Raw genomic sequence first — 45,973 nt, forward strand, 5'->3', positions numbered from 1 at the left:
TTCCTCGCTCTGGCTGAGTCCTTCCGCCACGAGCACAACACCAACGGCAACGCCAAGGCAGGTGTCCTGGCCGCAGCGTTGGACAAGGCCACCGAGACCCTGCTGGATGAGGGCAAGTCCCCGTCCCGCAAGGTGGGCGAGAACGACAACCGCGGCTCCCACTTCTTCCTGACCCTCAACTGGGCCAAGGAGCTGGCTGCACAGACTGACGACGCCGAGCTGGCCGAGGCCTTCAAGCCGGTCGCTGAGGCCCTCGAGGCCAAGGCAGGCGAGATTGAGCAGGCGCTTCTCGACGTCCAGGGCTCCCCCGTCGACCTCGGCGGCTACTACGCCCCGAACGAGGAGAAGCTCAACCAGACCATGCGCCCGGTTGCTGCCTTCAACGAAATCATTGATGGCCTGAAGAAGTAATTCGGCGCTAGGCGCTTAACAAAAGACCGCTTCGTCTCCTCCCTGGAGTTCGAGGCGGTCTTTTCTTGCTTCATTAGCCGCAAACCGGCCCGAAGCCACAGATTCGGGCGCTATTTTTACCCGTTGAGCTGCGAAGACTTTTTCTTGACTGTTTCTTGCTTCTCGCGCATACTTTTACTCATGACTCCCATCAATTCTGCGCCTGAGGAACAACTTGTAGCCCGCGTGAAACGGTTTATAGCGCTTCCGGCTGAGCTACCGTGGATCGAGTTCAAGGTAAACAAGCTGTCCTCCGGCGCGGAGATTGCAAAGTATGCCTGCGCCTTGGGAAATTCGGCACGCCTGCACGATGAACCAGCGGGATACCTCATATGGGGAGTAAACGATGACCACGCTGTCGTTGGGACGTCGTTTGACTGGCAACGCGCAAAGGGGAAAGGCAACGAAGACCTACTCCCCTGGCTCAACCGCGTCATTAGTCCAGCACCTGATGTGACATTCGACGAGGTAACCGTTGATGGACACCTCGTTGTGCTTCTGCGCATCCCCGCCGCATTGTCCGCCCCGTATTCTTTCGAAGGGAAACGGTATTTCCGCAAGGGCAGCTACATGAAAATCCTCATGGACTTTCCTAACGAGGAACGTCAGCTCTGGACAAAACTCAACCAGTTCGAATTCGAGAACACAGTAGTGGCCGAGGGCCTTGAGCCCGAATCGATTACCGACCTCCTTGATCCTGAGGCTTTCTTCCTCAATCGGCCAGAGCTTCCTCGCACGACCGGCGATGCCCTGATCGATACGCTACGAACCGCTAAGGCCATCTCCTACTCACACGAGCAAGGCTGGCATATTCCGGCGTGGTCTGCGCTCATGTACGCACGTTCCCTGCAGGACTTTCCAGAGCTGCGCGAGCGTGCTCCCCGCGTCACGCATTTCAAAGGCACCTCGCGCACCGAAGTAGAACGAGAATGGGAATTCACCGAAGGTTATGCGTCTTCCTTCACCCACATAGTCACGCTCTTCAACACCATTCGCCCAGGCGGCGAACATATTGATTCCAGCGGCAAGCGCGTGGTAACTCCACTGCTACCAACGGTGGCCTTCCGCGAGGTCCTAGCAAATGCGCTCATGCACCAGGATCTCGAGCAGCGCGGCCGGTTCTTGACCGTGGAGATTTTCAGCGATCGGGTCGAAGTAACCAACCCAGGGACCCCGCTTATCGACCCCCAACGGTTCATTGACTCGGCGTCCACCACACGCAATACTCATCTCGGTGAAGCTTTACGTTTGGCACATCTTGTCGAACAACGCGGAAGTGGCTGGGATAAAATCGTCTCTTCACTCGAAGCTGACCACTTCCCGCCGGCTCTCGTCCGCGCCAACGGAAGTACCACCGTCTCCCTCAGCGCCTACCGCCCCTTTGCGCTGATGACCATGGAAGAAAAGACCCAAGCCGTCTATCAACACTCTTGCCTTCGCTTCCTCGAGAACCTTCCCGTTAACAATTCGTCGATCCGTCAGCGCTTCGGGCTGAAAGACTCGCAAGCGGCTCAGGCCACTCGCCTGCTTGCTGCCACCGTCGAGGAAGGACTCATCCACCCTTACGATCCCAGCGCAGGCCCGCGGTCATTGCGTTATGTTCCATTCTGGAGCAATTAGGAACCGCTTTCTTGCTTCATAAGCCGCAAACTGGCTCAAAACGGCGCCTTTCGATACCGTTTTCACCCGTTGAGCTGCGATAACCTTTTCTTGACTGTTTCTTGCTTCTTAAGCCTGATATCGAGCAGATCCCCATCCTGCGGCACCGAAAACGTCAACTATTTAAAAAGTTTTTCAATCCGCGGGAACCGAGAAGCCATCACCTCCGACTAGTAGTGCAGTTGATATCAGCGCCTGTCCATCGCCCGTCTTGAGCGCTCGGAAGCATTCATCCATAGGCACTCGCCACGGGCCCTACCTGTACATACTGAAAAGAGCACTACATATGAGTCGGACGGCTCTGCGATCTTTCATTCAACGCATCCATTTCTACGGCGGCATGTTCGTCGGCCCCTTCATCCTCGTCGCGGCATTGACTGGCTGCCTCTATGCCATTGCCCCCACCTTGGAAAAGGTAGCCTATCGCGATGTCATGAACGTTCCGGCGGTCGAGCACCCGCTCAGCCTCGAGGAGCAAATCCAGGCCGCGCAACACGAGCACCCAGATATGCCTGTGACCCAGGTGTGGCCCGCTACCACGCCCACGGACTCCACCCGCGTGCTGGTTAGTGACCCGGGAATTGATGAAAGCCTCCAGCGAACCGTCTTCATCAACCCCGCCAACGCTGAAGTTATCGGGGACTACCCAACCTACTCCGGACTGGGTGAGATGCCGCTGCGCCGTTGGATTTCCTCCCTACACGAAAGCTTCCACCTGGGCAAGGTCGGTGAGCTCTACTCGGAGCTGGCCGCCTCCTGGCTGTGGGTCATGGCCTGCGGCGGGCTCTACATGTGGTGGATTCGCCGCCGCCCCAAGAACAAGGCAACCGCGAAATCCACGCAACAGCAGCCGAAGCGCTCCGCACGCTCGAAGGCTACGCGCCTCCACTCCACCATCGGTGCCTGGATATTCATCGGCTTGCTTGGACTGTCTGCTACTGGCATCACCTGGTCGGGCCTGGCCGGCGACAACGTCAACTCCCTCGTGGAACGTATGCACTGGAAGGCCACCCCCATTGAAACTGCCCTCCCCGGCGCAAGTACAGAAACGCATGAGCACACCGGCCACGAAGGCCATGAGGGACATGGCGGCCACATGAGTGGGACGTCGGAAAGCGCCAGCGTGGCTGCTGAGGCTGAGCGCGTCCTCGCCACCGGCCGCGCCGAGGGACTGACCGGCCCGCTGCGCCTGTACCCGCCGGAGGACGCCCACTCCGCCTGGCAGGTCAGCGAGCGTTGGGTCGAATGGCGCACCACCTCCGATGCTATTTCCGTGGACGGCTCCACCGGTGAGGTCATCGACCGCCAGCCTTTCTCCAGCCTTCCGTTGTTTAGCAAGCTCAGCAGCTGGGGCATCTACCTGCACATGGGCATCATGTTCGGCCTACCGCTGCAGATCGCGCTGTTCGCGCTGGGCCTGGCTATCGCCGCCCTCGTGGTCTTGGGCTATTACATGTGGTTCAAACGCCGCCCCCGCTTCGTGCCGGGCTCGATGAAACAGTTCTCTTGGGCCACCACGGCGCTCGGCGCTGTCTTTGCCGCCACCGTCGGCGCCTTCCTTCCGCTGTTGGGCATCACTCTGGCCGCGTTCCTTGTTCTTGACGTCATCCTCATGAACCGCCCCACCACGCCAACGCGAGCACAGGAACCCGAGTTGCTTCCCACGAGCTAGATAGTGAAAGCCATCACATAGAGCGGGGCTAATGGGTACAGTGTTCATCTATGACTAACCCATTACTCCACCCTTCGCCACTGCCCTACCAGCTTCCTCCCTTCGCAGACATCAAGGTAGAGCACTTCCGCCCCGCCTTCGACGAGGCACTCGAGCGCCATCGCTCCGAAATCGCCGCCATTGCTGATAATTCCGCCGCCCCCACGTGGGAAAACACCGTCGAAGCATTGGAGCGCTCCGGCCAGGACTTGGACCGCGTCATGGCCGTCTTCGGCAACCTCTCCGGCACCGACGTCACCGATGAGATGGAGGAGATTGCCGCCGATATCTACCCCCGCCTCGCCGCGCACTATGACGGCATGTATCAAAACGAAAAGCTCTACGCGCGCATCAAGGAGGCAACGCCGCTTGACGACGACCCCGAAGGCCACCGTCTCCACGACCACCTCCTGCGGACCTTCAAGCGCAAGGGCGCGGATCTCGACGCCGCCGGCAAGTCCCGCCTCTCCGACATCAACCAACGCCTGTCCGCACTCTCGGAGGAATTCGGCCGCAACCTCATGGCCTCTACTCGCGCGAAAGCCGTTGAGTTCAGCGAGGAGGAACTCGAGGGGTTGCCCGCCGAACGCATCGCCTCCGCCAAAGCCGATGCTGAGGCGCTGGGCCGCGAGGGCTTCGTCATCCCGCTCGAGCTGCCGACCGTGCAGTCGGAGCTGAGCCGATTGGCGCGGGAGGATGCGAGGGGGAGGTTGTATGGGGCGTCGGCAAGCAGGGGCTCCGAGAACAACATCCCAGGTCTCATCGAGGCCGTCCAGCTGCGCGCCGAACGCGCCGAGCTGTTGGGCTTTGCCTCCCATGCCGACTACGTGATCGCCGAAGAAACCGCTGCGACTGCCGACGCCGCCCGCACCATGCTCTTCGACCTCGCCCCCGCCGCCGCGGCCAACGCCGAAGGCGAGCAGAAGCTCCTCGCAGAGGAAGCAACACTCAACGGCCAGGGCTTCACCGCCGCCGACTGGCCGTATTGGGAATCTAAGGTCCGCGCCCGCGACTTCTCCCTCGATGAGACGGAGCTGCGCAAGTACTTCCCGCTGGATCGCGTGCTTGTCGACGGCGTGTTTGCCGCCGCCGAGCGCCTCTACGGCATCACCGTCGTCCCGCGCGAGGACCTGCAGGGCTACGCCGAGGGCGTACGCGTGTGGGAAGTCTTCGACGCGGGCCAGGAGCCCGAAGCTGACCGCGACAACGGCATCGGCTTGTTCGTCACCGACTACTTCGGCCGCCCCACCAAGCGCGGCGGCGCCTGGATGAGCGAGTTCGTGGGGCAGTCCCGTCTACTGGAGCGCAAGCCGGTCATCGTCAATGTCATGGGCATCACCAAGCCTGCCGACGGCTCCCAGCCGCTGCTGAGCCTCGACGAGCTGCACACCGTCTTCCACGAGTTCGGCCACGCTTTGCACGGGCTGCTTTCCGACGTCCGCTACCCCACCTTCGCCGGCACCAACGTCCCGCGCGATTGGGTGGAGTTCCCCTCGCAGATCAACGAGAACTGGGCATTAGAGCCGGCACTGGTGAAGCGTTACGCGCGCCATGTTGATACCGGCGAGGTTATCTCCGACGAGATGCTCGCAGCAGTCACGGCTGCCGGCGAGTTCGGTCAGGGATTCGGCACGGTGGAGTACTTGGCTGCGTCGATTGTGGACTTGGCGTGGCACTCGCTCTCACACGAGGAAGCTGCCCAGCTCACGGCCGCGGACATCGAACAGTTTGAAAAGGACGCGCTGACCAAGGCCGGGCTGAACAACCCGCTCATCGCGCCGCGTTACCGCTCGACGTACTTCAATCACATCTTCGCCGGCGGTTACTCCGCGGGCTACTACTCCTACCTGTGGGCTGAGGTCCTCGACGCCGACGGCTTCTCCTGGTTCAAGGAAGTCGGCGCGGCAGACTCGGCCGACAGGGACGATGCTAAAGCCCGCGCAGCTGGCCAAAAGTTCCGCGAACTCATCCTGTCCAAGGGCGCCTCGCGCGATTTCACCGAGGTCTACCGCGAGCTGCGGGGACGCGACAAGGACGTGCAGCCCTTGCTGCGCCGCCGCGGTTTGTTGGGCTCTTAACTAGCCAGCTAGCTTGCGAATGTGGATAACTTGCGGCGAGCTCCTGAGTTATCCACAAATTTGGCCTCTCGCGGAAACTGACTATTGAAGCGGGCTTGACAGCGCTTTAGCGTTGAGGTCATGAGATTACAGTCCTTCTTCGCCGCACTCGGCCGGGCCATTGACCTGGTGGCCGAGTGCGCGGGCATGTCTGAATCCGATCTGCTGGCATTAGGAGCCGCGCCTGCCGACGCCGCCGAGCTCCTCGCCCTCCATCACTCCTACTTCGGGCCCACGCACTCCACCAAGAAGCAGCGCACGGCGGTAGCAGCGGCGCGCAGCCGCGGCCATGGGCTGGTTACGCTGCGGCAAATTGAGTCTTTCGTGGCCAAGGTTCGCGACCATAACAAGGCCTGGGACCTGCGCGTGGAACTGTGCCAGACCAGCGCCGAGCTGGTGGAAAAGGTTGCGCGCAAGCGCCTGCGCGAGTGGCGCAAGCCCCGCGAATACGCCGAGCGCGCGAAGCTGACCCAGCATGGCAACGGCTTGGCCACGTTGACTGTGACGGCGGATTCTATGCAGCTAACCGACGTATTCCAGGGCATCGACCAGCAGCGTCCCGGCGAGAGCTTTCTGGAAAACCTCGACGGCAAAGGCGTGAAAACTGAGGTCATGACCATGGCGGTGCTGCAGGTCGACGACTATGCGCAGCTGCTCAAAGGAAACACGGACAAGGATGGCGAAGAGTTCATCGTGCGCATGACCAACGGTGCCACGCTGACCGGCTCGCAGCTCGTGGAGCGCGCACTGCTGGAAAAGGGCGTCATCGTGGCTGTCAGCCGCGAGCACGGACCACTGGATGTCTTTCGCACGCGCCGCTTCGCCACGGACAAGCAGCGGCTAGCACTCATGGCGGAGAGCCCATGTTGTGCGTGGAAGGACTGCCCGGTCCCATTTGAGAAGTGCCAGATTCACCACATGGTGGCCTGGGCGCGAGGCGGACCGACGAATATCCTAAATCTGGTTCCATTATGTCCGTATCACAACGGAGTCAACGACGATGACCCCACTGCCCCGCCCATGCGCGGGCGGATGGTCCGCGTCGGCGGCAGGGTGGCATGGCAGCCGCCTTACGACGCCGCGCCCATCCCCACCAGCAAATTCAACTAGCCTGCGTTACGCAACGCAGTAGCTAGTCCATTCATCGTGACCTGAATGGTCTTCGAGACGAGGAACTGATCATCGCCGGCGCGGTAGCGGCGCAGCAACTCCAACTGCACCGCATTGAGCGGGAGCAGGTATGGGTAGCGGCGCTTGAGCGATCGCGCTTGGCGCTGGTTCTCCGCGGTGAGGTCTGCATTGCCCGTGATGTGCAGGTAGACCTCGCGGGTGAGGGCGAATTCGTCGGCGATGAGGGCGTAGATGCGGTCGGCAACGGCTTTGTCGTCGACGAGGTCCGCGTAGAGACGAGCGAGCGAGAGCTCCGCCTTCGCCATCACCTGCGCCATATTCGACAACACCGAGCGGAAGAAAGGCCAAGTGCGATACAGCTCGCGCAGCTCCTCCCAGCGTGCCGCCTGCTCGCTGGCCGGCGCCTGCTCCACCCACTGTGTCACTGCGCTGCCCACGCCGAACCAGCCCGGGATGTTGGTACGCGACTGCGACCAGGACAGCACCCACGGAATCGCGCGCAGGTCCGAAATCGCAGTGGTCTGATTGCGGGCCGCCGGGCGCGAGCCGAGGTTGAGGTCGCCGATTTCGTGCAGCGGCGTGGACTGGGTGAAGTACTCGATAAAGCCAGGGTCGCCGATGAGATCGTCGTAGCGTTCGCCGGACAACGCTGCGAGCTCACGCATGATTGCGTAGGCGCGCTCCGTATCGGCGATGGGCTCCGTATCCAGCAGCGATGCTTCCAACGCGCCGGACACAAACGCCTCAAGGTGGCGACGCGCCGTCTCCGGAGCACCATACTTGGCGGAGATGACTTCGCCCTGCTCGGTGATGCGCACCGAACCCGACACCGCACCCTTGGGCTGGGCCAGGATGGCGTCGTAAGTCGGACCACCACCGCGGCCAACCGCGCCGCCACGGCCGTGCGCCAGGCGCAGCTCGATCCCATGTTGGGTGCACAGCTCGACGAGGGAAAGTTCGGCGTCGTAAAGCGCCCAGTTCGCCTGCAGGTAGCCGCCGTCCTTGTTGGAATCGGAGTAGCCCAGCATGACCTCCTGAATGTCCCCACGCGCGCGCAGGTGCTCGCGGTAGAAAGGCACGGCCCACAGCCGCTCCAGGATGCGCGCGCCAGCCTTCAGATCATCGATGGTTTCAAAGAGCGGAACGACGTCGACCTCGCTCAGGCCCACTTCCTTGAGCAGGACCATCGGCTCCAGGATGTCCGATACCGAGCCCGTCATCGAAATGATGCAGTGCGAGACCGACTGCGGGCCAAACTTGCGCACCGCCTGCGACGCCGCACGGAAAATGCCCAGCTCTTTGGCCGTGACTTCGCTGAAGTCCTGGTCTGCGCCAGGAAACAGCAACGGGCGCGCGGTCTGCAGCTCGCGGACCAACAGCTCGACCTTCTCCGCCTCGCTCAGCGCGGCGTAATCATCGCACAGGCTTGCGGCAGCGAAGACCTCCGTGAGCACCTGCTCGAAAGACTTCGAGTTCTGACGCATATCCAGTGAATAAAGATGGAAACCAAACGTAGTCACGGCCGAGCGGATGCGGGCCAGGCGGTCATCGGCGATGATGTCGTCGTTGAACTGGCGCAGCGAGCGATCGATGACGTCGAGGTCGCGCTGCAGCTCCTCCGGCGAAGCGTACGGGGTGAAGTCGCCCTTCGGCGCCTTCTTCTCTCCCAACGCATGCAGGTTTGCACGCACGCGATTGCGGATGCCATAAATCGCACGGCGATAAGGCTCGTCCACGCGCGACTCCCAGTCGTTGTTAGCAATCTCCGCCAAGGACAGCAGCTCGGTAGAACACGAGGAATAGCGATCCGACAAAGACAGCTCGCGCTCCAACTCATCGAGCTCCGACTCGTAGTAGCGCAAAATCGTCTTCGCTGCCTTACGGGTAGCGTAGGTCAGCGTGCGCTCGTTGACGTACGGATTGCCGTCGTGGTCACCGCCGATCCAGGAGCCGGGTCGCACGACGGGGGCGTCGGGAAGCTGCAGCCCAAAGGTCTCCCGCATGCTATGGCGAATCGCGCGGTTGAGCGCCGGGACCTGCTCCAGAAGCGAAAGCTTGTAGTAGCGCAGCCCGACGTCGACCTCATCCTCCAGCGTCGGCCGGGCAATGCGGATAAGCGCCGTCTGCCACAGCAACGTCATGCGCAGGTACATCTCGCGCTCGATGGCGTCCATGTCGCCACCGCGGTGGGCGTCGATAAGCAGCTGCTTAATGCGGGTCTGGGTATCGAAGACCGTACGCCGGCGGGTCTCCGTGGGGTGCGCGGTGAGGACGGGCGCCACCTGCGCGTCGCGGATGACGGCGGCCGCATCCGCGGGGGCGACGCCCTCCTCCTTCAGCTTGGCGAAGGTCTTGCGCAAGCTCACCGGCGCCTCCACTGCCTCGTCCGCGAGGTCCTCGGCAAGGTTTGCCAAAAGTGCAAAATAGCTAAACGCGCGCGCCACGAGGTTGGCTTTATTGATGTCCAGGTCCCGGAAAACCGCCACGAGGTCCTCGGGCTTGGCGTTGCCGTGGGCTACGTTGAAGGCCATCTTGCGGGTGGATTCGACCAGCTCAAAGACGTCCTCGCCCTCTTGCTGCGCGAGTACTCGGCCCAGCACTCGGCCTAGGAGGCGGATGTCTTCTCGGACTTGGTCGATGTGCGGATTTGTCACCAGATTCGCCTTTCGCTGTGCTTCACAGAATTAACACGCTTAAATGTATCCCAGGTCACTATCGCGTCGGTGCTTTTCCGCTCGTTTACCCCCCGTGAGGTTTCAACGTATGAAGGATTTGCTTGCGCTTTACGACGCCCAACTACGCCGGCTATCTGGCACTAGTAGCTCCCAAACAACAGTTGAGCCACGTTTCGTGGATGCGAGTCTCACCGTTTTCTTCCGGGTGGAAACTCAAGGCAGTGACGTGACCTTGGCGCACGCCGACGATGACGTCACCCGCGATGGTGGCAATGACCTCAACACCCGAGCCCACGCGCGTGACGACGGGCGCTCGGATGAAGCTAGCCTCCACAGAAACGCCGTCGACGGTGACGGTGCGTTCCTCGGAGAAGCGCTGGTTGCCGAAGGCATTGCGTTTCACGGTCACATCCAGAATCCCCAGCGTCTGCTGCCCGGGCGCTGGGTTCTCCAGCTCGCGGGCGGAGTAAATCAAACCTGCGCACGTGGCGAGGACGGGGAGGCCGGAGCGGACGGCGTCGCGAAGCGGCGCAGCAAGGTCGAAGGCCCTAGCAAGACGGTCGATCGTGGAGGACTCGCCGCCCGGAAATACGATTCCGTCCAGCCCGTCCAGGTCACGCGGCAGCCGCACCCGACGCACCTGTGCGCCCAGCGAGCTCAAGATCGCCGCATGCTCCTCGACGCCGCCCTGCAGCGCCAGTACTCCAATCACCATCCGCGCTCAGCCAAGCGGTGCGGTGCCGGCACGTCCTTGACGTTGATTCCCACCATGGCCTCGCCCAGGCCGCGGGAGATCTTCGCCAGCTCGGCAGGCTGGTCGTAGAGTGTCGCGGCCTTCACGATGGCCTCCGCACGCGCAGCCGGGTTACCGGACTTGAAAATGCCGGAGCCGACGAAGACACCCTCGGCGCCCATCTGGCGGACCAGGGCGGCGTCGGCAGGCGTAGCAACACCACCCGCAACGAACAGGACCACGGGCAGCTTGCCGGTCTCTGCCACCTCGGCTACCAGGTCGTACGGTGCCTGCAGCTCCTTGGCCGCAACGTAAAGCTCATCACGGTCCAGGTTCTGCAGGCGCGCAATTTCTCCCTTGATGGTGCGCAGGTGCTTGACGGCCTCGGAGACGTCGCCAGTACCGGCCTCGCCCTTGGAGCGAATCATCGCAGCACCCTCAGTAATGCGACGCAGCGCCTCGCCCAAGTTGGTCGCACCGCAGACGAAAGGCACATCGAAGTCCCACTTGTTGATGTGGTTGACGTAATCCGCCGGCGAAAGAACCTCGGACTCGTCGATGAAGTCCACGCCCAGCTCGCCGAGAATCTGCGCCTCAACGAAGTGGCCAATGCGGGCCTTGGCCATGACGGGGATGGAGACGGCGTCGACAATGCCCTCGATGAGGTCTGGGTCGCTCATACGCGCCACGCCACCCTGCGCGCGAATGTCTGCCGGGACGCGCTCCAGCGCCATAACAGCTGCAGCTCCGGCGTCCTCGGCAATCTTTGCCTGCTCCGGTGTCACGACGTCCATGATGACGCCACCTTTAAGCATGTCTGCGAGTCCGCGCTTTACGCGAGTAGTTGCTCGCGTCATTTCATTTTTAGAAGAAGTATTTTCAGTCATGCGGACCATCCTCACACTAAGAAATGGTCTAAGACAAGAGCCAATTCAAGCGTGTTGAATTAGACCACTTATGCTGGGACCATGTCTATACGGCTTGCCCCCTCTGATACACGCGCACTGCCCGTCCAAATCGCGGAAGCCCTGCGCACCCAGGTGACGGCGGGCATTCTGCTGCCGGGTGAACAGGTTCCTTCCACCCGCGCGCTTGCCGCGAAACTCGGCGTTTCCCGAGGCAGCGTGGTTACCGCCTACGAACAACTCACCGCCGAGGGTTACCTCACCGCCGAGGTGGGATCCGGCACCGTCGTCAATCCACGGTTGCCACATTCACAGCTGCGGGAGGTGAAGGTGGAGCGCCCGGCGCCGGCGGCGTCGACAGTCAGGCTCACGCCCGGGCTGCCGGATACCGACGGCATCCTTACCCCCGAATGGCGGGCCGCGTGGCGTGAAGCGGCCAATCATCCGCTTTCCGACGCCACCTCACTCCCCCACGAAATCGCCCACCACGTCCGGCACATGCGCGGGCTGCGGGTGGATCCGCAGCGAATCGTTGTCACGGCCGGCGCCCGCGACGGTTTGACGCTGTTGCTGCGCGCGCTCGGCGGCCACCTACGCGTGGGTGTGGAGTCGCCGGGTTACCCGAGCTTGCGGCGTATTCCCGAGGCGTTGGGCCACGAGCTGGTGGAGGTGCCTACTGACGCCGAGGGCGTTACCGTGCCCGGCCCGCTGGATGCGCTCATCGTCACGCCGAGCCACCAATACCCTTACGGGGCGTCGCTTCCCGCTGCTCGCCGGGGCGCGCTGGTGGAGTGGGCGCGCCGCGAGAACGCGTTGCTGATCGAAGATGACTTTGATTCCGAGTTGCGCTACGTAGGCCAGCCTCTGCCCGCACTGACAGCGCTGGCGCCGGAGCATACGGTGCTTTTGGGAACGTTTTCTTCGGTGATTTCGCCGTCGATTGCGTGCGGCTACCTCGTGGTTCCGGAGCGGTTGTTGCCCGCGGTCCAGGACGTCCGTGAGGTTTTCGGCCAGTCCGTGGGCTCCATCCCGCAGGCGGCATTGGCGAACTATCTAGCTAGCGGCGCACTGCGGCGGCACACCGGGCGGATGCGCCGGGCCTACAAGCGGCGCCGCGACCTCGTCCACGCCATGCTTTCCGACGCCCCCGCCACCCTCCTTCCCATCAACGGCGGCCTCCATGCAGTGTTGCTGTGCGACGAATCCGTTGTAGACCGAGCCGCCACCCGCGGGCTGACGCTGACGCCGCTTCGCGATTACTGGGGCGGCGCCACTGCTGAGAAGGGCATCGTGCTGGGATTCGGACACCTAAGCGACGTCGAGCTCACCACCGCATTGCATATCGTGCGCGACTGCCTCAGCACACCATAAGCGATGAAACGATTCTCGAGCCAGTTTGGGTAATGCTGGTATGGCTAGCTGAGGCGGACCTCGGCGAGCATCCGGCCCGTGGGCTTGGCGCTGCCGCCCATGGGTTCCTCAGTGATCATGACCTTGGTGGCATCGCCGTCGAAGGGCATCCACACATCGTCGTGCGGGTCTTGGCCGATGACGCCCGCCGACGTCACCTCACCATTGGAGGCCACGGCCCAGACTTGGGCGCCCATGCCGTCGGCGAGTGCAGGCTGGCCGTCGACCATCGCGCCAGACTTGCCCATCTCCTTCGAGGACACAATGTCTAACGTTGCACCGGAGGCATCCGCGTTGCCGGTCAGGAGGTCATCAGCAGCCATGATGGCGTGCATCTGTTCCACGCCCGCGGCTTGAATCCGCGCGTCTTCCTGCGGACGCAGCTGGACGACGCCAATTCCACCCACCACCAGCATCACTGCCGCCGCGGCAGCTGCGAAGAAGCCACGCGTACGACGACGCGGCAACTCCACCACCTCCGCTATGGGCTGCGCAATCGGCGAGGTGTGCTCGCAGGCATCGATAGCGGCGAAGACGGAGTGTTTGAGATCCTCTGGTGGGTCGACGTCGGGAAGAGCGTCGAGGAACGCCTCGAAGGACTCGTCGTCGAATTCGCGGGTGTTACTCATCGCTCCTCCTTTCCCAGTGTGGCTTTGAGTTTCTTGATTCCGTCGCGCACGCGCGTCTTCGCGGTACCCAGCGGCACTCCTGTTGATTCTGCCAGCTCAGCATGGCTCAATCCACCGAAGAAAGCCAGCAGGACTGCGGTGCGGTGAGGCTCGCCGATGGCGTCGACAGCCGCGCGCAAGCGTTGCGATTCCACGTGCTCCAGCGCTTCGGACTCGACGTCGATAAAGCGTGTTGGCTCCTCAAGATGCGCGTCCCTATCGTCGCGCTCCACGCTCGCCACGTGCGAGCGCAACCGATCTACCGCGCGCCCATGCGCCAACCGCGCAACCCATGACCGTGCATTCCCACGCTCTGGGTCGAAGTTGGCCGCCTTATTCCACGTCTCCACGAACACATCTTGAGCGACTTCTTCCGCCAGCGCCTGATTATTGAGCACGTGGAGACAGACGCTGAAGACGGTAGGACTGAGGACGTCGTAAAGCTGCGAAAAGGCATGCCTGTCCCCTGCCGCGGTCGCAACGAGCTGGTCGTTGAGCCGGGCGATTTGTTGTGGGGACATGGTGGACACGGACGTTGAGTTTACCTCCGCCGTAGGCGCTGGCGCGGACATTTGGACTTACTTGGACATTTCTTCCGACATCATCGCGTCGGAGGCCGGTGCCATCATCTCGGACGTCATCATCTCGTCCTTGCTTTCCTTGTTGTCATTGCAGGCGGCGAGACCGGTTCCGGCGATGGCCAGGGCTGCGGCGGTAGCGATGAGCTTCTTCATGAGTTTTCTCCTTTTGACTGTGGGCCAGCGTTTCTGACCCCTTCACAAAGTCATTCGGAGCGGGGCGGAAAGTGGATTGGAAAAATTTTCACCAATCCGTCCGCTGGTTCCGCTCCGAACAGATGGGTATACCCCAACAGAAAGGTTTCCCATGTTGTCAACCCTGTCCATCGGGCTTGTCGGTGGCCTAGTCACTGGTCTCTCACCATGCATCCTGCCCATCCTGCCGCTGGTTCTTGCGGTGAGCGGAAACGGCGGAAGGTCGCGGCCATGGCTGGTTATCGGCGGGCTGGTAACGAGTTTTACAGCGGTGACGCTCTTTGCCACGACACTGCTCAACGCGCTGCACCTGCCCGGCGACTTAGTGTGGAAGGTGGGCATCGGGCTGCTGGTCCTCGTGGGCCTGGGCATGATGTTCCCCAAATTCCAGGAGATCCTCGAGTGGCCGTTCCTCAAGCTTCCCAAAGCAGGCGGTCTGCAAGCTAAAGCGCGCGACAAAGGCGGATTCGCGGTGGGCTTAGCGCTCGGCGTGGTCTTTGTGCCGTGTGCGGGTCCGGTGCTGGCGGCTATTTCCGTCGCCGGTGCGACAGGCACAATCGACGCCCACATCCTCATCCTCTGCCTCGCCTTTGCCGTCGGCGTGGCTATTCCGCTGATGGCATTCGCCCTCGGCGGCAACGAAGTGGGCAAACGCGTGGACTTCTTCCAATCACATCAGCGGGGCTTCCGTTTCGGCGCGGGCGTAGTGGTCATCGCCATGGCAGGTGCCATCGCCGTCGGTGCGCCGGCGTGGCTGCAGCAGAAACTGCCCTCCCCGGAGTTTGGGCAGGAGGTGTTGGCGAAAGAGGCGTCGTCAAGCAAGGCGGGACAGCAAGTACCCGAATTCCAGGGGCTGACCGGCTGGTTCAACACGGATGAGCCCGTGGACCCGCGCACGAACGGCAAGGTGACGCTCATCGATTTCTGGGCCTATGCCTGTATCAACTGCCAACGCAACAACGTGCATCTGACCAAAATATACGACCACTACAAGGACTCTGGGCTCGAAGTAGTGGGCATCCACGCCCCGGAATATTCCTTCGAGCGCGAGGCCGCCAACGTCCAGCGCGCGGCGCGGGAACAGGGAATCCACTACCCCGTTGCCCAAGACAACGACTTCACCACCTGGCGTGCATTCGAAAACCAGTACTGGCCAGCGCACTACCTCGTTGACGCACAGGGAATCCTGCGCGAATCTCACCACGGCGAGGGCGATTACGCCGAAACTGAAAATCACATCCGCGAGCTGCTTAAAGAGCGCGACCCGAACGTCCAACTCCCCGCGCCGCTGGAATCCGCCGACCAAGCCTCCACGGAGGGCCGCAATCCAGAGACCTACCTCGGCACGGCGCGTGCGCGTTACTTCGCCAACCGCAACTACGCCCCAGGAACACACGACTTCGAGCTCGGAACGCCGGAGCGTGGCCAGTACTCCCTCGGCGGAACGTGGACGCTCGAGGACCAGCCGATTACTGCCGGCAAGGATGCGCGCCTGCGCCTGAACTACCACGCGGCGTGGGTCCAGCTGGTGGTCTCCGGCAAAGGAACCGTGACGGTGCGCCACGCAGACGGCACCACGCGTGAGTTCCCTGTGAAAGAAGACGGAACGCTCGACCTCGTTAAAGAGAACGCCCCGCAAACCGAAGTTCTCGACATCGAAGTCAGCGAGGGCGTCAAACTCTATTCCTTCACGTTTGGTTAGGCTGGGACCATGAAAGTCACCATGCTCGGCCACTCCGCAATCGCAGTCGACGCCCCTGCGGGTCGCTTTGTCATCGACCCCGGTGGATTCACGGACTCCTCGTGCTTGGATTCGGCAGATGCCGTGTTGCTTACCCACGCGCATGCGGATCACCTCGACATCGAGGCCGTGCGCGACTGTGGCCTGCCGGTATGGGGCACGCAAGAGACTGTCGACGCCGTGGGCCACGGCACTGCGGTCCGCGCGGGCGAGAGTTTCGAAGTGCTCGGGATAAAAGTCCAGGCAGTCGGCGGGTTGCACGAAGAGATTCACCCGGCGATTCCCCGCCCAGAAAACGTGGGTTTCTTCTTCGGTGGTGTTCTCCACCCTGGCGATCAATGGGTGCATGTCGAGGGCGTAGAGCTGCTCTTCCTCCCGATTGCCGCACCCTGGGTGCGTGGCGCGGATGCTGCGGACTACGCCATGTCCATCGGCGCGCGGACAGTGGTGCCGATTCATGATGCTGTGCTTAGCGACGTCGGCAAGCAGCTCACCGACGGCATGCTCCAGAAAGCTGGCGTTAGCGGCTACCGGCGCCTAGCCGTTGGCGAATCGGTGGAAGCATAGAAATACTCCCCACAATCTGGTTTCTGATTTCTCAGTCCGGATTATGGGGAGCAGTTCGCCCCCCCGCAAAACGGTTACTGTCACCATGAGCTCCATTGCAACAGCGCTACTTCTCTTCGGCGCCATCCTCGCTAATGGTTAGCGGTCGGTTCATGCCGACCGCTTTGTCTGTTTTTATTCACTACTTCGCCAGCGGAAACAAGGCCAAATTCCGGCAGCCCTATACGCTTTTGTACCGCTTGGTCTAGTCTTACCTCCATGACTACCAAGTACGACAACAGCAACTTCGAAAACTGGGCACTGTCCACCCGTTCCCTGCACGTGGGTCAAGACCTCGACGGCTCGACCAACTCGCGCAACGTCCCGATTTACCAGACCACCTCTTATGTCTTCGATTCCGCAGAACATGCTGCAGCACGCTTCGCGCTTAGCGACGCCGGCCCCATCTACACGCGTCTGACCAATCCCACCGTTGACGCGCTCGAGCGTCGCCTAGCAGCTCTCGAAGGCGGCGTCGCCGCCGTAGTGTTTGCCTCCGGCCAGGCTGCTGAGACCGCAGCCATCGAGGTCCTCGCTGGCGCAGGCGACCACATCGTCGCCTCCCCGCGCCTGTACGGCGGAACCTCCAGCCTGTTTACCCACACCCTCAAGCGCCTCGGCATCGAGACCACCCTGGTTGAGAACCCGGATGATCCGCAGTCCTGGCAGGCAGCTGTGCAGCCGAACACCAAGGCTTTTTACGGCGAGACCTTCGGCAACCCGATCGCCGACGTGCTCGACATCCCGGCTATCTCCGAGGTCGCACACTCCAACCAGGTGCCGCTCATCGTGGACAACACCATGGCCACCGCTGTGCTTGCTCGTCCACTGGAGCTGGGCGCTGACATCGTCGTGGCGTCGACTACCAAGTTCTACTCCGGCTCCGGCTCCGCTATCGGCGGCGTGCTTATCGACGGCGGTAAGTTCGACTGGACCGTCGAGCGCGACGGCAAGTCCGTCTTTCCGTTCTTCACCGAGCCGGACGAGAGCTACCACGGCCTGAAGTACGCAGACCTTGGAGCCCCGGCATTCGCGCTGCGTGCCCGCGCTGGCATCATCCGCGACACCGGCGCAGCCGCTTCCCCATTCAACGCCTGGCTGACCCTGACCGGCCTGGAGACTCTCGAGCTGCGCGTCCAGCGCCACAACGAGAACGCTCAGGCAGTCGCTGAGTTCTTGGAGGACCACGACAAGGTCGCCAAGGTCAACTACGCGGGTCTGGATTCCTCCCCGTACAAGTCCGTAAAGGAGAAGCTGGGCTACAGCTACACCGGCTCGGTGCTCTCCTTCGAGATCGAGACCGGTGGCAAGGACGCCAAGGAAGTGGCGTGGAAGTTCATCGACGCCCTGAAGCTGCACTCCAACCTGGCCAACATCGGCGACACTCGCTCGCTGGTGGTCCACCCGGCAACCACCACTCACTCCCAGTCTGACGAGGCGGGCCTGCGCGCCGCTGGTATTACCCAGGCAACGGTGCGCCTGTCCGTCGGCATCGAGGATGTCAAGGACATCATCGCTGACCTCGAGCAGGCTTTCGCTGCCCTGTAACTGCGCAACAACGAAGGGAGTTTCTTCGCGTGACCACGATTCCGGAGCTCGCCCCTGAGGGCGAGCTGGACCACGTCAAGATCGGTGATTTCGCTACGGAAGCCGGAGCTTCCATTGCGGACGTCACCATCGCTTATCGACGCTGGGGCGCCTTTGCCGGCGACCCACATGGCGCAAACAATATCGTGGTCATCGAACACGCCCTGACCGGTGATTCCAACGCCGCCGACTGGTGGGGCGACCTCATCGGCCCAGGCAAGGCGCTGGATACGCAGCAGTGGTGCGTGATTGTCACCAACGCGCTCGGCAGCTGCAAGGGCTCCACTGGCCCGTGTTCCCCGCACCTAGACGGCAAGGCCTGGGGCTCGCGCTTTCCGGCGTTGTCCATCCGCGATCTCGTCGAAGCCGAGCATAAGTTCTTGCAGGAGCTGGGGTTCGAGCACGTCCACGCCGTCATCGGCGGCTCGATGGGCGGCGCCCGCACTTTGGAGTGGAGCCTGCTGCATCCGGAGTTTCTCTCCGCGGCCTGTGTCATCGCGGTGTCTGCCCGCGCTTCCGCATGGCAGATCGGCATCCAGTCCGCGCAAATCTCTGCGATTGAGCGCGATCCTTTCTGGCACGGCGGCGACTACTACGAATACAACAAGGCCCCGCGCGAGGGCCTCGCGGCGGCCCGCCGCATCGCGCACCTGACCTACCGCGGTGAGCAGGAAATCGACGAGCGCTTCGGAGTCCAAGCCCAACGCGGCGAGAACCCGCTTGGCTCATACCGCGAGCCCAACCAGCGCTTCGCCGTGAATTCCTACTTGGATTACCAGGGCGACAAGCTCACCGAGCGTTTCGACGCCGGCTCCTACGTGACGCTGACTGAGGCGCTGAACCGGCACGACGTCGGGCGCGGGCGCGGCGGCCTCAACAAGGCGCTGGCTTCCTCGACCGTGCCCACCATGGTCGTGGGCGTGGACACGGACATTCTTTACCCGTACCACCAGCAGGAACACATCTCCCGCAATATCGGCAATCTGCTGGCCATGGCCAAGGTGGTCTCCCCCATCGGCCACGATGCCTTCCTGGCTGAGTCGCGCCAGATGGACCGCATCCTGCGAAACTTCCTGGCGCTCTCCGCGCCGGACGGCCTGGATTTGGGTCCGATGTATGTGGGCGACGAGTACTACATCTAAGAACCCAGCGAATCCACGGACACCGCCAGGAACGTCATCAACGCTCCCAGGCAGGCTGTGTAGGTGGCGTCGAAACGCCGCGAGCGCACAGCGAGAACGCCGACGATGCGTGAGTCGCATGTCAGACGCACCAGCGACAGCCACAACAGCGACGCCCCCAGAATCACGGTGGCGCGGCGCCAGTGTGCAGAAATGGCAAAGACCGCAGACAGCGCAACGCCCGCGACGAAGAGCCCCACGGCAACCCACTGCACGCCGGCCGGCAAGCGCGAAGGCCGCAGCTTAACGTCGTGGGGGTTATCCAGGTTGAGATCCTTCGCCCGGTGGGCACCCCCTTTTTCGGAGGCCATTTAAGCCAGGCCCGCCAGCTTTTCTGCGCGCTCCACGATGTTGGACACCAGGAAGGCACGGGTCAGCGGGCCGACGCCGCCTGGGTTCGGGGACACGTAGCCGGCTTTATCCCACACGTCGGGCGCGACGTCGCCAGCCAGCTTGCCATCCACGCGGGAGACTCCCACGTCGAGGACCGCAGCGCCTTCCTTGACCATGTCCGCGGTGAGCATGTGAGCATTGCCCGCAGCCGCGATGATGACGTCAGCGGCCTTGGTCTCAGCAGCCAAGTCCTTGGTGCCGGTGTGGCACAAGGTCACGGTGGCATTCTCGCTGCGGCGGGTAAGCATGAGGCCAATCGGGCGACCCACGGTCACGCCACGGCCAATAACCACAACCTTGGCGCCATCGAGCTCCACTCCGAAGCGACGCAGGAGATGGATGCAGCCGTTCGGAGTACACGGCAGCGGAGCCTCCTCGTTGAGAACCAGCTTGCCCAAGTTGACTGGGTGAAGGCCGTCGGCGTCCTTCTCCGGATCAATCTTGGCCAAAATCTTGTTCTCATCCAGGTGCTTCGGCAACGGCAGCTGCACGATGTAGCCGGTGCAGGCGTCATCGTTGTTGAGTTCGTCGATGACCTTCTCCAGCTCTTCCTGGGTGATATCTCCTGGCAGGTCCTTGCGGATAGAGTTGATGCCCAGCTGCTCGCAGTCGCGGTGCTTCATCTTCACGTAAGCGTGGGAGCCTGGATCGTCACCGACCAGCACGGTGGCCAGGCCAGGCTGGATGCCCTTGGCCTGCAGGGCGGAAACGCGAGCCTTCAGGTCCTCGAAGATCTCGTCGCGGTACAAATTGCCATCTAGTTTGGTAGCGCTCATGCAGTCCATCCTAGACTGAGCACTATGAGCCAGCTGCACATCGTCTTTGATAATCCCGTGATTCCCACCAACACCGGCAACGCCATCCGCACCGCTGCCGTCACGGGTGCCTCCCTGCATCTCATCGAGCCGCTGGGTTTCAACTTCGACGATAAGCACCTCAAACGCGCTGGCCTGGATTACCACGACCTCGCAGATCTGCAGATCCACAAGGACTTTGACGCCTGCATGGCTGCCCTACCTGGTGCGCGCGTCTTCGCATTCACCACGCACACCGACAAGTGGTTCACCGACGTCGAGTTCCAAGAAGGCGACGTCCTCCTCTTCGGCACCGAGCCCACTGGCCTGCCACCGGAGCACGTCAATCACCCACGCATCACCGAGCAGGTTCGCATCCCCATGGTCCCGGCGCGCCGCTCGATGAACCTGTCCAACGCGGCCTCCACCGCCGTGTACGAGGCCTGGCGCCAACTGGGTTTCAAGGGCGCGGTCTAGTCTCACCGATCTCATCACGGCAATTGAGGCTGCCGCGCACAACGTGCTCGGTTTTGCGCAGGCAGGCATGGAGTTGGCGCAGCGCCCTGTGGTGCCTCTGCTTGTCGACGTCGTTAAGCGGAATTGCTCCCTTTGAGCAGAAGCTGCGCCAGATCGGCAGCTGGGAAAACGCACTGGGATAAAGTTCACAAAGTGTGGCCAACCTAATATTCGGCAAGGGTAACTTTATAAGTGATTCGAAAGGACTCTTTGTCATGTTGCCTTTGCGTTTGAGCTCAGGCGAGTCGACCACTCACTCATCGGCTTACTCCCTGCCTGTTGGCTGCACTGTTACCCTCCGCCCCGAATGCCTCGACTGTGTGCAGAACCCAGCGATGGCGCGTCGCTTGTGCGAGCTCGGGATCCGGCCGGGCGCGTGCCTGACTCTGGGCGCGCACGTGGCGGGCGGGACACGCATCGTAACTGTTGATACCTGCCGCTACGCCATCGACCGGCAGACGTTGCAATCCATCGGGGTCTAGTAATGAGCTCCACTTCCCCTAGCTGCCACGGAAATCCTGGCGGGGCGCTGGCTCCCGCGGGCGCAGCCATCATCGCGATGGTGGGCGCTCCCAACTCCGGCAAGTCCACGCTTTTCAACGCGCTGACCGGCGCCAAGGTGCAGACCGGCAACTGGCCGGGTACCTCGGTGGAGGTCAGCCGCGGCGCCTGGAACATTGCGCATTCGTGTTGCCCGGCCGAGGTTGCCGATCTCATTGACTTCCCCGGCACCTACTCGCTGGATCCGCTCAGCCCGGATGAGGCGCTGACCCCGCGCCATGCTTTACGACGCCGCCCCTGCCGAGCGCCCCGATCGCGTCATCGTGGTGGTCGACGCGACTGCGGTTGCGCGCGGGCTCAACTTGGCTTTCCAGCTCGCGGAGCTTCCCTGCCGGCTCAGCATCGCGCTGACCAAGCTGGACGTAGCACAAGACCAGGGCTTGCGGGTCGATGCCGATGCGCTCGCGAGGGCCACGGGAATCCCGGTCGTCTGCGTTGATGGCCGCCGGCGGGAAGGCCTGGAACGCCTGCGTGAGACGGTGCAGGTTTCCCTTACTGAGGAGCCACAGGTCCGGCGCGAGGACGCCAGCATCGACGCCCGCTTTGCGGATCTCGACGCCGCTACCAAAGCAGCGGTGCACACCGAGTCGCAGCCGGTCACGCGTTCGCAGTGCCTAGATGCGGTAGCGCTGCACCCGGTAGCCGGCCCGTTGCTTTTCCTCGCGGTGATGTGGCTGGTCTTCCAGATAACCACCACGGTGGCCGCTCCTCTGCAGGACGGCTTGGAGGCGCTGGTCTCAGGACCCATCTCTGACGCAGCACGCCACCTTCTGAAGGCAGTCGGCCTTCACCATCCGCTGGTCGAGGGCCTTATAGTCGATGGCCTCATCGGCGGCGTCGGCATGGTGCTCACCTTCGCGCCGCTCATGGCCTTGATGTTCCTGTGCCTCGCCGTCCTTGAAGACTCTGGATACATGGCGCGTGCCGCGGTGGTCACCGACCGCCTCATGCGTGCCATTGGCCTTCCAGGCAAGGCGTTTATCCCCATCGTGGTGGGCTTTGGCTGTAACGTGCCGGCCATTGCGGCCACGCGTGTTCTGGGCTCGACCCGCCATCGCATCATGACTTCTTTACTCATCCCGTTCACGTCGTGCTCGGCGCGCCTCGTGGTCTTTGTGATGCTGGCGCAGACTTTCTTCCCAGCCCACGCCGGCAGCGTGGTCTTTGCCTTGTACGTGGTCTCCATCGCTCTGCTCGTGTTGGTGGGCTTAGCACTGCGCAAGACGCTATGGCGTGCGGTTCCCCAGGATCCCCTGGTCATCGACCTGCCCACCTACCAACTGCCCACGGTGCGCCTGGCGTTATCCGTGATGTGGACGCGCCTGAAGGGCTTCCTCCACACGGCGGGCGGCATCATCGTATCCACGGTCGTGGTCATCTGGTTGCTCATGGCCATCCCGGTGGGTGCCGCGACCACCGTCGATGGCGGCTACACCACCCCGGCCCCGCAGGAGTCTGCTTATGGCGCGGTCTCGCGCACCATCGCTCCGGTCTTCGCGCCGGCGGGCTTCGACTCTTGGTCGCTGGCCGGCCCACTGGTCACCGGTTTCGTGGCCAAGGAGGCACTCATCTCCACGTGGTCGCAGACCTACACGGTCAAAGACGTCACCGACGCCACCCCCGAGGAACAGGCCGCAAGCTCGCTCAGCAATCACGTGCGCGCCGACTTCGCGGCGGCCTCCGGCGGCCACACCAACGCGGCAGTGTGGGCCTACATGCTTTTCCTGCTGGCTTATACCCCCTGCGTGGCCACTCTGGCTGCGCAAAAGCGCGAAATCGGATGGCGTTGGACGCTCTTCGGCTTCGCAGTTCAGCTCACCACGGCGTGGGTCTTGGCTGTCGTGGTCTTCCAATTGTTGAGGTTGCTGTGAACTCCCCCATCGAAGCAGTCCGCTCAACCATCGCGGCAAGAATCACCACCCGCGCCGGAGTCGCCAAAGCCACGGGCTTAGAAATCGGCACGGTCAACCTGGTGATATCGCACCTTCTTGCCACCGGCGAGCTCAGTGCCGAAACGCTCAGCACCTGCCCCACCACGGCCTGCGGCTCCTGCGCAGCCTCCGCGCTGTGCGGCGCCCCGCGCAAGACCGGCGCCCCAGTGTTGCTTACTCTGCGTCGGCCGAGTCACCCGGCTCCGGCGAAAGCATCCTAGCCTCCTGCGCCATGCTCGGCAGCTGGCGCTTGCGCAGGCGCTCAAGGAGATCGGCGGCGTCGTCAAGCGCTAGCTGGCGTCCTGCCATCGCCACCGGCCCGCGGACCAAGTCGAAGTTGATGTTGCGCACGCCCAAAAGCTGGTTGAGCGGTCCCGCCTTGACCGTGAGCTCCTGGATGTGCGGGGTGCCCACGACCATCACCCGGCGCGCCAGGCGCCCGGCATGCACAACCGCCACCTCGGTGCCCACCAGCGTGACCGCCTGCTGACGCAAGTCCACAGGCGATGCCAACCAAGCCCTGCCCGGTGAAACGTACGTGGGGCGCGTGTGTCCCTCGGGGCGGGCAAATTCCTCAATCTGCGCGGCGTCGAGATCGGAGACCAGCTCCAAAAGCGCGAGTGCCTGGTCGCGCGTACCCACCGGCAGAATTCGCGTGGAACCCGACTGCTTGCCGCCGGCCTTCGCGCCATAGCCCGCGACGGAGACCTGAACCTCGTACCAGCCAAACATGCGCCACAGCAGCGGCTGCGTCACGCGCACCGCATGGATGCGGGAGCGGCGGATGGTCTGCCGGCGGCGATCGGCCAGGCCATATGCAATATTGAGCACCTCATCCTGCGCGTCATAGCGGGAGTTAAAGCGCCACGACGTATCAATGAGATTCCAGATGTTCGGCACAAATCCCACCACGATGGGCAGCGCCGCCGCGCGGAAGAAGGGCAAGATGACGAGGATCGTCATGACTACGAGGGCGATAAGCGTGGGCAGGCGCAGCGCCTCCGCCGCGAGGGTACGGCCCACGGGAATCTCCGGGATGAGGTCGTCACCGGCCGGGTCGGGTTCCACGGTTGCCGAGGCGTTTCCTGCTGCCGGGCGATGCACGTGCGCGAGCAGCTCTTGGCGCAGCTGCTCGGCTTCCGCCTTACGCAGGAAGGAGATCTCGATGACCGACGCAGTGCCGCCTGCGGTTTCCACGCGCACCGCCGCCAGACCAAAGATGCGCGCGATGACCGTCTCCACCACGTCCACGGCCTGAATGCGGTCATAGCGAGCAGAGCGGAAGGACGAGGAAATCACGCCGTGACGCAAGGAGACTTCATGCTCGTCGAGCTTGTAACCCAGCTTGCGCCACCAAATGGCCGATATGAACCAAATACCCAGGCACACCGCTACGAATACACCGATGGCGATGACTGTGCCCAATCCGATGTCGCTCCAGTGCCCGCCGCGCAGGTAGGTGGCGACGTCGGAAAGCATTTCTGCGTTGATGTTGACCACAAACAATGCCACCAGCGCCAGGATCAGCGACCAAAAGCGCAGCAACGGGGTCAGGCGGTGGACGCGGCGAAAACCTTCTGCGTCCACGGACGCGCGGTCCTTGCGCAGACGATGCCGGCCGCTCATAGTCCGCTCATCCGTTCGCGTGCCTTGACGGCAAGCCGCTCGCGCAACGCATCCGCGTCTTCTGCAACGAGACCCGCGATTCGCGCATCTGAGCTTGCCGACGCCGTGTGAATCTTCACGCGCTTCAATCCCAACGCCCGCTCGATGGGTCCGGCGGAAACGTCCACAAACTGGATGCGACCGAAGGGGACGATGGTCAGGCGGTACCACAGTTTGCCGCGGGTAATCACCAGCTCATCGTCGGTTTCCTTCCACCCCATGTTGCGCACCTGTGCGGGGATGAGCCAGAGCAAGTAGACGAACCACACTACCCAGGCTCCGGCGAACCAGTACCAAAATGAGCTGGCGAAGTACCCCGCAACCGCGAAAGCGATAGCAAAGACTGCCGACCAGCTCAGGTGGTGAATATAGCGAGCTGTGGTCAGCTTCCGGGAGACCGGATGCATGTCTGGGGAAAGCGCGGAGTGCATGCCGCCTATGCTAACAAAGCCCTCATACTCCTTGACAAAGTGTTGGGTTTATACAACACTTTGGTTTATGTCCCCAAAGAAAAAGCCGTCTTCCCCAATTTTCAATCGAGTTCGGTTGCTCCGGGTCGAGAGGGACATGTCGCGCGCCCAGCTTGCCGACGCCGTCGGGGTCAACCCCCAAAGCATCGGTGCTCTTGAGCGTGGCGATCACTCTCCCAGCCTCGACCTCGCGTTCAGCATCTGCGAAGTATTCGACCTCCCCGTCGAAGCCGTCTTCTCGCGCACCGAATTCCAGCCGCTATCCACCGAGATCTACCGAAAGGACTAGGCCATGACGTCCACCGCCACCAAAGCTCGCGTCACAAAGCGCAACCGCCTCATACGCCTCGCCGACGTCGGGCTTGCAATCATCGTCGTATCCATCCCGCTGCAGTTCTGGGACGATTTCACGTCCTTCATGCTGGCCTGCTTGGGTAGCTGTGTAACCGGCTTCGGCGTGTCCAAGCTGCGCAAGACTATCGACTCCGCCGACTTACCCACTATCGAACTCGACGAGTACATGCTGCAACTTCATGTAGAGGCCCGCGAAGATGGACTTAAGCTCGCCTTGTTTTCTTCCATGTTCATGTTCATGGCCTGCGGCGCTATTGCTCTCGGAACCCGGTTCGTCGACTCCATGGACGGAATCTTCGTGGCCAGCTTGTTCTTCAAGCTGATCATGCTGCAAATGCTGTGGGTTCCATTCACCGTGGCCAGGTCTCTGGCAGGCAAATTCAACCGCGCCGAACTCATTTCTAAGGATTAATCATGCCTATCCGCACCAAGTACTTCTATTCCAGCTTCGTCGGACTGCTCATTGCACTCGCCGCTATAGCAGTCAACCCCTTCTACAACGTCATTGCGATGTTCTTGTGGGCCGGCGGCCTTGCCTGGCTCGTCATCTGCCTGGGGCGCCTTCAAGTTCTAATCGGAAAAGACAATATGGACCCAGCCTTTGCAGACGAATATCAGCGCAGCCGCATCGATCGCGCGCGCAGCAACGTCTTCAAGTACACGTACTTCGCCCTCGGCAGTTTAATGGTGCTGATGCTCTGCCTGCCGTTGCTCGACCTAGTTGGACAAGACGTTCCATGGCCGGAAATCGTGCGCTGCCTAGGCATGCTGGCCGGCGTATTGATGTTCGGGGCATCGCTGACTCTGCTCGGCACGATCGCCCTTGGCATGGACGCCGACGATCGTGCCGAACTCGCAGATTCCTAAACCCCTTTTTTAGGTATCCTGCTCCCAGCCGTCGACAACTTCCTGCTTGGAGATGTACTCGCTGGCTTCGTAGTCATAAGGGATAGGCTCGCCCTCTTCGTCGGTACGCACGTACCACTCGGTGGCTTCCTCCGAGGTGGAGTCGAACTCCGCGCCGGTGGAGTACTCGGAGTTGCGCTCGGTTTGTTCGACCGATAGAGCAAAGTCGTCACCGTGCTCGCGAACGCCCTGCACCACGGCGTTGGCAAGCGCTTGCTCCTCAAAGTGGTAGCGAATAACCGCCGGGTCAAAAGACAAATCCCACCTCAACGCCACGGCCGATCTGCAAAGCACCAATGCCAAGCGACGCCGCGGTGCCGAACAGCGTCGCGATAATCGCCAAGCCATCGATACTGAGCGCAGGCACGGAATCCGCCTGCACTTAGAAAAGGCCAGGTAGAGCAGGAAGAAAAGCAGGCCCACTGCCAGCGTGGTAAAAATCCAGCGCGGGGTGAATGTTGTGCGGGTAGACAGTACCTTTCAGGATGCGCCGCGCTGTGCGGTTTCTTCGCTCTTCCATTCCCGTCCACGATAAACACACAACGAGTGTTTACGCGGCCTAACGGAAATCACGCGAGCCGCGGGAGAGCCACTCACCCATGGCAAGCGGCTCCAGCTTGTCTGCCACCACGTTGACCGCACCCGTGGCATTTTGCACGATGCCACGAATAACCAGCGCTTTAGACGTCCTGGCCACGGTCTTGTTGAGCTGCCACAGCCCCGGTGAGACCATCACGTTCATCAAGCCGGTCTCATCCTCCAAGCCCAAAAAGATGACGCCGGCGGCAGTCTGCGGACGCTGCCTATGCGTCACGATGCCCGCAATCCGCACCCGTGTACCGTCTGGAACCTGCCGCAGCTGCGCGGCGGTGCAGACATGGGCGTCGTTAAGCGCGGCGCGCACGAGCTCCATCGGCTGTTTGTCGTGGGTAACGCCAGTACTGGCGACGTCGGAAGCCATCAGCTCAAAAGCGCTCATGCCAGGCAGGCTCGGCGCAGAAATAGCCGAAAGCCCCGGCAACATGCCGGCACGCTCCGTCGCCGCAACGCCCGCCTGCCACAACGCCTGACGGCGCGAAAGCCCGAAACAATCCAACGCCCCCGCACCGGCCAATGCCTCCACGTGCTCCACGCTGAGATCCGCCCGCCTAGACAGATCCGCGATGTCTTGAAACGGTGCCTGCGCGCATGCATCCTCGATACGCTGCGCAGCCTTCTCCCCCAACCCTTTGATGAGGTTAAGGCCCAGCCGGATCGCCACCTCGCCGCCGTCTTGGACCACCGCACGCGCCTGACACCCCGAAGCGTTCACGTCCAGCGGAAGAACTGCCACGCCGTGCCGCCGCGCATCCTGAATGAGCGATTGCGGCGAATAAAAGCCCATCGGCTGCGCCCGCAGCAGGCCCACACAAAACTGCGCCGGATAGTGATACTTCATCCACGCCGAGAAATACACCAGTGACGCAAAAGACTGCGAGTGCGACTCTGGGAAACCGTACGCGGCAAAGGCCACGATCTTGTTCCACAGCTTGTCCGCAGTCTCGCCCACAATCCCATTGGTCTGCGCCAGCCCGTCGTAGAAGCGCTGCCGAATCGCCGCCATCCGCGCAGGCGAGCGCTTCGAGCCCATCGCACGCCGCAGATCGTCGGCCTCCGCGCCGGAAAAGCCCGCGGCGTCGACGGCAATCTGCATCAGCTGTTCCTGAAACAGCGGAATGCCCAGCGTCTTGCCCAGGGACTTCTCCAGCACTGGGTGGTCATAGGTCACCGCCTCCTTACCGTCGCGCCGGCGCAGATAAGGATGTACCGAACCGCCCTGAATCGGGCCGGGACGAATGAGCGCAACCTCCACCACCAGGTCGAAGAACTTCCGCGGCTTCAAACGCGGCAGCGTGGACAGCTGCGCGCGCGACTCCACCTGGAACACCCCCACCGCATCGGCGCGGCACAGCATGTCGTAGACCTCTTTTTCCGCCAGGTCCAGCTCCCACAGATTCACCTTGTGCCCAGTGGTCTCCTCCACCAAGTCCTGCATGTGGTGCAGCGCCTCGAGCATGCCCAGCCCCAGTAGATCGAACTTCACCAGCCCGGCCGCCGCGCAATCATCCTTGTCCCACTGCAACACCGAACGCTTTTCCATCCGTGCCCACTCCATCGGCACCACATCCGCGATGGGGCGGTCGCACAACACCATGCCGCCCGAGTGAATGCCCAGATGGCGCGGTTGCCCGAGGAATTGTTCCGCCAGCTTGACGACGTCCCCCGGCGGCTCCGAAAGCCCCTTCGACCAGGAATCCGCGGAGCCCTGTGGGTAGCCGAGGGCACGAGCGGCGTCGCGAGTCGCGCCCTTGCGGCGATACGTGATGACGTTGGCCACCTGCGCAGCCCGCTCACGCCCATGCTTTTCGTAGACGTACTGGATAACCTCCTCGCGGCGACCGGACTCGATGTCGATATCGATGTCCGGCGGACCGTCGCGGTCAGGAGAAAGAAAACGCTCAAAAAGAAGGCCCGCGGAAATCGGTTCCGCGTTGGTAATACCCAAAGCAAAACACACCGCAGAGTTCGCCGCCGAGCCGCGGCCCTGGCACAGGATGTTGGAGCGCTTACAGAAATCCACTAGGTCGCACACGATGAGGAAGTAGCCGGGGAATGTCAGCTGTTCGATAACCCCTAGCTCATAGGCGATCTGCTTCCATGCCCGCTGCTGCACGTCAGCGGGCCGGGAGGCATAACGCTCCTCGGCGCGCACCCAGGTCAGGTGTTCCAGCCAGGTCATCTCCGTGTACCCGTCGGGCACCTCGAAGTCCGGCAGGTTGGGCGCCAACGCGTCCCAGGTAAAACTGCATTCGTTTAAAACAGCGACCGTCTCCGCGATAAGCTCCGGCCGGTCCGGGAAAAGCTGCGCCATCTGCTCACCCGAGCGCAGCCAGCCGGCGCCCATGGGGTGGGCGTCGGGAGCCGCCTGCTCGAGGGACTGCCGCCTGGCCAACGCCTGCTTGGCACCAGCCAGCCTGGCCTGCTGCCGGGTGGCCGCTGCGGGTCGAGCGGTTGCGATGGCCCGGAGGCCGTTGTATCGATCGAGCGCAGCATAGTGATCCGCGTCCTCAGGAGTCATAGTGCACGCATATTCGAGGACTATGCTGTCTATTTTTATTCTTTCGAGCAAGTGGTCGATTTTATCCAGCCACTCCCACCCCACCAGAAAAAGGCAATGATCCTGGAGCCGCTCAGCAATCTCCCCCAAGGGCGGGTACGCCACTTCATCCTTTACCCCCGCATCCATACGGGCCTGTGCGATCAAACGTGAAAGCCGGCGGTACCCCTCGGGTGTGCGAGCAAGGACGGTCAGGGGGGCGTCGGAAAGCGAAAGCTCCGCACCGAACACCGCAGGTAGCCCCACTCTGGCTGCGGCCTCAGCGAATTTCATGAGGCCGTAGAATCCGTCCTTGTCCACCAGCGCAAGGCCACACAGGCCCAGCTCCACCGCCCGCGCCACCAGCTCCTCTGGTTCCGAAGCGCCGTCCAAAAAGCTATAGGACGACACGGCATGCAGCTCCGCAAACGCCACTGACGACGCCCCGTGCTCCGGCGAATCCACAGGGGAACCCACATGATCCACGGGCACGGGAGTGGGCGTAGGACGTCCAGAAAGAATCCTTTCCACCCGTGACCAGGGTAGCGCCGCCCCACCGTTGAACCTCATGGAAAAACAATATGATCGAAATTATGTTCTAGTCAATTTACGTGCACGCTACATCCAATATAGACAAAGCGGTTCAATCCCTGTTAGGTTTCTTTCATTCAAATCTATTTCAATCGAAGGGATTCCTCCTATCATGCGTATCCGTCGCGTTCTTGCAGCTTCCTCCGCAGCAGTTATCGCAGCCACCAGCCTCGTGGCTTGCTCCTCCGATTCCTCCGACTCCGCTTCCGGCGAGTCTGACGGCCCAATCGTCATCGGCACTACCGACGCCGCCAAGAAGGCATGGTCTGCTTTCGAGGACGAGGCTGAGAAGCAGGGTCTCGAGATCGAGGTCAAGAACTTCTCCGACTACAACACCCCGAACCAGGCCCTGAACCAGGGCGAGCTGGACACCAACAACTTCCAGCACCTGAAGTTCCTTGCTGAGTTCAACAAGGGCAACGGCACCGACCTCGTTCCGATCGTCGCAACCGAGATCGTTCCGCTGGCTCTGTTCTGGAAGGACCACAAATCCCTCGACGGCATCGAGGGCCAGGAAGTCGCCATCCCGAACGACTCCACCAACCAGGGCCGCGCCATCAACGTGCTGGTCCAGGCCAAGCTCGTCACACTGAAGAAGGAAGGCCTCATCACCCCGGGTCTGCCGGACATCGACGAGGCTAAGTCCAAGGTCAAGGTTGTGCCTGTCGACGCCGCCCAGACCCCAACCGCTTACGGCGAGGGCAAGCCGGCCATCATCAACAACTCCTTCCTCGACCGCGCAGGTATCGACCCGACCACCTCCGTGTTCCAGGATGACCCGAACTCCCCAGAAGCTGAGCCTTACATCAACGCATTCGTCGTTCGCACTGAGGATGCTAACAACGAGCAGATCAAGAAGGTCGCTGAAATCTGGCACACCAAGGCTGTCCAGGACGCAGTTGCTGAGGACTCCAAGGGCACCTCCGTTCCCGTTGAGAAGTCCGCAGAAGAGCTGAAAGAAATCCTCGACCGCCTGGAAAAGACCACTTCCAAGTAGCCATCTCAGCCTTCCCCGGAACACCACAGCGTGTCCGGGGTTTCGGCCGTCAACCGTCACATCGATTTGAAGGAAACACCTCACGTGACACAGCAATCAGGGGCCAAGCAAGGTACCCGCATTGAGTTTCGAAACATCACCAAAGTTTTCAAGAACAAGAAGACCGAAACAAAGGCGCTTGACAGCGTTTCCCTGACCGTCGAGCCCGGCGAGATCGTCGGCATCATCGGTTTCTCCGGCGCCGGTAAGTCCACGTTGGTCCGCATGATCAACGGCCTGGACAAGCCGACCTCCGGCCAGCTGCTGCTAGACGGCACCGACATCGTGGGCATGCCAGAGCCCACGCTGCGCGGCATTCGCCGCAACATCGGCATGATCTTCCAGCAGTTCAACCTGATGTCTTCGCGTACCGCTGCGGGCAACATTGAGTACCCACTGCGTCTGGCAGGTGTTCCAAAGGAGGAGCGCAAGCGCCGCGTCGAGGAGCTCCTGCAGTTCGTCGGCCTGGGCGACAAGGGCTCGAACTACCCGGAGCAGCTCTCCGGCGGTCAGAAGCAGCGCGTGGGCATCGCTCGTGCGCTGGCTACCAACCCGTCCCTGCTGCTTGCCGACGAAGCCACCTCCGCGCTCGACCCCACCACCACCCACGAGGTGCTGGAACTGCTGCGTAAGGTCAACCGCGACCTTGGCATCACCATCGTCGTGATTACCCACGAGATGGAGGTCGTCCGCTCCATCGCCGACAAGGTCGCCGTGATGGAAAACGGCCGCATCATCGAGGCCGGTAGCGTATACGAGGTCTTCTCCAACCCGCGCACCGAGGTCGCGTCCAAGTTCGTGGCAACCTCCCTGCGCAATACCCCGGACCTCGTCGAGGCAGATGACCTGCTCGCGCATGAGGGCCGCTTGTTCACCATCAATCTGACCGAGAACTCCGGCTTCTTCGCCGCTTCTGCTCGCCTGGCCGAACAAGGCGTATCTATTGCGGTCGTTCACGGCGGCATTACGACGCTGCAGAAGCACTCCTTCGGCAAGCTGACGGTCCGCCTCAACGGCAACCCGGCCGCCATCGAGGAGTTCTACAACACCTTGCAACAGACCACCGAGATTGAGGAGATTTCCCGATGAACGTGACCTACCAAGCTGCCGCTGACTGGGATCGCTTGGGCGATACCCTCGTCGAGGCCGTCCAAGACACCCTCATCATGGTCTCAACGACCCTGGTGGTCGCAGGCCTCCTCGGCCTCGTGCTGGGCGTGCTGCTCTTTACCACCCGCCCGGGTGGCATCCTGCAGAACAAGGTTGTCTACTTCATCATCAACATCCTGGTGAACTTCGTCCGCCCGATTCCGTTCATCATCCTGCTGGCCTTCGCGCAGCCGCTAACCGTGGCGGTCCTTGGCGGTTCCATCGGCCGCGAGCCGGCGACCTTCGTCATGATCATCGCAGCCACCTTCGCCGTGGCCCGCATCGTGGAGCAAAACCTCGTGGCCATCGACCCGGGTGTCATCGAGGCCGCCCGCGCGATGGGCGCTTCCCCGTGGAAGATCATCACCTCGGTCATCATCCCGGAGGCTCTCGGCCCGCTGGTTCTGGGCTACACCTTCCTGTTCATCGGCATCGTCGACATGTCCGCGATGGCCGGCTACGTCGGAGGCGGCGGCTTGGGTGACTTTGCCATCGTCTACGGCTACCGCGCCTTCGAGTGGGAAGTCACCGTGGTGGCAACGCTCATCATCATCGTGCTGGTCCAGGCCGCACAGTTCTTCGGCAACTGGCTCTCGGCCAAGATTATGCGCCGCTAACGTTCTCCGCGTGCACACCCACTGCGTGCCACGCCTTCGAGGTCTTCGGTTCGTCCCCACACGAGGAGACGACGCCGGAGACCTCTTTTTCTTGCAATTCCACCCGCCACTCACGGCCGTCGGCGTGGCGCACGTGGGCGTCGTCAGCGCGCAGCTGTCCAAAACGCACGCGCTCCCCTGCCTCGATCAACCCACGCGCCACGGCCAGCTCTGCCACCTGCCCGCGCGGTCCGTACAAACCGCAGCCGCGGTTGCCCGGGTAGAAGTACTCGCCGCGCTGCGCAGCGCGCACCAGTTCACGGGCTGCCTCAATGTTGAGACGCCCAAAGGAATAGCCCCACGGCATCAGCAGAATCGACGGCGCAAAACGGTGCCCCTTCGTGTGCGAAGTCTCCCATACGACGTCTGGGAATTCGGCGGCCAGTTCCGCCGCCAGCGCGCGCCCTTTCACGGCGCAGCACACGTCACGGCGTCCATGGGTGCAGATGAGCACGAGCGGATGCTTTGCGACGTCGCCAAGCGGCGCCCCCAAATCCAGCCCCAGGATGTCCGCGGGTCCATCGAGGAGATACTCCTTGTATACGCCCTGTTCCGCCCACACCACGTAGCAGCGGTGCTGGCCGTTGATGACGCGGCCTTCCTTTCCGGGCTTGCGGATGAGCTGCAGCCCGGCGACGCCTTTGAGCTTGGCTTTGAGCTGCGCGGTGAGCTCGGGGCCGAAGGTTCCACCGTCAAGGATGTCGCGGGACCATCCGTTGGGCCATTCGAAGAGCACAAAGACGCTTTCCTTCTTCGCCGTGCCGGGGAGGGGCTCAACTTGTACGTCAGAGCAAAAAGTCATGAAGAACAGCTTACCTGTCCCATGCACCACACCAATCACAACAATGCGGTTACGATGTTCATTCTGTTCCCTCAATGGCTATGCATTTGAACGGGTTAGGCAATACTCTGTTTTTATGCCGAAAACATCCTCACTCGCGCCTGTGCTCGCCGCGCTCACCCTCGGCGCGGTTGCCTTGGCCGCGTGCTCTAGCGTTTCCGAGAATGCGGCCGCACCCACCTCTACCTTTGCCGCCACCTTGTCCGGCGATGTCAACCAAACCTCCGCGCCCGCCGGCATCACCCCGCTCGGAGAGACCAACATGGAGCGCAAAACCGAACGCCCCCAAGCTCCGTCCAAGCTCGTTGTCACGGACGTCCGCGTGGGCAAGCACGACGGCTTCGAGCGCGTTGTCTTTGAATTCACTGGCGACGGCTCCCCCGGCTGGTTCATCGACTACGACGACAAACCAACCCAGCAGGGCTCCGGTAACCCCATCACGTACAAGGGCTCTACCGCGCTGAACGTCAACATCGACGGCACGGTCTACCCCTTCGAGATGGACATGCCGGATCCGCACATCGGAACTACGGAGGGTACGAGCGAATCCGGCGGTTTCATCACGCAGGTGGTCAGCTCAGGCACGTTTGAGGGCCGCTCCCAGTTTGTCGTTGGTATGAACACGCGCCACCCGTACTCCGTGCAGGTGCTGCGCGGCCCGACCCGCTTGGTCATCGATGTCCTCGCAGCGACCTAATCTCGCTCAGCAGTAGGAGGCTTCTACGCTCCACCTGCCGGCCGCCCACACCAGCAGCCACGCGCGCTGCCCTTTATCGCCCTGCCCCACCACTTGGAGCCGGGCGATTCTTTGTTCTTTCTCTCCCCACCACAACGTATCTACCGGCCAGGGTCCTGCCCAGCCAATCACCCGATAGCGTTTTTGCCCCCAGCCCAGCGCCACGGGAGCTGAGCTCAGCAGCGCTTCGGCGGTGACGTAGACGTCGTGGGAGGAGGCGTCGATAAGCCGAATGCGTGCAGCCGGATGCGCCAGGCTCGCTGGCAGCGGCGAGGGAATCCGCCCCGGCCAACTACCCTCCGGCGCGGGATCGTGCTGCTCACCGTAGGGAACATACGCGATGCGCTCGGCCACTCCGCGCCCGCCTGCTCCCCGCGGCTGCAACACGCGATCCACACCCAACTGCGACTGCACGCGTGCGATAACACGCTTAGCCTGTTCATCGCTTTTTGCGTGCCCCCATAGCCCAGCGCTTGCAGGGGCCGCGACCTCCACCGGCTCCAGCGCCAGCTTGGACACCCCGCCGCCGTCGGATGCGCGGGCCGAGCTCAGCCAACCGTCGAGCTGCCAGCGCACACGATCCGCCGTGGCATTTTCGCTCAGCGCCTCCTGCGTGCGCCAGATTCGCTCCAGCCGCTCGCCGCCCACGAACTCCGCCACGACCCGCAACCGCAGACACACCTGCCCTGCTTCCTTCAGCACGCCATGCAACCGCGCCGCCAACTGCCTCGCCGCGAAGGCTGCCGCGTCCACGCGCTCCAACGGCTCCTCGAAGACCATCTCCACAGCAAGATCCGGCCGCGCCAGCTCCGGCGCCACTCGCCTATCCGGGGCCGCACTGGCCACCGCATGACAACGCCTGCCAGCCTCGCCAAAGCGCGTAGTGACCTGCCGCAACGGCAGCTGCGCGAGCTCACCTAGGCTGCGCACGCCCAACTTCGCCAGCTGACTCACCAACTCCTCAGGGCAGGCCAACGACGTCTCCGCTGCGAGCACGGCCACCGGCTGCTGCGCCAAAAACTCCCGCGAGCCACCCACCGGGACCACGGTGCCCAGCCCCTGATGCCGTGCTGCGATGAGCGCCGTAGCAATCTCATCAGCCACCCCGATGGTGGCGTCGAGGCCGGCGCGGGAGGCGGCGTCGACAAGCATGTGCATCGCCACGCCCTCGCCACCATGGAAACGCCCGGCAGCGGCCGCATCCACGATGACTAGCCCCGGGCGCAGGACCTCAATGGATGACGCCACAGCGTCGAGACCTGCAGCGATCTCCGCGAACACCGCGCCGTCCCGGTCCGCGTTAAACTCTTCCACCCGCAACTCCGGCAACACCGCCTGGGCCTGCCGCAGACGCATCCCCCGCCGCACCCCAGCCCGGCGTGCGGGCGCATCGCAGACCACGACCTTATGCTGCGCCACGATAGCCGTGCCCTGCTGCGATCTTGACTGCCCTCCTGCACCGTCGAGAACACGCAGCGCCTGGACCGGCCAATCCGGAAACCACAACGCCGCGACCCTCATACCGCCTCCAAACGACGCCTCTGGCCGCACGTCATCGTGCCTTGCTTGGCACGCACACCTTTAGCCTCCACGCGCACGGCTATATCGACGCCGTTGATTCGCCCACTTCCGCGCCCCAGCCCGCGGAAGGTGGTGACTTCCGCATCGATTTCCGTGGCAGTTCCCGGCAGGCGCACGCCCACCGTCAGCACTGCCGCCTGCCCGCCACGGATCTTCGCCAGAACGGGCCGCGCTTTCGACGGCGTGACTTCCCCAACCCCGCGGTGAATGACGACATCGAGCCCCTCCGCCAACACTCCAGTCACGGCCCAGGGATCAGCCCCTGGATCGGGTACCACAATCACCCGCGAAAGGTCCCCCTTATCGGCCACTTGTGCGAGAGACAGTTCCGGCCATCCAACGATGCCGACGTGTCCGCCCTGCGCGCTAACATGGGAGACAATCTCCACGATGAGCGAGGGACAATCAGCACAGCGCACAACCTGCCGGCGAGCTAACCCTCCGCCCGGAAGCAGCTTGGCCAGTGCAGAAGGTGCCTCAACCAGCTCTACTTCCGGCTGGACTTGAGGTGCGATAGCAGGGCTTTCCAGCTTCCGCATCTCGGCGCGCAAAGCGGCAATACGGTCCGCGCGGCTCAACGCCGAGCTACCGTTAACCATATCTGCTATGCGAACGCCTGTTTGATTCATTCCCCTATTATGAACCCTGCCCCGGACACACGCAATTACGTTTTCGAATGGTAGCGTTGACCGGCATGAACGCCCATCTCAGCGATATTCGCAAACTCAGCACTCCCATCCCCACCCCACACTGGGTTCGCCTGGGCGCATCTTTTCTCATCGGTGCAGCCGTGGCCGTCATGGTCAGCGATATCCACTTCGGCATCGCAATCGGCGCAGGCCTTATCTGTTTGATTGCCGCGTTCGCGCTTATTTTTCTCCATCCTTATAGGGCTGAGCTGCGCGCTTACGCGGACAAGAAAAATGTGACCATGCTGCCCAACATCGGGCAGCTCGTCCCTCTGATGTTCCTATGGCTCATCGTTATGCTGGCCCCGCTGTTTTCGCTTCCAGTCTGGGGCGTGGCCGTGACGTGGCTGGTCATCGCGGGCGCTGCCTTCTTCGTATTCCCCCACGTAGACGGCACCCGCAAACTCGCCTACGCCTAGGACTCAGTCCAAATCGTGGCTCGCCGCCCAGCGCGTGAGCTGGTGGCGATTGGATTGCTGCGTCTTGCGCAAGATATTCGACGCATGCGTCTCCACCGTCTTCACCGAGATAAAGAGACGCTCGCCGATTTCGCGATACGTGTAACCGCGTGCGAGCAGCCGCAGCACCTCGAGTTCGCGCCTGGTCAGCGCGTCGACTGCCGGGTCCACGGATTCGTCCGGCGCTCCGGGCTTCGACTCGGCCAGCGCGCCGGACGCGAACGCGTCAAGCACGAACCCCGCCAGGCGCGGCGAGAAATACGCATCCCCCTCATGCACCCGGCGCACGGCCGCTGCGAGTTCCGGACCCGAGATATTCTTCGTCACGTAGCCTCGCGCACCGGCGCGAATGAGCGCGATGACATCTTCTGCTGCATCTGAGACACTCAGCGCCAAGTACACCGGCCCTGGCGCCCCGCGCAGCACCGCCAGCCCGCCACCGTCCGGCATGTGCACGTCAAGCAGCACCACGTCCGGCTGCGACGCAGCAATCCCCGCCACCGCCTCGGCGACGGTACCCGCGTCACCTGCAACTTCGATATCGGCAGCCTGAGCGAGCTCCGCGCGCACGCCGGCACGGAAGACGGAGTGATCATCGACGAGGAAAACGGAAACCATGGCTACAAAGCTACCGTGAGCTCCACCTCGGTGCCCTGCCCCGGCGTCGATGTCACCTGCGCGGTGCCCCCGGCGTGTTCCATGCGCCCGCGGATAGAGTCGCGAATTCCGTGCCGGTCCCCGGCCACCGTGCTCGGGTCAAAGCCCGCGCCACGGTCGCGCACAAAAATGGACAGCTCGCCGGCTAAGTTTTCCGCATACACGTCCATCGTATCGACGCCCGCGTGCTTACCGGCGTTGACCATCGCCTCCCGCGCGGCCTGCACCGCGAGCTTCGTGGGCTCGGTAAGCTCGATATCTTCGCCCACCGTTACCGGCGCAATCCGCACTGGGAACAGGTCTTCGACCTCGCCACACGCCGCGGCCAGCGCGCCAAAGACCGTCGCCGGCGCTGCCGAGGGGGCGTCGAATAGCCAGGCGCGCAGCTCGCGTTCCTGCGATCGCGCGAGCCGCGCGACCTCCGCCGGATCCTCCGCGCGTTTTTGAATGAGCGCCAGGGTCTGCAGCACCGAATCATGCAGGCGCGCCGCCATGATCGCCTGGGCTTCCGATGCCGCTTTCTCCGCACCCTCATCCGCCACCTGGCGCCACAGCTTGAGCACGAGCGGCACCACGAGGGCGCCGAGACCGACAACGGTCAGCGCGACCGCCGCCAACGCCGGAATGAAGTCCGCGCCGCCGTCCCACCGCGCGATGGTAATGACCACGCCGGACAAGACGAGCACACTGCCCGCAGCAATGCTCAGCTTGCTCGTTATGTTCTCGAGCCCGCGGTCATAGGCCTGCCATGTCACGAGCGCGCCCGCGCCGACGATGACCAACGGCAGCAGCATGTTGGCTCCGCTGGCCAGCGCGCCGACGACCGCCGCCACGGCAATGAAGACAAGCAACCAGTTAGCCCGGAAGTCGAAGCGGGAGGCGGGCGCGGGGGTATCAGCAGGCTTGGTCGCAACCCATACCCCGGCGTAGAGGAACGCGCCGAGGCCGCCCAAGGCGCACAACACGGTCAAGGCCAGGCGTACGAACAACACGTCAACGCCCAGGTGCGCCGCCACCCCCGCGCCCACGCCCGCCACGACGCGGCCGTCCTGGGGACGTGCCAAGGTCGGGAACGCGGGCTGAGTCGCGCGCGACGCGTAGGGAGAACTCATGCCCTTAATCTTCGCACGGCTGCGCCCCGTGCGGATCGGGGTAAACCCTGAAGTTCAAAAATCAGGGAGTTCCCCGATGGTGGCTTACCTCGCAGTGCGTCACGATATAGGTATGAACACCGCGACTCTCAACCAGATGTGGGACACGCGCCCGCCCCGCATCCCGAGTAACCAGGGCGGCAATGCCATGATCGCCGGTGTCTGCGAAGGCATCGGCGTGCGCTACCAAATCGACCCAGTCCTCGTCCGCGTGGCTTTCGTTGTTACCGCGCTCGTCCTCGGCGGCGGCATCGCGCTCTACGCCCTGGCGTGGATGTGCATGCCGCTCTACGGCAAGGCCACCGCACCCGTCCAGGACCTCTTTGGCAAGGCCGACGGCCCGAAGTCCGAATCCAGCCTCGCCGTCGGGCTTATCATTCTCTTCGCCGCCACGGCCGGCTTCGGCCCACTATTCGGCGAGAAGCAAACCCTCTCCACCGTCGTCATCTTCATCCTCGCCGCCGTAGCCTGGTACGGACTGCACCAACGCCAACCCATCCCGCCCGCCGGCCTCCTCGCGGCGCCGGTCCCCGACGCCGCCCCGGGGCCCGATATGTCCGCCTTCACCCCCGTCGAGGGCTACCCGTTTCCGCCGGGGCGCACGACCCCACCGTCCTGGGATCCCCTGGGCACGGTGCCCGAGGCCTGGGACCTGCCAGACCCCGCGCCCGCCCCCGCACCCAAGAAGAAATCCCACGAGGGTCTCATCGCGACGGTCGCCGTGAGCGCCGCTGTCATCGTGGGCATCTCATTTATATGGGCAATGGCCGCGTCCGAAGACAACACGAAGAACCACGCGGGCTCGGTCACCTATACCGTGCGCGACGCCGCGGACCTGCCGGACACCTTTTCCAACGGCGTGGGATCCATGACCGTCGACCTGCGCGAGCTCACGCTCGATAAGCCCCGCACGCTCACCATCGATAACGGCGTGGGCAGCATCGATGTCTACCTTCCGGAGAATACGCCCATCGCGCTCGAATGCGACACCGGCATTGGTGAGAGCAACTGCGTTCCGCGCACCGATCCCGGCGCTAAGCTAACGTTAATTATCGATAACGGAATTGGCACTACTACTATTCACGAGTAATGAAAAAGAAGACTATCGCCCTCACCACCGCCGCCCTCGCCATCCTCGCTGCGGGCGGTGGCGGTGCCTACTACCTCACCTTCGGCCCCGACGGCGTGGTGCTCACCGCCGCCGATGTCACGACCGTCGCGGCGAAGGACATCACGCAGTCCGTGCCCGCAACGGGCACCATCGCCGCGGCGCGCGAGGTCTCGCTCGCCACGACGCAAACGGGTCCCATTGTCACGCTCGACGCGAAAGTCGGCCAACGGGTCAAAGCTAACCAGGAGCTCGCCTCGTTCGACACCTCCGCCGCCGAGCGCGAGTTGCACAGCCAACGCGCGTCCCAGGCTGCAGAGGAAATCACGGCCTTCAACCAGATCGAGGCCGCGCAGCTGGAACTGGCGCACTCCCAAGACGCGCTGGATCAGGGGCTCAACGGCGAGGTAAACGCCGCGCGTGCCTCCGTCGATACCGCGCAGCGCGCCTACGACGACGCCGCGCGGGCCGTCGCCGACTCCCGCGCTGCCTCCGATCCGTCGGTCGCCGAGGCCGCTGCCGCGGTCGACACGGCCCGCGCCGGGCTGCGCACCGCGAATAACGCATCGCTACAGGCCGCGCTCGCCACGCTCGGTGCTGCTGGCGAGGGCACCGCGGATGGCGCCACCATTGCCACGTCGCTGCTCGCCTCGGTCGAGGCGGATGACGCGGTCAGCGACGCCCAGAACCGGGTTGACCACGCCGAGGAGTCCTACGCCCACGCGCTCGAGGCCGTCGACCGCGAGGTGGGATCCAAGCAGCGCGCCGCCAACGCCGCCTACGCCCAGCTTTCCGACGCCCAGCTCGCCCAGCGCGCCGCAGAGCTCGGCGCCCAACAGCAAATCGCCACGCAATCCCAGGCCGTCAACCACGCCCTCAAGTCCGCCGCGGGCGCCCGCGTCGCCGCCGAGGAAGCCAATGCGAAACTCGAGTTCGACATCTCCGGTTCTCACCTCCTCTCGCCGCTCAGCGGCGTGATCACGTCCGTCACCGCGCAGCAAGGCCGCCCCGCCGAGGGGCCGCTGCTCGCGATCGCGGATGACTCGTCCCTCCTCGTCAAGGCAAAGGTCAAGGAAGCCGACATCGCGGATATCAAGGTCGGCGACCGCGTCACGTTCACCTCCCCCAGCCAGCCGCATAAGGAATACACGGGCACCGTGTCCTTCATCTCGCCCGTCTCCGCCGCGCCCGCCGAGGCCGCCGGCTCTGGGGCCTCCGCGCCGGCGGGGAACGGTACCGGCGCGGGTTCGGGGAAGGCCGAGTTCCCCATCGAAGTCCGCGTGGACGGCAACCGCGAGGGCCTGCGTCTAGGTTCCACGGCAAAGGTCAAGGTCGTCACGCACGAGGACAAAGACGCGCTGACAGTTCCGCTCAGCGCGCTCATCAACGGCGACAAAGCCGTGCTCGTCGTTTCCGACTCCGGCACCATCGAGCGCCGCGACGTGAAATTGGGCACCCGCACCGATTTCGAAGCCGCCGTCACCTCTGGCCTCCGCCGCGGCGACCGCGTGCTCACCCAGGGCGCGGCCCACGAAGGCGACGTCGGCCAGCAGGCATACCTGCCCGACGCAGCGAGCGGAGAGAAATGAGCCTCATCGACATGCGGGGCATCGTCAAGCGCTTTAACGAGGGCACCGACGCCGAAATCACCGTCCTGCCTGGCTGCGACTTCTCGATGGAACCTGGCGAGTTCGTCGCCGTCATCGGCCAGTCCGGCTCCGGCAAATCTACGCTCATGAACATCATAGGGCTGCTCGATCGCCCCACCGCGGGCACGTATTTCCTCGGCGGCGAGAACGTCTCCACCTACAACGATGACGCACTCGCCCGCCTGCGCGCGGACAAGCTCGGCTTCGTCTTCCAGAACTTCAACCTCATCGGCCGCATCACCGCGCTCGCCAACGTGGAGATGCCCATGGTTTACGCCGGTGTGCCCCGCCGCGAGCGCTCCCGCCGTGCCGCCGAGCTCCTCGACCTCGTCGGCATGTCCGAACGCGCCAGCCACCTGCCCAACGAACTCTCCGGCGGCCAGAAGCAACGCGTCGCCATCGCCCGCGCGCTCGCCAACAACCCGGAGGTCATCCTCGCCGACGAGCCCACCGGTGCCCTTGACTCCCAGACCGGCCGCCTCGTCATGGACCTCTTCCACGAGCTCAACCGCGAGCACGGCACCTCCATCGTGTTTATCACCCACAACCCGGAGCTTGCCGCTGAGTGCTCGCGCACCGTGACCATGACGGACGGGGTGCTGAAATGAATCTCACCGAATCTTTGCGCATGGCGCTGACTTCGCTGCGCACCAACAAGATGCGCTCGCTACTCACGCTGCTGGGCGTCATCATCGGCATTGCCGCCGTCATCGCGATCCTCACCCTCGGCTCCGCGCTCAAGGGCCAGTTCACCTCTGACCTCGACAAGGTCGGCGCCAATAACTTCCAGGTCCAGGTCAAGGAGCGCACCGACGAAGGCGAGACCGACTACAACGTCGAGTCCTCCGTCGACGACCCCGACTCCCTCCTCACCCCCGAACAGCTGGAGCAGGTTCGCACGGCACTGGCGCCCGACGTCGAGGGCGTCATCATCGGCGAATACGACACGTATCCAGGCGACCTGACGCCTGAAGGGGCATCGAAAAGCTCAGCGGTGATGGTGCAACCCACCAACCCGGACTACGTGACGGCCTCGCAGTTCACTGTCCGCACCGGCCGCGCACTCACGGACGACGACATCGCGGCCGACCGTGCCGTGACCATGCTCTCCACCGCGACCGCCACCGAGCTCTTCGGCGACGCCGACCCGGTGGGCCAGACACTGAATTTTGCCTCGCTCGACGGCACGGATCTCGAGCTCACCGTCATCGGCGTCTACGACAGCCCCGCCACCGGCGCGCTCATCGGTGGCGGCGGGCCCGAACACGCGCTCGTGCCCTACCCCCTCGCTGCCCAGCTTTCCGATGCCCCTTTAGCCGGCGAGGCCTTTTCCTCCGTGTCCATCCGGGCGGCGGCCGGCACAGACAAGGCCGCGCTCGGCGCGCGGCTCCAAGCGGCCTTCGACTCGATGTACGCCGACAACGAGGACTACCGCGTCGAGGTCACCGACTTCAGCAAGGACCTCGCGAGCCTCAACCAGCTGCTCACGGCGTTGTCCGCGGCGATTGCGGCAATCGGCGGGATCTCGCTGCTCGTCGGCGGCATCGGCGTTATGAACATCATGCTGATTACCGTCACGGAGCGCACCCGCGAGATTGGCGTGCGCAAGGCGCTCGGCGCGCGGCGGCGTGACATCCGCCTGCAGTTCGTGACGGAGGCCATCATCGTGTGTCTCATCGGTGGGCTCATCGGCGTGGTGCTCGGCTCTGTGGCGGGCATGATCGGCTCGTCGCTCATGGGCTACTTCGTGTTCCCACCGCTCGGCGCGATTGTGGTCTCGCTGCTCTTCGCACTCGCCATCGGGCTCTTCTTCGGCTACTACCCCGCCGGCAAGGCGGCAAAACTCGACCCGATTGAGGCGCTGCGCTACGAGTAGCTTGGCTGCATGATTCATTTCGGCAACGACTACAACCAGACCGCCCATCCCGCCGTCCTCGACGCACGCCGTCGAGCCCGCGATGGTCTATATCTCGCAACCCGCCGAATTCGGCACGGTGTAGTCGTCCAGTAACTTACATCAACCACGAGAGTAAACTTAAGTACCAGTATTGGACGGTATGGCGGGACACACCATTATAGTCTGGTGTTCCTACGCGCTCTTACAACCAAGGGTAATCCAAACTCGAACAGAAAAATGTTGAGTTTCATTACCATGGCTTAATGGATACAAGCCTTATTGGCACGACAACAGGAACTATCGAAGACGACGATAAAACTTACACTGCGACTGTTTGGAGAAGCATGCAAGGTTTAATAGGTAGAACTTCAAATAGCAGCAACCAGGCTAAAGTTCTTGTGCTCTTTGCGCGTACGGAAGCTACGTATGCCGAAGAATTTGTCGGAATCGCTTTAACCAAAGAGCAGGAGAGTGCCATGGCCGAGCATGTTGATTCTCCAAGAATAACCTGTTGGACTGAAGAAGTTCCCCTTCAAGGCTGGGAAGGAAAACTAAACAAGTCTCGTTTCCCGAAACTTGTCTATCTCGTTTTTAGAGAAGGGTATGCGCAACATTCCTCCGTGCGCTACCAGGAAATGAGCCCAGAAATATTGGCTGCATTTACCACGCGTGAAGCAGCTCAGACTGATGTCGTTTCTCGGCAGAAAAAGGAACCTTCATTCTTACCGAGTAAATTTCATATATGGGAAGTCGAATTCGGGTTTTTGACCGAAAAATTCCGTGGCCAAGGTCCAGAAATCCCCATGTACTGAGCAGTACTTCTCGTCGGTTTTAAATTCTGTTGCAAGGAGAACGTAGGCATCTATTTCGCTGCAAAATGGCGGAATAGGCTCAATGAATTCCCATATCGAAATTGGGTTATCCGCAGTTTTAGGGATATGTCTCGTCGCCCCTTAGCTCAAGCAGAAGACCACTGCCGAGGAGCGTGTCAAGTTGTTTGTGTGTAGGGCTCTGATCGCAGCGTGATGCGGGCATCGATGCCGTTTTCTGGAGTTCCAAAAGCGAGGCCCTCTTCACCGACAGCCTCTACGAGTCGAGCATGGCTCACACCAACGAGCAGGCCGCCCGCATCGCCTCCGCCGGCATTCAGATACTCTTCGACTCGCCTACCAACCAGCAATTCGCACTCCTCACGCCTGATCAGGAGGCCGCGCTGTCCGAGAACTACGTCTGCCAGTTCTTCGAGGAACACGAAGGCCTGCACGCGGTGCGTTTCTGCACGTCCTGGTCCACGCGCGACGAGGACGTCGACGCGCTCTGTGCCTCCATCGCCCAACTCTAGGTCTACCCCTGTTCGAATACCCCTGTTCGACTAATACATTGGACAATCGGTTGCAGGCTTTCCGATGCCTCTTTATCCTCCGTGGCATGACCGTCTCCATCTTCGATGCTCTTGCTCTCGGCGTCGATTCTCTCAAGGAAGCCGCTGGCCTCACCGTGGCTGAACTCCGCGACCGCGGCCTAACACTCGCCGACGCCAAGTTCATCCACCCCTTGGCCGCCGTCTACTGGCGCACTAAGCCCAAAGGCATCGCCGAGGCCCGCAAGGCCGCCCGCGCTGCCGGCCATTCCCTGCGCGTGCTCGCCCGCATCGAGGTGCTCGCCGCGCGCTGCGACGACCCCAACGCCGCCCGCGTGACC

General features: G+C 62.8%; 46 protein-coding genes and 2 pseudogenes. 30 read left to right on the top strand and 18 right to left on the bottom strand.

Going from position 1 to position 45,973, the window contains the following annotated elements:
- From HMPREF3148_RS07450 to HMPREF3148_RS07470, 5 genes are all read left to right on the top strand, one after another.
- Positions 1–411 (top strand): NADP-dependent isocitrate dehydrogenase (locus HMPREF3148_RS07450; RefSeq protein ID WP_246818806.1); only part of this gene is annotated, 411 nt, incomplete at its 5' end.
- A gap of 180 nt (positions 412–591) precedes the next feature.
- Positions 592–2,070 (top strand): RNA-binding domain-containing protein, encoded by a 1,479-nt coding sequence (locus HMPREF3148_RS07455; protein ID WP_083287735.1) that lies wholly within the window; start codon positions 592–594, stop codon positions 2,068–2,070.
- Between the two features lie 325 nt (positions 2,071–2,395).
- Entirely contained in the window at positions 2,396–3,781 is a 1,386-nt protein-coding gene (locus HMPREF3148_RS07460; RefSeq protein ID WP_049064057.1) for a PepSY-associated TM helix domain-containing protein, read from the top strand.
- A 50-nt stretch (positions 3,782–3,831) separates the two neighbouring features.
- The gene (locus HMPREF3148_RS07465) at positions 3,832–5,898 is read left to right on the top strand and encodes a M3 family metallopeptidase (RefSeq protein WP_049151974.1); all 2,067 of its coding nucleotides are present in this window, start codon (positions 3,832–3,834) and stop codon (positions 5,896–5,898) included.
- Between the two features lie 120 nt (positions 5,899–6,018).
- Positions 6,019–7,047 carry an HNH endonuclease signature motif containing protein gene (locus tag HMPREF3148_RS07470; RefSeq protein ID WP_049064060.1) on the top strand — a complete coding sequence of 343 codons (1,029 nt, stop codon included), beginning with the start codon at positions 6,019–6,021 and terminating at the stop codon, positions 7,045–7,047.
- Here the strand turns inward: HMPREF3148_RS07470 and ppc are convergent.
- The 3 genes from ppc to pdxS form a co-directional block, all read right to left on the bottom strand.
- Positions 7,044–9,722 (bottom strand): phosphoenolpyruvate carboxylase, encoded by a 2,679-nt coding sequence (ppc, locus tag HMPREF3148_RS07475; RefSeq protein ID WP_005527950.1) that lies wholly within the window; start codon positions 9,720–9,722, stop codon positions 7,044–7,046. The two genes, HMPREF3148_RS07470 and ppc, sit on opposite strands and share 4 nt — an antisense overlap.
- Positions 9,723–9,873: 151 nt before the next feature.
- Positions 9,874–10,458, bottom strand: coding sequence for a pyridoxal 5'-phosphate synthase glutaminase subunit PdxT (pdxT, locus tag HMPREF3148_RS07480; RefSeq protein ID WP_049159039.1), 585 nt, complete (start codon positions 10,456–10,458; stop codon positions 9,874–9,876).
- The gene (gene pdxS / locus HMPREF3148_RS07485) at positions 10,452–11,372 is read right to left on the bottom strand and encodes a pyridoxal 5'-phosphate synthase lyase subunit PdxS (RefSeq protein WP_370875945.1); all 921 of its coding nucleotides are present in this window, start codon (positions 11,370–11,372) and stop codon (positions 10,452–10,454) included. Before pdxS ends, pdxT begins: the two co-directional genes overlap by 7 nt.
- Before the next feature lie 72 nt (positions 11,373–11,444).
- On the opposite strand from pdxS, the gene HMPREF3148_RS07490 reads away from it, so the two are divergent.
- Positions 11,445–12,752 carry a MocR-like pyridoxine biosynthesis transcription factor PdxR gene (locus HMPREF3148_RS07490; RefSeq protein ID WP_005527947.1) on the top strand — a complete coding sequence of 436 codons (1,308 nt, stop codon included), beginning with the start codon at positions 11,445–11,447 and terminating at the stop codon, positions 12,750–12,752.
- 44 nt (positions 12,753–12,796) lie between these two features.
- Here HMPREF3148_RS07490 and HMPREF3148_RS07495 read toward each other — a convergent pair whose 3' ends face one another.
- From HMPREF3148_RS07495 to HMPREF3148_RS13695, 3 genes are read right to left on the bottom strand one after another with little or no spacing between them, the layout of a single operon-like run.
- Positions 12,797–13,420: an anti-sigma factor gene (locus tag HMPREF3148_RS07495; protein WP_049064065.1), complete on the bottom strand. Its 624-nt coding sequence runs from the start codon at positions 13,418–13,420 to the stop codon at positions 12,797–12,799.
- Complete coding sequence (locus HMPREF3148_RS07500) at positions 13,417–13,980, bottom strand: sigma-70 family RNA polymerase sigma factor (RefSeq protein ID WP_034656629.1); 564 nt, start codon at positions 13,978–13,980, stop codon at positions 13,417–13,419. Before HMPREF3148_RS07500 ends, HMPREF3148_RS07495 begins: the two co-directional genes overlap by 4 nt.
- 57 nt (positions 13,981–14,037) lie before the next feature.
- Positions 14,038–14,193, bottom strand: coding sequence for a hypothetical protein (locus HMPREF3148_RS13695; RefSeq protein ID WP_162836246.1), 156 nt, complete (start codon positions 14,191–14,193; stop codon positions 14,038–14,040).
- Between the two features lie 151 nt (positions 14,194–14,344).
- On the opposite strand from HMPREF3148_RS13695, the gene HMPREF3148_RS07505 reads away from it, so the two are divergent.
- From HMPREF3148_RS07505 to HMPREF3148_RS07520, 4 genes are all read left to right on the top strand, one after another.
- The gene (locus HMPREF3148_RS07505; protein ID WP_049159044.1) at positions 14,345–15,934 is read left to right on the top strand and encodes a redoxin domain-containing protein; all 1,590 of its coding nucleotides are present in this window, start codon (positions 14,345–14,347) and stop codon (positions 15,932–15,934) included.
- 9 nt (positions 15,935–15,943) lie between these two features.
- On the top strand, positions 15,944–16,540 hold the full coding sequence (locus tag HMPREF3148_RS07510) for an MBL fold metallo-hydrolase (protein ID WP_070508950.1): 597 nt from the start codon (positions 15,944–15,946) through the stop codon (positions 16,538–16,540).
- A 258-nt stretch (positions 16,541–16,798) separates the two neighbouring features.
- Positions 16,799–18,127, top strand: coding sequence for an O-acetylhomoserine/O-acetylserine sulfhydrylase (locus HMPREF3148_RS07515; protein WP_005527941.1), 1,329 nt, complete (start codon positions 16,799–16,801; stop codon positions 18,125–18,127).
- A 29-nt stretch (positions 18,128–18,156) separates the two neighbouring features.
- On the top strand, positions 18,157–19,308 hold the full coding sequence (locus HMPREF3148_RS07520) for a homoserine O-acetyltransferase MetX (RefSeq protein WP_080970022.1): 1,152 nt from the start codon (positions 18,157–18,159) through the stop codon (positions 19,306–19,308).
- On the opposite strand, the gene HMPREF3148_RS07525 is transcribed toward HMPREF3148_RS07520, so the two are convergent.
- Positions 19,305–19,658, bottom strand: a complete 354-nt coding sequence (locus tag HMPREF3148_RS07525) for a DUF3017 domain-containing protein (RefSeq protein ID WP_049062864.1) — start codon at positions 19,656–19,658, stop codon at positions 19,305–19,307. The two genes, HMPREF3148_RS07520 and HMPREF3148_RS07525, sit on opposite strands and share 4 nt — an antisense overlap.
- On the bottom strand, positions 19,659–20,516 hold the full coding sequence (locus tag HMPREF3148_RS07530) for a bifunctional methylenetetrahydrofolate dehydrogenase/methenyltetrahydrofolate cyclohydrolase (RefSeq protein ID WP_034656544.1): 858 nt from the start codon (positions 20,514–20,516) through the stop codon (positions 19,659–19,661). It lies immediately after the preceding gene.
- Between the two features lie 24 nt (positions 20,517–20,540).
- Between HMPREF3148_RS07530 and HMPREF3148_RS07535 the strand changes: the two genes are divergently transcribed.
- The 4 genes and pseudogenes from HMPREF3148_RS07535 to HMPREF3148_RS13270 all read left to right on the top strand — a co-directional run bounded on the left by HMPREF3148_RS07535 (position 20,541) and on the right by HMPREF3148_RS13270 (position 23,763).
- Positions 20,541–21,011 (top strand): tRNA (cytidine(34)-2'-O)-methyltransferase, encoded by a 471-nt coding sequence (locus HMPREF3148_RS07535; RefSeq protein ID WP_005527936.1) that lies wholly within the window; start codon positions 20,541–20,543, stop codon positions 21,009–21,011.
- Positions 21,012–21,265: 254 nt separating this feature from the next.
- Positions 21,266–21,532, top strand: coding sequence for a FeoA family protein (locus tag HMPREF3148_RS07540; protein ID WP_070508952.1), 267 nt, complete (start codon positions 21,266–21,268; stop codon positions 21,530–21,532).
- 2 nt (positions 21,533–21,534) lie between these two features.
- Positions 21,535–23,482, top strand: a pseudogene (gene feoB / locus HMPREF3148_RS07545) (ferrous iron transport protein B).
- Positions 23,479–23,763: a hypothetical protein gene (locus tag HMPREF3148_RS13270; RefSeq protein ID WP_083287737.1), complete on the top strand. Its 285-nt coding sequence runs from the start codon at positions 23,479–23,481 to the stop codon at positions 23,761–23,763. Before feoB ends, HMPREF3148_RS13270 begins: the two are co-directional and overlap by 4 nt.
- Here HMPREF3148_RS13270 and HMPREF3148_RS07550 read toward each other — a convergent pair.
- Both HMPREF3148_RS07550 and HMPREF3148_RS07555 read right to left on the bottom strand, forming a co-directional pair.
- Positions 23,717–25,168 carry a PH domain-containing protein gene (locus HMPREF3148_RS07550; RefSeq protein ID WP_070508953.1) on the bottom strand — a complete coding sequence of 484 codons (1,452 nt, stop codon included), beginning with the start codon at positions 25,166–25,168 and terminating at the stop codon, positions 23,717–23,719. The genes HMPREF3148_RS13270 and HMPREF3148_RS07550 overlap by 47 nt on opposite strands.
- Positions 25,165–25,614 carry a PH domain-containing protein gene (locus tag HMPREF3148_RS07555; protein WP_046646608.1) on the bottom strand — a complete coding sequence of 150 codons (450 nt, stop codon included), beginning with the start codon at positions 25,612–25,614 and terminating at the stop codon, positions 25,165–25,167. Before HMPREF3148_RS07555 ends, HMPREF3148_RS07550 begins: the two co-directional genes overlap by 4 nt.
- 91 nt (positions 25,615–25,705) lie before the next feature.
- On the opposite strand from HMPREF3148_RS07555, the gene HMPREF3148_RS07560 reads away from it, so the two are divergent.
- From HMPREF3148_RS07560 to HMPREF3148_RS07570, 3 genes are read left to right on the top strand one after another with little or no spacing between them, the layout of a single operon-like run.
- Entirely contained in the window at positions 25,706–25,966 is a 261-nt protein-coding gene (locus tag HMPREF3148_RS07560; protein WP_005527929.1) for a helix-turn-helix transcriptional regulator, read from the top strand.
- 3 nt (positions 25,967–25,969) lie between these two features.
- Complete coding sequence (locus HMPREF3148_RS07565; RefSeq protein WP_049062859.1) at positions 25,970–26,443, top strand: hypothetical protein; 474 nt, start codon at positions 25,970–25,972, stop codon at positions 26,441–26,443.
- A 2-nt stretch (positions 26,444–26,445) separates the two neighbouring features.
- Positions 26,446–26,898, top strand: a complete 453-nt coding sequence (locus tag HMPREF3148_RS07570) for a hypothetical protein (protein WP_005527927.1) — start codon at positions 26,446–26,448, stop codon at positions 26,896–26,898.
- Positions 26,899–26,907: 9 nt separating this feature from the next.
- Here HMPREF3148_RS07570 and HMPREF3148_RS07575 read toward each other — a convergent pair whose 3' ends face one another.
- From HMPREF3148_RS07575 to HMPREF3148_RS07580, 3 genes and pseudogenes are all read right to left on the bottom strand, one after another.
- Positions 26,908–27,195, bottom strand: a complete 288-nt coding sequence (locus HMPREF3148_RS07575; RefSeq protein WP_034656543.1) for a hypothetical protein — start codon at positions 27,193–27,195, stop codon at positions 26,908–26,910.
- 10 nt (positions 27,196–27,205) lie between these two features.
- A pseudogene (locus HMPREF3148_RS13555) lies at positions 27,206–27,298 on the bottom strand (hypothetical protein); the annotation flags it as partial.
- A 198-nt stretch (positions 27,299–27,496) separates the two neighbouring features.
- Entirely contained in the window at positions 27,497–30,643 is a 3,147-nt protein-coding gene (locus HMPREF3148_RS07580) for an error-prone DNA polymerase (protein ID WP_070508954.1), read from the bottom strand.
- Positions 30,644–30,776: 133 nt separating this feature from the next.
- Here HMPREF3148_RS07580 and HMPREF3148_RS07585 point away from each other — a divergent pair, with 133 nt between their 5' ends.
- The 3 genes from HMPREF3148_RS07585 to HMPREF3148_RS07595 all read left to right on the top strand — a co-directional run bounded on the left by HMPREF3148_RS07585 (position 30,777) and on the right by HMPREF3148_RS07595 (position 33,466).
- Positions 30,777–31,661: a MetQ/NlpA family ABC transporter substrate-binding protein gene (locus HMPREF3148_RS07585; protein ID WP_049062855.1), complete on the top strand. Its 885-nt coding sequence runs from the start codon at positions 30,777–30,779 to the stop codon at positions 31,659–31,661.
- Between the two features lie 84 nt (positions 31,662–31,745).
- A complete protein-coding gene (locus HMPREF3148_RS07590; protein ID WP_046646587.1) occupies positions 31,746–32,789 on the top strand; it encodes a methionine ABC transporter ATP-binding protein in 1,044 nt (347 codons plus the stop codon).
- A complete protein-coding gene (locus tag HMPREF3148_RS07595) occupies positions 32,786–33,466 on the top strand; it encodes a methionine ABC transporter permease (RefSeq protein ID WP_070508956.1) in 681 nt (226 codons plus the stop codon). The genes HMPREF3148_RS07590 and HMPREF3148_RS07595 overlap by 4 nt, the downstream gene beginning before the upstream one ends.
- On the opposite strand, the gene HMPREF3148_RS07600 is transcribed toward HMPREF3148_RS07595, so the two are convergent.
- A complete protein-coding gene (locus HMPREF3148_RS07600; RefSeq protein WP_070420902.1) occupies positions 33,453–34,307 on the bottom strand; it encodes a sucrase ferredoxin in 855 nt (284 codons plus the stop codon). The genes HMPREF3148_RS07595 and HMPREF3148_RS07600 overlap by 14 nt on opposite strands.
- Positions 34,308–34,422: 115 nt before the next feature.
- Here HMPREF3148_RS07600 and HMPREF3148_RS07605 point away from each other — a divergent pair, with 115 nt between their 5' ends.
- Positions 34,423–35,043 carry an AMIN-like domain-containing (lipo)protein gene (locus tag HMPREF3148_RS07605; RefSeq protein WP_049147479.1) on the top strand — a complete coding sequence of 207 codons (621 nt, stop codon included), beginning with the start codon at positions 34,423–34,425 and terminating at the stop codon, positions 35,041–35,043.
- 6 nt (positions 35,044–35,049) lie between these two features.
- On the opposite strand, the gene HMPREF3148_RS07610 is transcribed toward HMPREF3148_RS07605, so the two are convergent.
- Positions 35,050–36,603, bottom strand: a complete 1,554-nt coding sequence (locus HMPREF3148_RS07610; RefSeq protein WP_070508958.1) for a DNA polymerase Y family protein — start codon at positions 36,601–36,603, stop codon at positions 35,050–35,052.
- Complete coding sequence (locus HMPREF3148_RS07615) at positions 36,600–37,262, bottom strand: hypothetical protein (RefSeq protein WP_049151983.1); 663 nt, start codon at positions 37,260–37,262, stop codon at positions 36,600–36,602. The genes HMPREF3148_RS07610 and HMPREF3148_RS07615 overlap by 4 nt, the downstream gene beginning before the upstream one ends.
- A 95-nt stretch (positions 37,263–37,357) precedes the next feature.
- Between HMPREF3148_RS07615 and HMPREF3148_RS07620 the strand changes: the two genes are divergently transcribed.
- Positions 37,358–37,771 carry a hypothetical protein gene (locus HMPREF3148_RS07620; protein WP_049151984.1) on the top strand — a complete coding sequence of 138 codons (414 nt, stop codon included), beginning with the start codon at positions 37,358–37,360 and terminating at the stop codon, positions 37,769–37,771.
- Between the two features lie 3 nt (positions 37,772–37,774).
- Here HMPREF3148_RS07620 and HMPREF3148_RS07625 read toward each other — a convergent pair whose 3' ends face one another.
- Positions 37,775–38,428, bottom strand: coding sequence for a response regulator transcription factor (locus HMPREF3148_RS07625; protein WP_005527912.1), 654 nt, complete (start codon positions 38,426–38,428; stop codon positions 37,775–37,777).
- Between the two features lie 2 nt (positions 38,429–38,430).
- Positions 38,431–39,579: an ATP-binding protein gene (locus HMPREF3148_RS07630; protein ID WP_070508959.1), complete on the bottom strand. Its 1,149-nt coding sequence runs from the start codon at positions 39,577–39,579 to the stop codon at positions 38,431–38,433.
- Between the two features lie 76 nt (positions 39,580–39,655).
- Here HMPREF3148_RS07630 and HMPREF3148_RS07635 point away from each other — a divergent pair, with 76 nt between their 5' ends.
- The 8 genes from HMPREF3148_RS07635 to HMPREF3148_RS07665 form a co-directional block, all read left to right on the top strand.
- Positions 39,656–40,708 (top strand): PspC domain-containing protein, encoded by a 1,053-nt coding sequence (locus tag HMPREF3148_RS07635; RefSeq protein WP_165033310.1) that lies wholly within the window; start codon positions 39,656–39,658, stop codon positions 40,706–40,708.
- A complete protein-coding gene (locus tag HMPREF3148_RS14190; RefSeq protein ID WP_049151987.1) occupies positions 40,708–42,315 on the top strand; it encodes a permuted SH3 domain-containing protein in 1,608 nt (535 codons plus the stop codon). Before HMPREF3148_RS07635 ends, HMPREF3148_RS14190 begins: the two co-directional genes overlap by 1 nt.
- Positions 42,312–42,983, top strand: a complete 672-nt coding sequence (locus tag HMPREF3148_RS07645; RefSeq protein ID WP_049151988.1) for an ABC transporter ATP-binding protein — start codon at positions 42,312–42,314, stop codon at positions 42,981–42,983. The genes HMPREF3148_RS14190 and HMPREF3148_RS07645 overlap by 4 nt, the downstream gene beginning before the upstream one ends.
- Entirely contained in the window at positions 42,980–44,251 is a 1,272-nt protein-coding gene (locus HMPREF3148_RS07650) for an ABC transporter permease (protein WP_049159057.1), read from the top strand. Before HMPREF3148_RS07645 ends, HMPREF3148_RS07650 begins: the two co-directional genes overlap by 4 nt.
- A 9-nt stretch (positions 44,252–44,260) precedes the next feature.
- Positions 44,261–44,386 (top strand): hypothetical protein, encoded by a 126-nt coding sequence (locus HMPREF3148_RS14150; protein ID WP_255313631.1) that lies wholly within the window; start codon positions 44,261–44,263, stop codon positions 44,384–44,386.
- Positions 44,387–44,535: 149 nt separating this feature from the next.
- On the top strand, positions 44,536–45,084 hold the full coding sequence (locus HMPREF3148_RS07655; RefSeq protein WP_049063268.1) for a hypothetical protein: 549 nt from the start codon (positions 44,536–44,538) through the stop codon (positions 45,082–45,084).
- 287 nt (positions 45,085–45,371) lie between these two features.
- Positions 45,372–45,614, top strand: coding sequence for a hypothetical protein (locus HMPREF3148_RS07660; protein ID WP_005532241.1), 243 nt, complete (start codon positions 45,372–45,374; stop codon positions 45,612–45,614).
- A gap of 86 nt (positions 45,615–45,700) precedes the next feature.
- The coding region (locus HMPREF3148_RS07665) for a hypothetical protein (protein ID WP_370876406.1) at positions 45,701–45,973 on the top strand (273 nt) is incomplete at its 3' end.

Origin of the sequence: Corynebacterium sp. HMSC05D08 (assembly GCF_001807215.1) — a bacterium.
Taxonomy (GTDB): Bacteria; Actinomycetota; Actinomycetes; order Mycobacteriales; family Mycobacteriaceae; genus Corynebacterium; species Corynebacterium striatum.

What these genes read in the sequence shown, in the direction of transcription:
- HMPREF3148_RS07455 (WP_083287735.1), top strand. Translation starts at nt 592, where the DNA reads ATGACTCCCATCAATTCTGCGCCTGAGGAACAACTTGTAGCCCGCGTG.
- HMPREF3148_RS07605 (WP_049147479.1), top strand. Translation starts at nt 34,423, where the DNA reads ATGCCGAAAACATCCTCACTCGCGCCTGTGCTCGCCGCGCTCACCCTC.
- HMPREF3148_RS14150 (WP_255313631.1), top strand. Translation starts at nt 44,261, where the DNA reads ATGATTCATTTCGGCAACGACTACAACCAGACCGCCCATCCCGCCGTC.
- HMPREF3148_RS07615 (WP_049151983.1), bottom strand. Translation starts at nt 37,262, where the DNA reads ATGGTTAACGGTAGCTCGGCGTTGAGCCGCGCGGACCGTATTGCCGCT.
- HMPREF3148_RS07505 (WP_049159044.1), top strand. Translation starts at nt 14,345, where the DNA reads ATGTTGTCAACCCTGTCCATCGGGCTTGTCGGTGGCCTAGTCACTGGT.
- HMPREF3148_RS07595 (WP_070508956.1), top strand. Translation starts at nt 32,786, where the DNA reads ATGAACGTGACCTACCAAGCTGCCGCTGACTGGGATCGCTTGGGCGAT.
- HMPREF3148_RS07630 (WP_070508959.1), bottom strand. Translation starts at nt 39,579, where the DNA reads ATGAGTTCTCCCTACGCGTCGCGCGCGACTCAGCCCGCGTTCCCGACC.
- HMPREF3148_RS07465 (WP_049151974.1), top strand. Translation starts at nt 3,832, where the DNA reads ATGACTAACCCATTACTCCACCCTTCGCCACTGCCCTACCAGCTTCCT.
- HMPREF3148_RS07625 (WP_005527912.1), bottom strand. Translation starts at nt 38,428, where the DNA reads ATGGTTTCCGTTTTCCTCGTCGATGATCACTCCGTCTTCCGTGCCGGC.
- pdxT (WP_049159039.1), bottom strand. Translation starts at nt 10,458, where the DNA reads ATGGTGATTGGAGTACTGGCGCTGCAGGGCGGCGTCGAGGAGCATGCG.
- HMPREF3148_RS13695 (WP_162836246.1), bottom strand. Translation starts at nt 14,193, where the DNA reads ATGAAGAAGCTCATCGCTACCGCCGCAGCCCTGGCCATCGCCGGAACC.
- HMPREF3148_RS07580 (WP_070508954.1), bottom strand. Translation starts at nt 30,643, where the DNA reads ATGAGGTTCAACGGTGGGGCGGCGCTACCCTGGTCACGGGTGGAAAGG.
- HMPREF3148_RS07470 (WP_049064060.1), top strand. Translation starts at nt 6,019, where the DNA reads ATGAGATTACAGTCCTTCTTCGCCGCACTCGGCCGGGCCATTGACCTG.
- HMPREF3148_RS07610 (WP_070508958.1), bottom strand. Translation starts at nt 36,603, where the DNA reads ATGAGGGTCGCGGCGTTGTGGTTTCCGGATTGGCCGGTCCAGGCGCTG.
- HMPREF3148_RS07645 (WP_049151988.1), top strand. Translation starts at nt 42,312, where the DNA reads ATGAGCCTCATCGACATGCGGGGCATCGTCAAGCGCTTTAACGAGGGC.
- HMPREF3148_RS07600 (WP_070420902.1), bottom strand. Translation starts at nt 34,307, where the DNA reads ATGACTTTTTGCTCTGACGTACAAGTTGAGCCCCTCCCCGGCACGGCG.
- HMPREF3148_RS07660 (WP_005532241.1), top strand. Translation starts at nt 45,372, where the DNA reads ATGGCTCACACCAACGAGCAGGCCGCCCGCATCGCCTCCGCCGGCATT.
- HMPREF3148_RS07565 (WP_049062859.1), top strand. Translation starts at nt 25,970, where the DNA reads ATGACGTCCACCGCCACCAAAGCTCGCGTCACAAAGCGCAACCGCCTC.
- HMPREF3148_RS07510 (WP_070508950.1), top strand. Translation starts at nt 15,944, where the DNA reads ATGAAAGTCACCATGCTCGGCCACTCCGCAATCGCAGTCGACGCCCCT.
- HMPREF3148_RS07550 (WP_070508953.1), bottom strand. Translation starts at nt 25,168, where the DNA reads ATGAGCGGCCGGCATCGTCTGCGCAAGGACCGCGCGTCCGTGGACGCA.
- HMPREF3148_RS07490 (WP_005527947.1), top strand. Translation starts at nt 11,445, where the DNA reads ATGTCTATACGGCTTGCCCCCTCTGATACACGCGCACTGCCCGTCCAA.
- HMPREF3148_RS07495 (WP_049064065.1), bottom strand. Translation starts at nt 13,420, where the DNA reads ATGAGTAACACCCGCGAATTCGACGACGAGTCCTTCGAGGCGTTCCTC.
- HMPREF3148_RS14190 (WP_049151987.1), top strand. Translation starts at nt 40,708, where the DNA reads ATGAAAAAGAAGACTATCGCCCTCACCACCGCCGCCCTCGCCATCCTC.
- HMPREF3148_RS07530 (WP_034656544.1), bottom strand. Translation starts at nt 20,516, where the DNA reads ATGAGCGCTACCAAACTAGATGGCAATTTGTACCGCGACGAGATCTTC.
- HMPREF3148_RS07585 (WP_049062855.1), top strand. Translation starts at nt 30,777, where the DNA reads ATGCGTATCCGTCGCGTTCTTGCAGCTTCCTCCGCAGCAGTTATCGCA.
- HMPREF3148_RS07540 (WP_070508952.1), top strand. Translation starts at nt 21,266, where the DNA reads ATGTTGCCTTTGCGTTTGAGCTCAGGCGAGTCGACCACTCACTCATCG.
- HMPREF3148_RS07535 (WP_005527936.1), top strand. Translation starts at nt 20,541, where the DNA reads ATGAGCCAGCTGCACATCGTCTTTGATAATCCCGTGATTCCCACCAAC.
- HMPREF3148_RS07525 (WP_049062864.1), bottom strand. Translation starts at nt 19,658, where the DNA reads ATGGCCTCCGAAAAAGGGGGTGCCCACCGGGCGAAGGATCTCAACCTG.
- HMPREF3148_RS07620 (WP_049151984.1), top strand. Translation starts at nt 37,358, where the DNA reads ATGAACGCCCATCTCAGCGATATTCGCAAACTCAGCACTCCCATCCCC.
- HMPREF3148_RS07515 (WP_005527941.1), top strand. Translation starts at nt 16,799, where the DNA reads ATGACTACCAAGTACGACAACAGCAACTTCGAAAACTGGGCACTGTCC.
- HMPREF3148_RS07655 (WP_049063268.1), top strand. Translation starts at nt 44,536, where the DNA reads ATGGATACAAGCCTTATTGGCACGACAACAGGAACTATCGAAGACGAC.
- HMPREF3148_RS07560 (WP_005527929.1), top strand. Translation starts at nt 25,706, where the DNA reads ATGTCCCCAAAGAAAAAGCCGTCTTCCCCAATTTTCAATCGAGTTCGG.
- HMPREF3148_RS07570 (WP_005527927.1), top strand. Translation starts at nt 26,446, where the DNA reads ATGCCTATCCGCACCAAGTACTTCTATTCCAGCTTCGTCGGACTGCTC.
- HMPREF3148_RS07635 (WP_165033310.1), top strand. Translation starts at nt 39,656, where the DNA reads ATGGTGGCTTACCTCGCAGTGCGTCACGATATAGGTATGAACACCGCG.
- HMPREF3148_RS07460 (WP_049064057.1), top strand. Translation starts at nt 2,396, where the DNA reads ATGAGTCGGACGGCTCTGCGATCTTTCATTCAACGCATCCATTTCTAC.
- HMPREF3148_RS07500 (WP_034656629.1), bottom strand. Translation starts at nt 13,980, where the DNA reads ATGTCCCCACAACAAATCGCCCGGCTCAACGACCAGCTCGTTGCGACC.
- HMPREF3148_RS07555 (WP_046646608.1), bottom strand. Translation starts at nt 25,614, where the DNA reads ATGCATCCGGTCTCCCGGAAGCTGACCACAGCTCGCTATATTCACCAC.
- HMPREF3148_RS07650 (WP_049159057.1), top strand. Translation starts at nt 42,980, where the DNA reads ATGAATCTCACCGAATCTTTGCGCATGGCGCTGACTTCGCTGCGCACC.
- pdxS (WP_370875945.1), bottom strand. Translation starts at nt 11,372, where the DNA reads ATGGTCCGCATGACTGAAAATACTTCTTCTAAAAATGAAATGACGCGA.